This window comes from Mesorhizobium sp. M0802 (assembly GCF_040320115.1).
GTDB lineage: Bacteria > Pseudomonadota > Alphaproteobacteria > Rhizobiales > Rhizobiaceae > Mesorhizobium.
On sequence record NZ_JAMYOY010000008.1, the window covers coordinates 109526 to 166653 of the forward strand.

The 57128-nt window shown below is 62.7% G+C and carries 49 protein-coding genes and 2 pseudogenes (2 of these 51 running past the window's edge); 28 read left to right on the top strand and 23 right to left on the bottom strand.

Annotated features, from left to right (window positions below; all coding sequences use genetic code 11):
- The 5 genes and pseudogenes from NKI10_RS13920 to NKI10_RS13940 form a co-directional block, all read left to right on the top strand.
- Positions 1 to 165 (top strand): annotated as a pseudogene (locus tag NKI10_RS13920) (iron chelate uptake ABC transporter family permease subunit); its annotated part reaches 44 nt to the left of the window's first position; the annotation flags it as partial.
- Between the two features lie 132 nt (positions 166 to 297).
- Positions 298 to 768, top strand: a complete 471-nt coding sequence (locus NKI10_RS13925) for a MarR family winged helix-turn-helix transcriptional regulator (protein WP_031203001.1) — start codon at positions 298 to 300, stop codon at positions 766 to 768.
- On the top strand, positions 765 to 1958 hold the full coding sequence (locus NKI10_RS13930; protein WP_352860464.1) for an HlyD family secretion protein: 1194 nt from the start codon (positions 765 to 767) through the stop codon (positions 1956 to 1958). The genes NKI10_RS13925 and NKI10_RS13930 overlap by 4 nt, the downstream gene beginning before the upstream one ends.
- 349 nt (positions 1959 to 2307) lie before the next feature.
- On the top strand, positions 2308 to 3843 hold the full coding sequence (locus NKI10_RS13935) for a DHA2 family efflux MFS transporter permease subunit (RefSeq protein WP_023671527.1): 1536 nt from the start codon (positions 2308 to 2310) through the stop codon (positions 3841 to 3843).
- 334 nt (positions 3844 to 4177) lie between these two features.
- Complete coding sequence (locus NKI10_RS13940; protein WP_352860466.1) at positions 4178 to 6796, top strand: EAL domain-containing protein; 2619 nt, start codon at positions 4178 to 4180, stop codon at positions 6794 to 6796.
- A gap of 29 nt (positions 6797 to 6825) precedes the next feature.
- Here the strand turns inward: NKI10_RS13940 and NKI10_RS13945 are convergent, their stop codons facing one another.
- The 4 genes from NKI10_RS13945 to NKI10_RS13960 form a co-directional block, all read right to left on the bottom strand.
- Positions 6826 to 7260 carry a CAP domain-containing protein gene (locus NKI10_RS13945; protein WP_023700638.1) on the bottom strand — a complete coding sequence of 145 codons (435 nt, stop codon included), beginning with the start codon at positions 7258 to 7260 and terminating at the stop codon, positions 6826 to 6828.
- 242 nt (positions 7261 to 7502) lie between these two features.
- Positions 7503 to 8135 (bottom strand): LysE family translocator, encoded by a 633-nt coding sequence (locus tag NKI10_RS13950; protein WP_023700637.1) that lies wholly within the window; start codon positions 8133 to 8135, stop codon positions 7503 to 7505.
- A gap of 155 nt (positions 8136 to 8290) precedes the next feature.
- Positions 8291 to 10264, bottom strand: coding sequence for a pilus assembly protein (locus NKI10_RS13955; RefSeq protein WP_023753761.1), 1974 nt, complete (start codon positions 10262 to 10264; stop codon positions 8291 to 8293).
- Positions 10265 to 10460: 196 nt separating this feature from the next.
- Positions 10461 to 12356: a TadE/TadG family type IV pilus assembly protein gene (locus NKI10_RS13960; RefSeq protein ID WP_023739211.1), complete on the bottom strand. Its 1896-nt coding sequence runs from the start codon at positions 12354 to 12356 to the stop codon at positions 10461 to 10463.
- A gap of 336 nt (positions 12357 to 12692) precedes the next feature.
- Here NKI10_RS13960 and NKI10_RS13965 point away from each other — a divergent pair, with 336 nt between their 5' ends.
- Positions 12693 to 13553, top strand: a complete 861-nt coding sequence (locus NKI10_RS13965) for a TIGR01459 family HAD-type hydrolase (protein ID WP_352860469.1) — start codon at positions 12693 to 12695, stop codon at positions 13551 to 13553.
- A 9-nt stretch (positions 13554 to 13562) separates the two neighbouring features.
- Positions 13563 to 14546 carry a bifunctional riboflavin kinase/FAD synthetase gene (locus NKI10_RS13970; RefSeq protein ID WP_352860471.1) on the top strand — a complete coding sequence of 328 codons (984 nt, stop codon included), beginning with the start codon at positions 13563 to 13565 and terminating at the stop codon, positions 14544 to 14546.
- Positions 14547 to 14575: 29 nt separating this feature from the next.
- On the opposite strand, the pseudogene NKI10_RS13975 reads toward NKI10_RS13970, so the two are convergent.
- Positions 14576 to 15050: pseudogene (locus NKI10_RS13975) on the bottom strand (HdeD family acid-resistance protein).
- Here NKI10_RS13975 and NKI10_RS13980 point away from each other — a divergent pair.
- Positions 14934 to 15173 carry a hypothetical protein gene (locus tag NKI10_RS13980; protein WP_352860593.1) on the top strand — a complete coding sequence of 80 codons (240 nt, stop codon included), beginning with the start codon at positions 14934 to 14936 and terminating at the stop codon, positions 15171 to 15173. The pseudogene NKI10_RS13975 and the gene NKI10_RS13980 sit on opposite strands and share 117 nt — an antisense overlap.
- Before the next feature lie 72 nt (positions 15174 to 15245).
- Here NKI10_RS13980 and NKI10_RS13985 read toward each other — a convergent pair whose 3' ends face one another.
- The 3 genes from NKI10_RS13985 to NKI10_RS13995 are packed head-to-tail and all read right to left on the bottom strand — an operon-like array spanning position 15246 to position 16456.
- Positions 15246 to 15659 carry an MAPEG family protein gene (locus NKI10_RS13985; RefSeq protein ID WP_352860473.1) on the bottom strand — a complete coding sequence of 138 codons (414 nt, stop codon included), beginning with the start codon at positions 15657 to 15659 and terminating at the stop codon, positions 15246 to 15248.
- 12 nt (positions 15660 to 15671) lie between these two features.
- A complete protein-coding gene (locus NKI10_RS13990) occupies positions 15672 to 16154 on the bottom strand; it encodes an SRPBCC family protein (protein WP_023827614.1) in 483 nt (160 codons plus the stop codon).
- Entirely contained in the window at positions 16151 to 16456 is a 306-nt protein-coding gene (locus tag NKI10_RS13995) for an ArsR/SmtB family transcription factor (protein WP_352860476.1), read from the bottom strand. The genes NKI10_RS13990 and NKI10_RS13995 overlap by 4 nt, the downstream gene beginning before the upstream one ends.
- A gap of 199 nt (positions 16457 to 16655) precedes the next feature.
- On the opposite strand from NKI10_RS13995, the gene NKI10_RS14000 reads away from it, so the two are divergent.
- The 3 genes from NKI10_RS14000 to NKI10_RS14010 all read left to right on the top strand — a co-directional run bounded on the left by NKI10_RS14000 (position 16656) and on the right by NKI10_RS14010 (position 21549).
- Positions 16656 to 17459 carry a MipA/OmpV family protein gene (locus tag NKI10_RS14000; RefSeq protein WP_352860478.1) on the top strand — a complete coding sequence of 268 codons (804 nt, stop codon included), beginning with the start codon at positions 16656 to 16658 and terminating at the stop codon, positions 17457 to 17459.
- Between the two features lie 232 nt (positions 17460 to 17691).
- Complete coding sequence (gene ileS / locus NKI10_RS14005; protein WP_352860480.1) at positions 17692 to 20664, top strand: isoleucine--tRNA ligase; 2973 nt, start codon at positions 17692 to 17694, stop codon at positions 20662 to 20664.
- A 201-nt stretch (positions 20665 to 20865) separates the two neighbouring features.
- Entirely contained in the window at positions 20866 to 21549 is a 684-nt protein-coding gene (locus NKI10_RS14010) for a hypothetical protein (protein ID WP_023682973.1), read from the top strand.
- A 28-nt stretch (positions 21550 to 21577) separates the two neighbouring features.
- Here NKI10_RS14010 and NKI10_RS14015 read toward each other — a convergent pair whose 3' ends face one another.
- The gene (locus NKI10_RS14015; RefSeq protein ID WP_023730463.1) at positions 21578 to 22030 is read right to left on the bottom strand and encodes a nucleoside deaminase; all 453 of its coding nucleotides are present in this window, start codon (positions 22028 to 22030) and stop codon (positions 21578 to 21580) included.
- A 180-nt stretch (positions 22031 to 22210) separates the two neighbouring features.
- On the opposite strand from NKI10_RS14015, the gene NKI10_RS14020 reads away from it, so the two are divergent.
- From NKI10_RS14020 to NKI10_RS14040, 5 genes are all read left to right on the top strand, one after another.
- Positions 22211 to 24385 (top strand): pseudouridine synthase, encoded by a 2175-nt coding sequence (locus NKI10_RS14020; RefSeq protein ID WP_352860483.1) that lies wholly within the window; start codon positions 22211 to 22213, stop codon positions 24383 to 24385.
- Positions 24386 to 24432: 47 nt separating this feature from the next.
- The gene (gene rsmD, locus NKI10_RS14025; protein ID WP_352860485.1) at positions 24433 to 24987 is read left to right on the top strand and encodes a 16S rRNA (guanine(966)-N(2))-methyltransferase RsmD; all 555 of its coding nucleotides are present in this window, start codon (positions 24433 to 24435) and stop codon (positions 24985 to 24987) included.
- A 96-nt stretch (positions 24988 to 25083) separates the two neighbouring features.
- The gene (locus NKI10_RS14030; protein WP_023715212.1) at positions 25084 to 26439 is read left to right on the top strand and encodes a M16 family metallopeptidase; all 1356 of its coding nucleotides are present in this window, start codon (positions 25084 to 25086) and stop codon (positions 26437 to 26439) included.
- A gap of 188 nt (positions 26440 to 26627) precedes the next feature.
- Positions 26628 to 28004, top strand: coding sequence for a M16 family metallopeptidase (locus NKI10_RS14035; protein ID WP_352860488.1), 1377 nt, complete (start codon positions 26628 to 26630; stop codon positions 28002 to 28004).
- A complete protein-coding gene (locus NKI10_RS14040; protein ID WP_352460528.1) occupies positions 28001 to 28873 on the top strand; it encodes a patatin-like phospholipase family protein in 873 nt (290 codons plus the stop codon). The genes NKI10_RS14035 and NKI10_RS14040 overlap by 4 nt, the downstream gene beginning before the upstream one ends.
- A 168-nt stretch (positions 28874 to 29041) precedes the next feature.
- Here NKI10_RS14040 and NKI10_RS14045 read toward each other — a convergent pair whose 3' ends face one another.
- The 10 genes from NKI10_RS14045 to NKI10_RS14090 all read right to left on the bottom strand — a co-directional run bounded on the left by NKI10_RS14045 (position 29042) and on the right by NKI10_RS14090 (position 40022).
- Positions 29042 to 29578 (bottom strand): dihydrofolate reductase family protein, encoded by a 537-nt coding sequence (locus tag NKI10_RS14045; RefSeq protein ID WP_352860490.1) that lies wholly within the window; start codon positions 29576 to 29578, stop codon positions 29042 to 29044.
- A gap of 108 nt (positions 29579 to 29686) precedes the next feature.
- A complete protein-coding gene (locus NKI10_RS14050; protein ID WP_352860492.1) occupies positions 29687 to 30355 on the bottom strand; it encodes a 4'-phosphopantetheinyl transferase family protein in 669 nt (222 codons plus the stop codon).
- Positions 30352 to 30810, bottom strand: coding sequence for a GNAT family N-acetyltransferase (locus tag NKI10_RS14055; protein WP_352669868.1), 459 nt, complete (start codon positions 30808 to 30810; stop codon positions 30352 to 30354). The genes NKI10_RS14050 and NKI10_RS14055 overlap by 4 nt, the downstream gene beginning before the upstream one ends.
- Positions 30810 to 34898 carry a Pls/PosA family non-ribosomal peptide synthetase gene (locus tag NKI10_RS14060; RefSeq protein ID WP_352860495.1) on the bottom strand — a complete coding sequence of 1363 codons (4089 nt, stop codon included), beginning with the start codon at positions 34896 to 34898 and terminating at the stop codon, positions 30810 to 30812. Before NKI10_RS14060 ends, NKI10_RS14055 begins: the two co-directional genes overlap by 1 nt.
- A 305-nt stretch (positions 34899 to 35203) precedes the next feature.
- Entirely contained in the window at positions 35204 to 36394 is a 1191-nt protein-coding gene (locus NKI10_RS14065; protein WP_352860497.1) for an arabinose transporter, read from the bottom strand.
- Positions 36395 to 36414: 20 nt separating this feature from the next.
- Positions 36415 to 36849, bottom strand: coding sequence for a lipocalin-like domain-containing protein (locus tag NKI10_RS14070; protein ID WP_352860499.1), 435 nt, complete (start codon positions 36847 to 36849; stop codon positions 36415 to 36417).
- A gap of 58 nt (positions 36850 to 36907) precedes the next feature.
- Positions 36908 to 37924: a zinc-dependent alcohol dehydrogenase family protein gene (locus NKI10_RS14075; RefSeq protein WP_352860501.1), complete on the bottom strand. Its 1017-nt coding sequence runs from the start codon at positions 37922 to 37924 to the stop codon at positions 36908 to 36910.
- Positions 37925 to 37949: 25 nt separating this feature from the next.
- Positions 37950 to 38345: a (R)-mandelonitrile lyase gene (locus NKI10_RS14080; RefSeq protein ID WP_352860503.1), complete on the bottom strand. Its 396-nt coding sequence runs from the start codon at positions 38343 to 38345 to the stop codon at positions 37950 to 37952.
- A gap of 19 nt (positions 38346 to 38364) precedes the next feature.
- Positions 38365 to 38835, bottom strand: a complete 471-nt coding sequence (locus tag NKI10_RS14085) for a cyclophilin-like fold protein (protein ID WP_352860505.1) — start codon at positions 38833 to 38835, stop codon at positions 38365 to 38367.
- Positions 38832 to 40022 (bottom strand): MFS transporter, encoded by a 1191-nt coding sequence (locus tag NKI10_RS14090; RefSeq protein WP_352860507.1) that lies wholly within the window; start codon positions 40020 to 40022, stop codon positions 38832 to 38834. The genes NKI10_RS14085 and NKI10_RS14090 overlap by 4 nt, the downstream gene beginning before the upstream one ends.
- Before the next feature lie 148 nt (positions 40023 to 40170).
- On the opposite strand from NKI10_RS14090, the gene NKI10_RS14095 reads away from it, so the two are divergent.
- The 6 genes from NKI10_RS14095 (at position 40171) to NKI10_RS14120 (ending at position 46200) form a co-directional block, all read left to right on the top strand.
- Positions 40171 to 41064 (top strand): LysR family transcriptional regulator, encoded by an 894-nt coding sequence (locus NKI10_RS14095; RefSeq protein WP_352860509.1) that lies wholly within the window; start codon positions 40171 to 40173, stop codon positions 41062 to 41064.
- A gap of 34 nt (positions 41065 to 41098) precedes the next feature.
- Positions 41099 to 41350 carry a hypothetical protein gene (locus NKI10_RS14100; RefSeq protein WP_352860511.1) on the top strand — a complete coding sequence of 84 codons (252 nt, stop codon included), beginning with the start codon at positions 41099 to 41101 and terminating at the stop codon, positions 41348 to 41350.
- Between the two features lie 329 nt (positions 41351 to 41679).
- Positions 41680 to 42714: a DNA-methyltransferase gene (locus NKI10_RS14105; RefSeq protein WP_352860586.1), complete on the top strand. Its 1035-nt coding sequence runs from the start codon at positions 41680 to 41682 to the stop codon at positions 42712 to 42714.
- The gene (locus tag NKI10_RS14110; protein ID WP_352860513.1) at positions 42692 to 44266 is read left to right on the top strand and encodes an ATP-binding protein; all 1575 of its coding nucleotides are present in this window, start codon (positions 42692 to 42694) and stop codon (positions 44264 to 44266) included. Before NKI10_RS14105 ends, NKI10_RS14110 begins: the two co-directional genes overlap by 23 nt.
- Before the next feature lie 6 nt (positions 44267 to 44272).
- Entirely contained in the window at positions 44273 to 45427 is a 1155-nt protein-coding gene (locus NKI10_RS14115; RefSeq protein ID WP_352860515.1) for a DEAD/DEAH box helicase, read from the top strand.
- On the top strand, positions 45424 to 46200 hold the full coding sequence (locus NKI10_RS14120; protein ID WP_352860517.1) for a hypothetical protein: 777 nt from the start codon (positions 45424 to 45426) through the stop codon (positions 46198 to 46200). The genes NKI10_RS14115 and NKI10_RS14120 overlap by 4 nt, the downstream gene beginning before the upstream one ends.
- 18 nt (positions 46201 to 46218) lie before the next feature.
- On the opposite strand, the gene NKI10_RS14125 is transcribed toward NKI10_RS14120, so the two are convergent.
- On the bottom strand, positions 46219 to 46944 hold the full coding sequence (locus NKI10_RS14125) for a winged helix-turn-helix domain-containing protein (protein ID WP_352860519.1): 726 nt from the start codon (positions 46942 to 46944) through the stop codon (positions 46219 to 46221).
- A 311-nt stretch (positions 46945 to 47255) separates the two neighbouring features.
- Between NKI10_RS14125 and NKI10_RS14130 the strand changes: the two genes are divergently transcribed.
- From NKI10_RS14130 to NKI10_RS14150, 5 genes are all read left to right on the top strand, one after another.
- A complete protein-coding gene (locus NKI10_RS14130; protein ID WP_352860521.1) occupies positions 47256 to 48311 on the top strand; it encodes a LacI family DNA-binding transcriptional regulator in 1056 nt (351 codons plus the stop codon).
- 63 nt (positions 48312 to 48374) lie between these two features.
- Positions 48375 to 49613, top strand: a complete 1239-nt coding sequence (locus NKI10_RS14135; protein WP_023824528.1) for an ABC transporter substrate-binding protein — start codon at positions 48375 to 48377, stop codon at positions 49611 to 49613.
- Between the two features lie 330 nt (positions 49614 to 49943).
- A complete protein-coding gene (locus tag NKI10_RS14140) occupies positions 49944 to 50864 on the top strand; it encodes a carbohydrate ABC transporter permease (RefSeq protein ID WP_352860523.1) in 921 nt (306 codons plus the stop codon).
- Positions 50864 to 51721: a carbohydrate ABC transporter permease gene (locus NKI10_RS14145; protein WP_023705753.1), complete on the top strand. Its 858-nt coding sequence runs from the start codon at positions 50864 to 50866 to the stop codon at positions 51719 to 51721. The genes NKI10_RS14140 and NKI10_RS14145 overlap by 1 nt, the downstream gene beginning before the upstream one ends.
- 38 nt (positions 51722 to 51759) lie before the next feature.
- Positions 51760 to 53727, top strand: coding sequence for a glycoside hydrolase family 127 protein (locus NKI10_RS14150; protein ID WP_352860525.1), 1968 nt, complete (start codon positions 51760 to 51762; stop codon positions 53725 to 53727).
- A 1-nt stretch (position 53728) separates the two neighbouring features.
- Here NKI10_RS14150 and NKI10_RS14155 read toward each other — a convergent pair whose 3' ends face one another.
- The 3 genes from NKI10_RS14155 to efp form a co-directional block, all read right to left on the bottom strand.
- Complete coding sequence (locus tag NKI10_RS14155; RefSeq protein WP_023671569.1) at positions 53729 to 54529, bottom strand: endonuclease/exonuclease/phosphatase family protein; 801 nt, start codon at positions 54527 to 54529, stop codon at positions 53729 to 53731.
- A 26-nt stretch (positions 54530 to 54555) separates the two neighbouring features.
- The gene (locus NKI10_RS14160; RefSeq protein WP_023805031.1) at positions 54556 to 56016 is read right to left on the bottom strand and encodes a phospholipase D-like domain-containing protein; all 1461 of its coding nucleotides are present in this window, start codon (positions 56014 to 56016) and stop codon (positions 54556 to 54558) included.
- A 71-nt stretch (positions 56017 to 56087) separates the two neighbouring features.
- A complete protein-coding gene (gene efp / locus NKI10_RS14165) occupies positions 56088 to 56657 on the bottom strand; it encodes an elongation factor P (protein ID WP_023682947.1) in 570 nt (189 codons plus the stop codon).
- 129 nt (positions 56658 to 56786) lie between these two features.
- On the opposite strand from efp, the gene epmA reads away from it, so the two are divergent.
- Positions 56787 to 57128 carry the beginning of an EF-P lysine aminoacylase EpmA gene (gene epmA, locus NKI10_RS14170; protein ID WP_023700603.1) on the top strand. 705 nt of this gene lie beyond the right edge of the window, so 342 of the gene's 1047 nt are visible here — the first part of the coding sequence; it begins with the start codon at positions 56787 to 56789; its stop codon lies off the right edge, out of view.

Here is a 57128-nt window from a genome sequence, read left to right on the forward strand (position 1 = left end):
CTAGGTGCGGGCACCACCCTTGCCTATGCGCTGTGGAACCACCGCCGGCTCGATGCCTTCGCCGCCGGCGAAAATGCCGCCGAAAGCCTAGGTGTGCCGGTGGCGGGGACGCGCAAGACGACCTTTCTTCTCGCGGCGTTCTCGACGGCAATTCACGTCTCGGTCGGGAGGTCATCCGCATCCGGCATTGATTGCGCCGCCACCATGACCGCATCTGCATGGCTGCCATCCCTCTTTTTCGGCTCTGGTGCAATGCGGCGCCTTGAATGGTAAGCACGCTTATAATATATACCGCTCATGGTTTCCGACGGCATAGATAGATTAGGCTTTTTGATCCACGACGTGCAGCGCCTCATGCGCAAGCGCTTCGAGGCGCGCGCCCGCGGACTTGGCCTTTCCTCGGCACAATGGCGGCTTCTCGTTCGCGTTGCCAAGGAGGCGGGCGTCGCCCAGGCTCGCCTCGCCGAACTCCTCGAAATCGAGCCGATCAGCGTTTCACGCCTCGTCGACCGGATGGAGGAGGGCGGCTGGATCGAGCGGCGCTCCGACGCAACTGACCGGCGCGTGCGTATGATCTTCCCGACAGCCAAGGCGAACGCGGCCTATGCCGAGGTCAAAAGCCTTGCTGGCGAAGTTTATGAGGAATCGCTGGTCGGGGTTTCGCCGGACGACCGCCGCGTCCTGATCCGGGCGCTGGACACCATCGTGCAAAACCTGGCGGACGGCGAGACGTCGTCCTTGAAGAGTACGGAAGGGGCAGCAGCATGAACGCGGCAGCCAAGCTGGACGAGAATGTAACCAAGATCGAGGCGCCGGCACAGCCGGTTGCCGAAGCGCCTGCACAGCCGGCCGCAGCACCTGTCGCGGTGGCTCCCCCGGTGCAGCCCGCTCCGGCTCCGGTCAAGAAGCGCCGCATCGGCCGCTTGCTGTTGATGGTCGCCCTGCCGGCCGCGCTGGCCGTTGGCGGCGGTTATGTCTGGGTGACCGGCGGTCGCTATCAGGAAACCGAGAACGCCAATTTGCAGCAGGCGAAGGTGTCGATCGCCTCGGACACGGCCGGCCGCATCGTTCAGGTCGGCATCTCGGACAATCAGCAGGTCAAGCAGGGCGATGTGCTGTTTGCCATCGACCCCGAGCCCTACCGGATCGCATTGGCGCAGGCCGACGCGGCGGTCGCAGTCGCACGCGTCGGTATCGAACAGCTGCGCGCCGCCTACAGCCAGGCGCTGGCGCAGGAAAAGTCCGATGCCAGCCAGGTCGACTACGCGCAGTCGCAGTATGACCGCGCCGCCGACCTTGCCCAGAAGGGCATCAACGCCAAATCGTCGCTGGACGAGGCCAAGAACGATCTCGACAAGGCCAGGCAGCAACTGGCCGTTGCCGAGCAAGGCATCATCAGCGCCAAGGCCGCTCTCGCCGGCAATCCCGATATCGAGACCGACAAGCATCCGACCGTGATGGCCGCACTCGCCGCGCGCGACAAGGCCGCCTACGATCTGGCGCAGACCACGGTCAAGGCGCCGGCCGACGGCGTCATCAGCCAGGCCTCCTCGTTCAAGGTCGGCCAGTATGTCGGTTCCGGCACGCCGCTGTTTGCGCTGGTGGAGACCGGCGACACCTGGATCGATGCCAATTTCAAGGAAACCCAGCTTACCCACATGAAGCCTGGCCAGAAGGCCGAGATCGTCGTCGACACCTATCCGGGCAGAACTTTCGAGGCCACCGTCAAGGCGATCGGCGCCGGCACCGGCGCGGAGTTTTCGCTGCTGCCAGCTCAAAACGCCACCGGCAACTGGGTCAAGGTCACGCAGCGCATTCCGGTGCGCCTGGAGCTGACCGATGCCGACGCCAAAATGGCGCTGCGCACCGGCATGAGCGCCTCGGTTACGGTGGATACCGGCGTTGCTCGCGGGTTCCCCGCTATCTTCGGCCACGCCACCGCAGGCGAAGCACAATAGACTGTGAATGGACCGTGATCTCGAAAAGCAGGATCACGGCCCGGCAGAACGCCCGCCGCAGGCGAGGTGAAGTTGAGATGACAGGATCGGTCCGACGGCAGGTTGAACGAGGGGTGGATTGGACCGGGCCGCATCGCGGCCTGCCCAGAACCTGGACCATCTCGGCGCCCATCCTTCGGACCTTGGATTTCCGGGCGGCAAGCGCCTGATGTGTCGAGACCTTCGATCGATGTAACCCCCACATCGATAGATCGCGTCCCACCGCGATGAGGGTCTCTTCACCAGAGAAGGCCTCGCCGCCTGGAAACCTAATGTACACGTTTTTGTTACCTGTCGGAAGTTCCGCATCATGACCACACCAGAACCTTTCAAGGAAGTGCCGCATCGCGGCCTGATCACCGTGGCGCTGATGCTGGCGACGGTCATGCAGGCGCTCGACACCACGATCGCCAATGTCGCGCTGCCGACCATGACCGGCGACCTCGGCGCGTCGCCCGACAACATCAACTGGGTGTTGACCTCCTACATCGTTGCCGCCGCGATCATGACGCCGGTGACCGGCTGGCTGGCCGACCGCTTCGGCCGCAAGGAACTGTTCCTGGCGGCGGTTGTCGGCTTCACCGTGTTCTCGATGCTGTGCGGCATTGCCTGGAGCCTGGAGAGCATTGTGTTCTTCCGGCTGATGCAGGGCGTGTTCGGCGCAGCCATCGTGCCGCTGTCGCAGACCTTCCTGCTCGACATCAACCCCAGGGAACGCCACGGCCAGGCGATGGCCATCTGGGGCGCCGGCATCATGCTGGGGCCGATCCTGGGTCCGACGCTGGGCGGTTGGCTGACCGAGAATTTCAACTGGCGCTGGGTGTTCTTCATCAATTTGCCGGTCGGCATCATCGCCTTCCTCGGCATGGCAGCCTATTTGCCGGTCGTTGCCCGGCGGATCCGCAGCTTCGATTTCTTCGGTTTCGCCATGATTTCGCTCGGCGTCGGCGCACTGCAGCTGCTGCTCGACCGCGGCGGCGAGGTCGACTGGTTTTCCTCGGTCGAAATCTGGATCGAGCTTGCTCTTTCGATCACCGGCTTCTGGGTTTTCATCATCCATACACTGACGGCGGAACGTCCTTTCATCGACCCCAAGATCTTCCTCGACCGCAATTTCGTCACCGGCCTGGCCTTCATCTTCGTCATGGGCGTGCTGATCCTGGCCTCGATGTCGCTGCTGCCGCCGATGCTGTCGACCATCTTCGGCTATCCAACCGTCACCATCGGCGTCGTCCTGGGGCCGCGCGGTGTCGGCACGATGATTTCGATGCTTGTCGTTGGGCGGCTCATGAGCAGGATCGACGCCCGGATCCTCGTCGTCATCGGCTTTCTGCTCACCGCGCAGTCGCTCTACACCATGTCCTCCTTCACGCCGCAGATGGACAATTGGCTGATCCTCAGCTCCGGCGTCATCCAGGGCCTCGGCATGGGCATGGTGTTCGTGCCGCTGTCGACGGTGGCCTTCGCCACGCTCGACGTGCGCTTCCGCACCGACGCCACGGCCCTGTTCAGCCTGGTTCGAAATCTCGGTTCGTCGATCGGCGTGTCGGTGGTGACGGTTCTCATGGTGCGCAACACGCAGGTCAATCACACCGAACTGTCGGCTTTCATCAACCCGTTCAACCCCAATTTGTGGGCGGCCTCGCCGGCGGCAGCAGGCGGCGATCCGACGGCACTTTCGCAGGTGGACCGCATGGTCAACATCCAGGCGATGATGATCTCCTACGTCAACGACTTCAAACTGCTGATGGTGATGACGCTGGTTGCCATTCCGTTTGTCTTCCTGCTGCGCAAGCCGAAGACCGCTCCGGCCGGCGCGGCCGCTCCTGCCGCGCATATGGATTGAGGCGGGCGCCGGTAGCGCTGGCAGCAAGCTGGTTGCCCCTGATGATTTGTTGCTCGGATGATCGTCAAAACCCGCGTGTGCAAAAGAATATCGATAATGAGCCGTTGGAAGTTGATTTGAAATGACATTTGCACCTTTGGTATCTGGTTGCTGACGCCTCCAATTCCGTTACAGTTCATCTTGAATTAGCACATCTGTAACATTGTCAGTCGACTTTCATTTGGCACGACAGAGGCCCTTTCTTGTTTCAGGTGCCAAACCGGAGGAGGTCTGTTTGGTCACGAAGTCATCCAGAAGATCCGTCGGGGCGCGCGGGCCGGTGGGCGTAGCCGCATTGGCAAGACTGGCTGACGTTTCCTACGATACGCTCGAGGGAGAACTTCGCACGACCATTGCGGGTCTCGAAGGGCAGACCCTGCGCTTCGAGACTGCGATCGAGAATATTTCGCAAGGCATCTGCTTTTTCGATGCCGATGAACGGCTGATCCTGAGCAACCGGCGCTATGCGGAAATCTACCGCATTGCGCCCGAGGAATTGCGGCCTGGCGTGACACTGAGCGAAATAGTCGAACGCCGCGTCGCCGCCGGCACGGCGGCGACGGCCGCCGACACCTATCTCGCAACGGCTCGCTCGATCAATTCGGGCAAGGCTTCGCGGCTCTGGACCGCCAAACTTGTCGATGGTCGCACAATCCAGATCCGTAACCAGCCCATGCCCGATGGCAGTTGGATCGCCACGCATGAGGACATCACTGAACTCCTCGCCAATCGGCAGATCGTCGACGAGCGCATTTCGCTGCAGGCGCTGATCGACTGGGTGCCCGATTATCTCTGGGTCAAGGATACGCAAAGCCGTTTCGTCGTGGTCAACAGCGCCCTTGCGACCGATAGCGGCCGCAACAAGACCAGCGACATGATCGGTTTGACCGATTTTGATCTCCACCCCCCGGAAGTTGCGCGGAAATTTCGCCTGGTCGAGCAGCGCCTGCTCAAGAGCGGACAACCAGTGATCGATGCGGAAGAGTTTGTCGTGGATGCGTTGGGGAACGGCAAATGGCTTTCGTCGACGAAGGTGCCGTTGCGCAATCGCCAAAATGAAATCTTCGGCCTGGTTGGCATTGCCCACGACATCACCGCCCGCAAGCAGGCGGATGTCCTTCGCAGCGGGCAGGCGCAGATCCTCGAAATGATTGCCACGAGCGCGCCGCTGGAGGACGTGCTCGACCGCCTCATGCGCTTCGTCGAGGCTCAGTTGAAGGGGATATTCGGTTCCGTCCTGCTGCTCGACAAGGACGGCATTCATTTGCGTCACGGTGCGGCGCCGGGCCTGGCGAAAGCCTATACGAGCGCCATCGATGGGGCGGCCATCGGTCCCAAGGTGGGATCCTGCGGAACCGCCATCTACCGGCGGGAACCGGTCATTGTTACCGATGTTCTGCAGGATCCGCTTTGGGACGATTACCGCGAACTGGCGGCAGCCCATGGCTATCGTTCGTGCTGGTCAACCCCGATCCTGTCGCATCGGGGCGTCGTGTTGGGCGCCTTTGCCATGTATTCGATGACCGTGCGCGAACCCACCCATGCCGAGACCCGCCTGATCGAATTCACCACACACATTGCCGGCATCGCGATCGAGCGCAAATTGGCGGAAGACCAGATCCACTTCATGGCCAACCATGATGCGCTGACCGGCCTGCCCAATCGCGCTTTGCTGGAGGATCGGCTTTCCCAGGCGGTCCTCTACGCGCAGCGATACAATCGCTGGATGACGGTGGTGTTCATCGATCTCGACAATTTCAAACTGGTGAACGATACGTTTGGCCACAATGCCGGCGACGAACTCCTCAAGACCGTCGCCAGCCGTTTGGTTGGATGCGTGAAGGCCACCGACACCGTCGTGCGGCTTGGCGGCGACGAATTTGTCATCGTCCTATTCGACCAAACCACGAATGTCGATGTGGTCTCGGAAACCCTGCAGACGATCAGGGATGCGATCGCGGAACCGGTTCTTGTCGGAGAGCATCGGCTGAGAACGACGGCCAGCATCGGCATCGCAAATTACCCGAAGGACGGGACCAGCCCGGATACGCTGTTGGCCAATGCCGACGCCGCCATGTATCGCGCCAAGGAATTCGGCCGCGACAATTTCCAGTTCTATGCCCCGGAGTTCAACTCAACGGCACATGAAAAATTCCTGCTTCAGGAGGAATTGCGAAACGCGCTCGCCCGGTCGGAATTCGCTCTGCATTATCAGCCACAGGTGGATCTGCGATCGGGGCAGGTTTTCGCCGTCGAAGCGCTGGTGCGCTGGAACCACCCGACGCGAGGCCTGGTTTCGCCGGCGATGTTCATCCCGACCGCCGAGGAGACCGGGCTGATCGTGCCGCTCGGCGACTGGATCCTGCACGAAGCCTGCCGGCAGAACAAAGCCTGGCAGCGCGCCGGTCTGTCGCCCGTAACCGTCTGCGTCAACGTGTCGGCGCGGCAGTTCCGGGAGAAGAACCTGATCGACCGCGTCGTCAACGCATTGAAGGAAAGCGGCCTGGAGGCGAGGTATCTCGAGCTCGAAGTGACGGAAAGCCTGATCATGCAGGATTTCGAGCTGGCGGTCGCAACGATGAACGGACTGCAAAAGCTCGGCGTGCAGATATCGATCGACGATTTCGGAACAGGCTATTCCAGTCTCAGCGCCCTCAAGACGTTTCCGGTGGCGCGGCTGAAGATCGACAAGTCCTTCATCAACGATCTCGCGACCGACGAGAACGATCAGGCGGTCACTGGCGCCGTGATTTCCCTGGGGCAGAAGTTGAACCTTCGGGTGCTGGCCGAAGGTGTCGAAACGGAAGACCAGGTCGCCTTCCTGCGCAAGAACAATTGTGACGAGGTGCAGGGCAATTATTTCAGCGAACCCCTGTCGGCCGGGGATATCGGCGAGCTGATCGCGAAAGGCTGACGGCTGGCTCGCGCCGTAACCGCTGGCTGCTATTTTCCGAGCACCAGGCTCCAGTAGCGGATGGCGCTGTCGCGTCCGTCGCGTACATAGGCGAGGCCGAAGCGGCTGAAATCCGGATCGAGCATGTTGCGGCGGTGGCCAGCCGAATGCATCCATATGTCGAACAGTTTCTGCTGGTCGAAGCGGCCCTCGGCGATGTTCTCGGCGGCGGCGCCCCGCACGCCATTGTCCTTCATCCGCGACGCGAAATCCTTTCCCCAGCCCGTCGTGTGGCTCATGCGTTCGCGTGAGGCCATATAGCCGGCCTGCTGCCGAGCGGCCTGCTCGAGCTGGGCGTCCGGCACCAGCGCCGGCAGTCCGGCCGAAGCTCGGATGCCGGCCAGCGTCGCGGTGGCCGAGGACGACACACCGGCGCCTTCGCCGGTCGGCACCGAGACCGTGCTGCAAGCAGCGAGGCCGGCCATGGCTGCAAGGCCGATCAGCAGTAGGCGCCTGTTTGGTTTTGGACTTGCTGCGCCAGAGCGGGTTTGCGCGAGCGGGTGATTGGTGGTGCAGATCATTGTCATGCCTGCCTGACTTAGCGGCGATCATGGCTTTTGCCGGGCAGGGCTGCGAAAATCTCAATCGCTGGCCTCCGTGCAGGTTCGGCCGGCCGATTCGAATGGGAAGGTCGGCGGCCGATGTAGTCTCGGCGCGCTGCGTCCGATCAGCGTTGCGCGTCGGTCGCCATTTTAAGCGCCAGCGCGGCGAGCACCGTGCCCATCATCCAGCGCTGGATGATCATCCATAGCGGCCGTCCGGCAAGAAAGGTGGCGATCGAACCGGCCGTTACCGCGATGATGGCATTGACGGTCAGGCTGATCGAGATCTGCGTGGCGCCGAGCACCAGAAGCTGCGACAGCACATGGCCCTTGCCCAGCGAGATGAACTGCGGCAGCAGCGACAGATAAAGCACCGCCACCTTGGGGTTGAGCAGATTGGTCATTAGACCCATGGCGAACAGCTTGCGCGGCCTGTCCTTCGGCAGTTCGCGCACCTGGAATGGTGAGCGCCCGCCGGGCCGCACCGCTTGCCAGGCGAGCCATAGCAGATAGAGCGCGCCGGCAATGCGCAGTGCGTCGTAGGCAAACGGCACGGCAAGCAGCAGCGCGGTGATGCCCAGCGCAGCCGATACGACATAGAACAGAAAGCCGACGGCCACGCCGCCGAGCGAGAACAGCCCGGCCTTGGGGCCTTGCGACAGCGAGCGCGAGATCAGGTAGATCATGTTCGGCCCGGGCGTCAGCACCATGCCCAGGCAGACCAGCGCGAAGGCGAGATGGTTGGCGGTTTCGGGCACGGGCGATCTCCGGGAAGAGGTGACGATACCGAGCACGCGTTTTGACTCACCGCAAGAGCATGATGGCGGGAGCCTTTGCGCCAGCGTCGAAAATTGGCGAAAGCGGCGAAGCCGCCAATTTCCCCCGCAAGGGGGAAGATCAGCAGCTTCAACCCTCAGCTCACCACGCGCAGGTTCGAGAGCTCGTTGGCGATTTCCTTGAAATTGTCGGACAGCGTGGCGCCGGTCGCGTTCCAGAACAGTTTTGCAGGCTTGCTCGGGTCGGTCGGATCCTTGCGGAAGCGCGAGTCCGACGAGCACGTCTTCAGTGCCTCCATCGCGCTCTTGTCGCCGGCGTCGGTCGTCGACATATCGAGCGCCACCGTCATCACCATGATGTTGGCCGCCTTGGCGTTGTTGCACAGCGTCGCCATCTGCTCGTTGAGCGCGGCGGTGTAGTTGCTCGACGAATAGTTGAGCTGGCCGATGGCGCTCGACGTGCCGCCGAACAGGCGGGTGACCGCAGTGCCGTTGTAGCCGACGCCGGCATAGCCATAGCCGGCATAGGTCGACTTGTTGCCGGCGGGGTCGGAACTCACCGTCGAATAGGTGTTCTCGCCGTCGGTGAGCACGATGACCACCTTGTCGTTGCCGCGCTCCGTCTCAGGACGTCCTCCTGTGAAAGGCTCCGTGCTGGAGACGGTGCGCCAGCCCCAGGCCATGCCTTCCGGCACATTGGTGTTGCCGTTGGGCGCCATAAGGTCGATCGCAGCCTTGATCTTTGTCAGCCCGGCGGCGTTGGCGACGTCGGTCAGGGGTGTGATCGGCGTGGTGGTACAGCTGTAATTCGGACCGGCACCCGTCCCCAGCACCGGCGCGTTCATCGGCCGTGGCTGGAAATATTTGGCCATGTTGGATTGCCTGGTCTTGCCGGTGGTGCTCGCCGGATCGTCGTTCCACCAGCTGTTGGCCGCGCCATAGGTCTTGGGGGCCACCTCGTCGGGGTCCTGCGTTATGTACCAATGATTGCCCGGCTCATCCGGCGCAAACATCGGCACGAACATGGTCGCGGGATCGCCGACGCCGGTGCCGGTGTTGTTCGGTCCGCCGGAGGCCGGCGCGTCGTTGACATTATAGGGATAGGGCCGCACTTCGACGCAGCCCTGCCAGCTGGCGAACGGTCCGTATGTGTCGTTGTAGTCGTATTCGTTGTGGCTGTCCGAGCATGTATGATTGGCGCGATATTTGTCGCAGACCACGCGTTTGCTGCCGACGATGCGCTCGTGGCTGGTGACCACCTTCATGTCGCGGTAGAGCGAGAAGCGGGTCAGCATCTGCCCCTCCTGCTCACCCCAGCCAGTGCCTTTCTTGTACCAGATGCCGCCGATCTTCTGGGCATATTTGTCGGCTGCGTTAAGCGTCGACCAGGCGAAATTCTCATTGTGGATGGGCGACAGCCCGTAGGCGTCGATCCACGACGCGTTGTCGTTGCTGGCGCCGACATTGACCGAGGCGGCGAACGGCACAAGGCTGAACTGGACCGGCTTGTCGATCTGCTTGATCATCGCGGCCTGCAAGGCAAGCGTGTCGACGAGCTGCTTGGCGGCTTGCTTGAGAAGGTCGATGCGCTTTTGTCCGGCACCCGTGCCCGTGTTCGACATCGACCCCGAATTGTCGAGCACCATGGCCACTTCCAGCGTGTTCTTCAGCCGGACTTGCGAACACACGGAGTAGGTGACGTTTTCCGACGTCCTGCCGATCAGCATCGCCGCTGCCGGCAGGAAATAGGGCTTGTAGACCAGGCTGGCGCACAGCTTGACGATGCCGCCGCCGGTCGTGCTGCTGGGCAGCGTAACGCTGAGCGTCGTGTCGGCGGGATCGACGTCGTTGAGGTTTGCCTTGAAGAAGTCGAGCGCATAGGCCCGCAACTGGTCGTCGGTGGCGCCTTCCACCAGCCGGCGCGCGGTGGCGAAGTTGGCGGCGTCGAGCGCGTTGACCACCCTCTGCTTCTCGCTGACCACGCCGGTGTAGTCGACAGCCATTGCCACTCCGCCCATCAGTGGCACCATCGCCACAACGGTCATCAGAGCGTAATTGCCGCGGCGGTCACGCCAGAAGTCACGCCGGAATGTGCGCCAGAGTTCACGCATGTGATGTAAGCGGCCCCGCCTGCGGATTCTTCAATGCCGCCACAGTTTCACAAAACGTTGAAGGATGGGTTTGGGAAACTGCTCGATTGCGCGGATAGCGCTTCACCAGGCGCTAACCAAATGCACGGACACGTGAGCAACGCCGCAACAAAACGCCCCGCCGAGGCGGAGCGCCGTGTTCGAAAGATCGCACCGATCAGCTGACGATGCGCAGGTTCGACAGTTCGTCGGCGATTTCCTTGAAACTTTGCGACAAGGTGGCGCCGGTCGCGTTCCAATACAGCTTCGCCGGTTTGCTCGGGTCGGTCGGATCCTTGCGGAAGCGCGAATCCGAGGAGCATTTCTTGAGCGCGTCTATGGCGGTCTTTTCCGCCGGCTTGGTGGTAACCAGGTCAAGCGAGACCGTCATCAAGAGAATGTTCGAATTCTTCGCATTGGTGCAAAGCGTTTGCATCTGCTGGTCAAGCGCGGTTGTGTAGTTGGCCGCCGTATAAGTTGTCTTGGGGACGGTCGTGTTGACGAAAAGGCGGGTCGCGGTTTCCCCCGTTTTCGGGCCGGTATAACCATAGGCGGCGTAGGTCGATCCGTCCTTAGCATAGCTGCTGGTCATGTCGTTTGTGGGGCCGATGCTGTAGGTGTTGGCGCCGTCGGTCAGCACGATGACGACTTTGTCGTTGCCCCTTTCAGTGTTCGGCCGGCCTTCTGTGAATGGCTCGTTGCTCGACACCGTCCGCCAGCCCCAGGCCAGCCCTTCCGGCACGTTGGTGTTGCCCGTCGGGGCCATGGCATTGATGGCATCCGTCAGGATTTTCTTGCCGTCGGTGGTGGTTATGTCCTGCAACGGCGTGATCGCGGCGGTCGTGCATGCCGAATTGGGCCCATCATCGGCCGCAGTACTCGATGCGTCCCAGGGCTTTGTCAGAAAATACTTTCGCATATCCGCCTGGCGTTTGGTGACAGTCAGCGTGTCGGAATAATCGATCCACCAATTGTTGGCGTAACCCCAGGTCGATGTGCTGGTGCGAGTGGTGTCGGTCCAGAAATTGCCAGCTTCGTCCGGCGCGAACATCGGCACGAACATGGTGGCGGGCGTGCCAGTGGTCGGCGACGTGTCGTCGTCGTTATAGGGATACGGCCTCGCCTCCACGCAGCCCTTCCAGGCTTCGTATTGGGCGGTCACAGAGGTCTTGCAACTGCCGTTCGAGTTCTTTTTCGTACAGGTCGTGGCCTTCATGTCGTTTGCAAAGAGACTGAACCGCGTCGCCGTGGTATTTTGGCCGTATTGCCCGGTGCCCCAGCCACTGCCGCGCTTCCAGTAAGCACTGCCGACCTTTTCAATGTATTTATTCGAGTCATAACCAGACGACGCGTTCTTGTACATGAACTGCCAATCAAAGTTCTCGTGATGGATTGGCGAAATGCCGGTCGTATCCATCCAGGTTGCGTCCTTGTTGGCTGGGCCAACATTGACCGAGGCGGAAAACGGGACCAGCGAGAACTGCACCGGCCTGGTGACCTGCCTCATTTGTGCGGCCTGGAGCGCCATCGTATTGACAAGCTCGGTAGCGGCCTTTTTGAGCAAATCTATTCGCGGCTGGCCGGTGCCGGAGCCGTTGATGCTCATGGAGCCGGAATTGTCGAGCACGAGAGACACTTCCAGCGTGTTCTTGAGGCGGATCTCGGAGCACGCGGAGGTTTTGGCATCGGTGGACGTTCTTCCGATCAGCATGGCCGCCACCGGCAGGAAATAGGGGTGGAACGTCAAACTGGCGCACAGCTTCAGCGTGCCGCCACCTGCGTTGTTGTTGGGCAGCGTCACCGTCAGGGCCGTATTGGCCGAGCTGACCTTTCCGAGATTGGCTTCGAAGAAATCCTTCGCATAGGCCTTGACTGCCGTGTCGGTCGCCCCGGTGACGATCTGCTGTGCCGTGGCAATCCCGGCGGCATCCAGCGCGTTCAGCATGTTCTGCTTCTGGCGCAGGAGATCGGTGTAGTCGATTGCAAGCGCCAGCGCGCCCATCAAGGGCACCATGGTGATCACTGTCATCAAGGCATAGTTGCCGCGTCTGTCGTTCAGAAATCTGCGGATCATGCCTTCAGCACCCCTGCCAGGACCCAATATCGGTCCGAAGATGCCCACAAAATCGTTAAATTTCAGGTTGCTGAAATACATTCAACATCGGCCCATCTTTTCAAGGCTCGTTAACCACTCGGCCCTGGTGATCAGCGGTGCGACATTGTTTCGATCGACCGAAGCTCGGAGAAGGGTGGTTCCTGCCTGTTGCAACCTTCGATCAGCCCGTTGCGCAACAGCCTCGCAAGTGCCGAAAAGCTGGTGACAGGATGAAACGCTTCGGTTAATGCGGGGCCGGTTGCGGCGGACCGTCGGCTGCAGCTCTCGCAATGATCGTCACAGCAGGAAAACGGCATGGCGGATTCGCCTGACATCATCGGCTCGCTCGCGGATTTGTCGGGCGCCTACTCGGCCATCCTGTGCGATGTCTGGGGGGTGATCCACAATGGCGAATGGCATTTTCCGGCGGCTGCCGAAGCGCTTGCCGCCGCGCGTGCGGCGAAGGTCCCGGTCGTCCTGATCACCAACTCGCCGCGCCGCAATGCCGATGTGGTGGCGCAGATGAATGCGATCGGCGTTCCCGCCGCCGCCTACGACCGCGTCGTGACCTCAGGCGATGTGACCCGCGACCTTATCGCCGAAGGCCCACGAAAAATCTTCCATATCGGCGCCGACCGCGATTTCACCCTTTATGACGGTCTGGACGTCGAGCTCGTCGAGGAGTTCGAGGCCTCCGGCGCGGTCTGCACCGGGCTGTTCGACGACGAGGTGGAAACGCCTGAGGATTACGCCGATCTGCTGCGCCGGCTGCGCGCCAGGAACCTGCCTTTCATCTGCGCCAATCCCGACATCGTGGTCGAACGCGGCGAGCGCATGATCTGGTGCGCCGGCGCATTGGCGCGCGACTATGCCCAGCTTGGCGGCCGCACGCTGATCGCCGGAAAACCCTATGCGCCGGTCTATGGCGTGGCGCTGCGGGAGGTTGCCGTGCTTCTCGGCCGCGACGTCGAGCGCTCCGAGGTGCTGGCCATCGGCGACGGCATGATGACCGACGTCAAGGGCGCCGCCGACAACGGCATCGACGTGCTTTACGTGTCGGGCGGCATTCACGCGCGCGACTACGGCGATGCCATGCAGCCGGACCCTGCCAGGCTTGCAGCCTTTCTGCAAATGCACGGCTACCGGCCGGTCGCCGTCATTCCGAGACTGCGGTAGGGTTGCTGCATGAGCGCAGCTTTCGAACACATTTCAGCACCCGCGCCGCTGCCGCCGCATTTGCGCGGCGGCGTGGTGGCGATCGGCAATTTCGACGGCGTCCATCGCGGCCACCAGGCGGTGCTCGATCGCGCGCTTGCCGAAGCCAGGCGGCGCGGCGTGCCGGCGCTAGTGCTGACCTTCGAGCCGCATCCGCGCAAGGTGTTCAGGCCCGATATGCCGCTGTTCGTATTGACGCCGCCGCCGATGAAGGCGCGGCTGCTGTCGCATCTGGGCTTTGCCGCACTCGTCGAACAGCCGTTCACGCGCGCCTTTGCCGGCCTGTCGGCCGAGGCTTTCGTGACCGATGTGCTGGAGACGAACCTCGGCATCACCCATGCCGTCACCGGCTTCGATTTTCACTTCGGCAAGGACCGGCAGGGCGGTCCTGCGTTTCTGATGGCGGCAGGCGAACGCCATGGTTTCGGCGTCACCCTGGTCGACGCCTTTCGCGACGAGGGCGCCGAGGTGGTGTCGTCGAGCCGTATCCGCGAGCTGCTCTGTGAGGGAGAGGTCACCGAGGCCGCAGGCCTGCTCGGCTACCGCTTCACCGTCGAAAGCGAAGTGATCGGCGGCCAGCAGCTAGGCCGCACGCTCGGCTTCCCGACAGCCAACATGAGGCTTTCGCTGGAAACGACTCTGAAGGAAGGGATTTATGCCGTCCGCTTTCGCCGCGCCGACGGCACGCTGCATGATGGTGTCGCCAGCTTCGGGCGTCGCCCGACTGTCGACGACAATGGCGCGCCGCTGCTCGAAACCTTCGTCTTCGACTTTGCCGGCGATCTCTATGGTGAGATCTGCGACGTATCGTTCTTCGGCTTTTTGCGCCCCGAGGTGAAGTTCGATGGGCTCGATGCGCTGGTGGCACAAATGAAGCGCGACGAGGCGGAGGCGCGCGCGCTGCTGGCCGGCGTCAGGCCGCTTTCGGATCTGGACGGCGCCATCGCTTTTTGAGCCTTCCGGCCGCTTACCTCTTCAAGGCCCTACTTCTTCAACGCCAGTCCGAGAGCGATGAAGCTCCAGCCCTGGAAGATCAGGTCGATGGCCAGGAACAGGCCGAGCACCCACAGGCTGTTGACCGGCCAGCCCATGGCGATAGTCAGCCCCGCCAGCACGCTGATCAGGCCCGCCGCGACGACCCAGCCCCAGCCCTTTTCCGGTCGGTGGCTATAGCCGACCCAGGCCCTGAGCGCGCCTGAAGCGACCAGCGCCACCGCCAGCAGCAAGGTCAGCACCGTCGAGGCCAGCAGCGGATTGTCGAAGGCAAAGAAACCGGCAACGGCATAAAGCAGGCCGCTGAGCAGCCAATAGAAGAAGCGGCTCCAGGTCTTCACCGAAGGCATGCACGATCTCGATGATGCCGGCCATCAGCATCAGCCAGCCCACGACATAGACCGAGGCGACGGTGGCGACGAACAGATTGCCGAAGGCAATGCCGCCGAAGATGAGCAGCAGCACGCCGAGCGCGACGAACCACCCCCATTTGTCCCGTGTCCGGCCGATCGCATCTTTCAGGGTATCACCGTGCAACGTCATGGCTGCATCTCCTCGAAATCGCCTGGCACCTTGCCGGGAGGTTAGCCCCGGCTGTAGCGGACGTCCAGCCGATGGCGACGGCTACCAAACAAACAAAGCGTCGGTCGCGCGTACGTGTCAACTTCTGGCAGCCCACCCAGTCACAAGGACGAGGACAAGCGTGACGAGCGCTCCAGAGACGTAGACGATCGTTCTGACACTGCCACCCTTGGCGGCATTGCCGCCGCGTAGGTAAACCCCCAGGTGAAGCAGGCGTATCGCCACATGAACCCAGACAATGGTCGCCAACGTGGCCGACCCAACGCCAACCATCATGGCCAGCACCGCCGGGACGACAAAAGGCGCCAGCGCCTCGACCGAGTTCATATGCACGCGGTCGATCCTGTAGAGGAGATTGGCGTCGTCGGCCGGGATCACCGGACCGGAAAGCGCTCCGGCAAATCCCTTGGACGAACCCGAGTAAACCGCCAGCGCGACTGACAAAAGACAGAGGATCAGTACACCGAGGATGCTTAGCCAATAGGGTTCCATAATTGTGCTCCTTCAGGTCACCTTGCTGGCAAAAAGATCTTGGAATCGCCTGAGATACAGCGGCCAGCCTCGATCACCGTCAATCCCAAAGCGCACGCCTTCCCAGCCTTCGCCATGACGTTCGAGATTGCGATGCTCGATCTCGACGCGGGTCCGGCTATTCGTCTCCGCCGTAAACCGGACTTCCCACTCGCTGGTCCTGTCCGGATTGGTCTCGATCTGCCATTGAGGGCTGATATCCCAACTCAGAAGCAGTCGGTTCGGCGGCTCGTAGGCCAGCACCCGTGCCCAGCGGCACTCGCTGCCATCCACACCGCGGTCGTAGACGTGACCGCCAACGCGGGGTTCGAAGATCGTCTCCGCGATCGGCACCGCAAGCAGGTTATGCTCTTTGGGTTTGAAACTGCCGAAGTCCTCGGTGAAGAGCTTGAAGGCATGCGCGATCGGAGCCTCGACAAGGATGGAGTGCCTCACGGGCGGTTGATGCGTGCTCATTCCTGCTCCTTCAAGGGCTGTTCGACAACCACTTTGTAGGCCGCCAAGGTCTTGCTCCAGAACCGGTCGAGTTCGGCGCGCAGGCTGGCCAAGCCTTCCGGATTGATCCGGTAGATGCGTTGCTTGCCGAGCCGTGTGTTGGCCACGAGGCCGGCGTCCTTGAGCACCTTCAGGTGCTGCGAGACCGCCGGCCGGGTGACAGGAAGCGCACGAGCCAATTCCCCGACCGAACAGGGTTGTTCGACCAGCAGTTCGAAGATCGTCCGCCTGGTCGGGTCGCCAAGCGCTGTCCATCTGTTCATGTTAGTCTGCACTAACGCGAATTTAGGCAACCTCGCTATTTCTGTCAACTCGCCACAGGCCCGGCGGCGCCCCACAGCGCAAAAAACAGGGTCGCAGTTGCCGCCACTGCTGTAGATTTTAAGTCAAATTTTACCGAACCGGCGCCATGGCTTTGGCTGCCGGGTGTTCTCTCCGTTTTGTTTCGCGTATGGGGTGGTGATGCGTATTGTCTGGACGATTCCGCTGTTTCTCGCCTCGGCGCTGCTCACTGTGTCCACCGCCAATGCGGGCGAGGGTGCCTTCGGCTGGATGTCCGGCGACTGGTACCTGACGCTTGGCGCCACCGGCATGGTCGCGCCGAAATTCGAGGGCTCCAACAGCTATCTGCTCAGCGCATCGCCGATCATCTCGCTGGGCAAGGCCGGCCCGGCCGCGCGCTTTACCTCGCGCAACGACAACATCTCGCTGGCGCTGGTCGACGATGGCGGCGTCCGCGCCGGCCTGACCGGAAAGTTCCTGTTTTCACGCGACAGCAAGGATGAACTCAAGGGCCTCGGCCCGGTGCGCTGGGGCGGTGAGGTCGGCGGCTTCTTCGAATTCTACCCGACGGATTGGTTGCGCGCCCGCGCCGAATTGCGCCACGGCATTCGTGCCCATAATGGCTTTGTCGCCGACATCGCCGCCGATGCCTTCTACGATATCACGCCGACGGTCAGGATTTCGGGAGGCCCGCGCGTGTCCTTTGCCTCATCGAGCTATTTCGACTCCTATTATGGCGTCAACGCCAAGGAGGCTGTGGCCTCGGGCCTGAGCGAATACCATCCTGGCGGCGGCCTGAAATCGACCGGCCTTGGTGGCGCCATCACCTGGAAGGTGACCGATCCGATGACCGCCAGCCTGTTCGGCGAATATGCGCGCCTGATGGGCCGGGCCGCCGATTCCAGCCTGGTCCAGGAGCGCGGCGACCGTAACCAGTTCACGGTCGGCGTCTCGACCACCTATCGCTTCGACTTCGCGATGTAAGTGAATCGAACAAGAGACGCTTTATTCCTGCGGCTTTCTCGGCTAAAAGCCCGGCAATGACGAGCTTTTCACGCCTTCGCGCGCTGACGATACGAATTACAGGCCCGGTGTTCCGGGCGGCCTGAGCGCCGCCGGAGCCGCCGGGAGTTTTGCGCGCCCCCTCGCGCTTTTCCAATCATGATAGTTCACGCCCGAGCTTTTACGCCCGCCGGGCAATGCATATGGCAGACCAATGACCGACACTGTTGAAACGATCGACTATTCCAAGACGCTTTATCTGCCGCAGACGGATTTCCCGATGCGCGCCGGCTTGCCTGAAAAAGAGCCGCTGCTGGTCAAGCGCTGGCAGGATATGGACCTTTACGCCAAGCTGCGCGAGGAGGCGGCCGGCCGCGAAAAATACGTGCTGCATGACGGCCCGCCCTACGCCAACGGCAACATCCATATCGGCCATGCGCTGAACAAGATCCTCAAGGACGTCATCACCCGCTCGTTCCAGATGCGCGGCTATGACGCCAATTATGTGCCGGGCTGGGATTGCCACGGCCTGCCGATCGAATGGAAGATCGAGGAACAGTACCGCGCCAAGGGCAAGAACAAGGACGAGGTGCCGGTCAACGAGTTCCGCAAGGAATGCCGCGACTTCGCCGCGAACTGGATCACGGTGCAGGGCGGCGAGTTCCAGCGGCTCGGCGTCGTCGGCGACTTCAAGAACCCCTATACGACGATGGCTTTCCACTCGGAGTCGCGCATCGCCGGGGAGTTGTTGAAGTTCGCCATGTCGGGCCAGCTCTATCGCGGCTCCAAGCCGGTGATGTGGAGCGTCGTCGAGCGCACCGCACTGGCCGAGGCCGAGATCGAATATCACGACTACGAGTCCGATACGATCTGGGTGAAGTTTCCGATCGTCGGCGCTGGATCAGGAAGAACTGTCGCGACACCCGAGTTGGGTGGCGCTTGGGAAGCTATCAAGGAACTGAGGGATGCTCACGTCGTCATCTGGACGACGACGCCTTGGACGATCCCCGGCAACCGTGCCGTGAACTATTCGCTACGTGTCAGCTATGGTCTCTACGAGGTCGCGGCGGCAGAGAATACATTCGGCCCGCAGCCGGGTGAAAAGCTGATCTTTGCTGACGCGCTGGCCGAAGAATCTTTGGCCAAGGCCAAGGTCACCTTGAATCGGCTTCGCAGCGTTTCGGTCGAAGAGCTTGGAAGCCTTACACTTTCACATCCCTTCAAAGGTCTCGGCGGCGGCTACGAATTCGCCGTGCCGATGCTGGCCGGCGATCATGTCACCGACGACGCCGGCACCGGCTTCGTCCACACCGCGCCCGGCCATGGCCGCGAGGACTTTGATGCCTGGATGGATGCAGCATCGGATTTGCGCGCACGTGGCATCGACCCTGCCATCCCCTTCACTGTAGACGACGCCGGCTTCTTCACCAGAGACGCGCCAGGCTTCGGCCCGGACCGTGAAGGTGGCGCCGCGCGCGTCATCGACGACAACGGCAAGAAGGGCAATGCCAACCAGGCGGTTATCGACGAACTGATCAAGCGCAACGCGCTGTTTGCGCGCGGCCGGCTGAAGCACAGCTATCCGCACTCGTGGCGGTCGAAGAAGCCGATCATCTTCCGCAACACGCCGCAATGGTTCGTCTATATGGACAAGGACCTCGGCGACGGCACGACGTTGCGCAGCCGTGCGCTGAAGGCGATCGACGACACACGCTTCGTGCCGGCGGCCGGCCAGAACCGTATCCGCGCCATGATCGAGGAACGCCCGGATTGGGTCTTGTCGCGCCAGCGCGCCTGGGGCGTGCCGATCGCCGTCTTTGCCGATGAGGATGGCAACGTGCTGAAGGACGAAGCCGTCAACCAGCGCATCATGGATGCTTTCGAACAGGAAGGCGCCGACGCCTGGTTCGCTGCCGGCGCCAAGGAGCGTTTCCTCGGCAATCACGATGCCTCCAAATGGAAGCAGGTGATGGACATCCTTGACGTCTGGTTCGATTCGGGCTCGACGCATGTCTTCACGCTGGAAGACCGTCCGGACCTGAAATGGCCGGCCGACGTCTATCTCGAAGGCTCCGACCAGCATCGCGGCTGGTTCCACTCCTCGCTGCTCGAAAGCTGCGGCACCAGGGGCAGGGCACCTTACGACACCGTCGTCACCCATGGCTTCACCATGGATGAGGAGGGGCGAAAGATGTCGAAATCGCTCGGCAACACCGTCGTGCCGCAAGACGTCATCAAGCAGTCCGGCGCCGACATTCTGCGGCTATGGGTGGTGACGACCGACTATTGGGAAGACCAGCGTCTCGGCAAGAACGTGCTGCAGACCAACATCGACGCCTACCGCAAGCTCCGCAACACCATCCGCTGGATGCTGGGCACGCTCGCCCATGACGATGGCGAGGAGGTGCCGCTGGACAAGATGCCGGAACTGGAGCGGCTGATGCTGCATCGGTTGGCCGAGCTCGATGAGGTCGTGCGCTCGGGCTACGACGCGTTCGAGTTCAAACGCATCACCCGCACTTTGCTCGACTTCATGGTGGTCGAGCTGTCGGCCTTCTATTTCGACATCAGGAAGGACGCGCTCTATTGCGAGGGACCCGCCAGCGTGAAGCGCAAGGCCTCGGTACAAGTGGTGCGCCACCTTTTCGACTGCCTGGTGAAATGGCTGGCGCCGATGCTGCCCTTCACCACGGAAGAAGCCTGGCTCGACCGTCATCCGGATGCTGTCTCGCTGCATCTCGACCAGTTCCCCGAGATTCCGGCCGACTGGAAGAACGAGGCACTGGCGGAAAAATGGCGCAAGGTGCGGCAGGTCCGCCGTGTCGTCACCGGCGCGCTCGAGATCGCACGCGCTCAGAAGGTCATCGGTGCCTCGCTGGAAGCCGTGCCGGTCGTGAGCCTCGACGATGCCGCGCTTGAAGCCGCGATCGCCGATGTCGACATGGCCGAAATGGCGATCACCAGCGATCTCGTCATCGCCCACGGCAAGGCGCCGGAAGGCGCCTTTGCGCTCGACGATGTCAAAGGTGTCGCGGTGGTGGTCGAAAAGGCCGAGGACCGCGGCTTGGTCAAATGCGCGCGCTCATGGCGCTATACCGCCGATGTCGGGCAGGACGTGGAATTCCCCGACGTGTCTGCCCGCGATGCCGCCGTGCTGCATGAACTCAAGGCTCTGGGACGTTTGTGACTGCTCATAAGCCGGTGCACAAATGCCACGGCGGGCGGGTGAAAAGCGCCCGCGCGTTGCCCTTAACGAGTGGTTGAGGTAAACACGCGAAACTCCGGAAGACAAATTGTCGCCGGAATTCCGTCGCAAGAGCGTGGACGATGGGGACCGGGCCTTTGGCCGGTGACGATCGAGAGGCTGTCTAGAGTGGGACTTTTTGGCATGATCGACAGAACTTCCGTGCGCGTTGCGCTGCTGGCGCCGCTTGTCGCGTCCGGCCTCGCTCTGTCCGGCTGCATGGGTTCGCCGACCTACGGCACCGACAAGACGGCTGGCGAGCAGCTTGCGGGCGACCTTTCCGGCGCCTTCGCGATCACGCCCAAGCACAAGGAACAGATCGACTACAGGCCGCGTCCGGAGCTGGTAAAGCCGGCGCCGGGGCAGAAGGAAGTGCTGCCGCCGCCTCAGGAAAGCATCGAGACGGCGAGCACCGATTGGCCCGAATCGCCCGAGCAGCGCCGCGCCCGCCTGCGTGCCGACGCCACTGCCCACCAGGACGACCCGTCCTATCAGTCGGGGATCGTCGACGACGTGCAGACCGATCCGGCTTCCGTGAAGAAGGCGCTGGCGGATTCGGGCTCAAGCCACCCCCCGGCCTGGTCGCCGAAGGATTCAGACAAGGGCCGCGCCGCAGAGATCCAGCGCCGCACCGCAGAGCAAAAGCAGGGCGATCCCAACACTCGCAGATATCTGAGCGAGCCGCCCCTGGCCTATCGGGCTGCATCCGACACGGCGCCGCAGGGCGAACTCGGCGAGGATGAATACAAGAAGGAACGCCGCCTCAAGAAGGAAGCGGCCGCCAAGGGCAAGAGCGGCGGGCTCTTCGACTGGCTGCCCTCCTGGTAGGAATCGTCGCCTTCGGTAGCTGAAGGCTCTACGTTTCGCGTCTTTCCCGAAAGAATTCCCTGAGCAGCAGCGCCGCATCGGCCTCGGCCATGCCCGGATAGATGTCGGGCGTATGGTGGCAGGTCGGCGAAGCGAAGAAGCGCACGCCGTTGACCACCGCGCCGCCCTTCTCGTCGGCCGCGCCGAAATAGAGCCGGCGCAGCCTGGCGAAGGAAATGGCGCCGGCGCACATGGCGCAGGGTTCCAGGGTCACATAGAGGTCGTGGCCGGTCAGCCGTTCGCTGGAGAGCGTTTGGCAGGCCGCGCGGATGGCCAGCATTTCGGCATGCGCCGTCGGATCGGCAAGTTCGCGGGTGCGGTTACCGGCGGATGCCACCACCGTGTCGCCGCTGGCGATGACGGCGCCAACCGGAACTTCTCCGCGCAAGGCGGCGGCTTGCGCCTCTTTCAGCGCCAGCGCCATGAAACCCGGCCGCTTCAAGCGGTTTCCATTCCGATTATCTCCTCGCCACTTGGCGGTGATCCTGTTATGGAGCGCGTCAACCCGAATATCGGAACAGATTTTCGGAAATGATCATGCGCCAAATCAAAGTGCTATAGCGTCCTTTGCGCGTCCGAAAGGATGCGCCACGCTGTAGCAGCGCAACAAGGCAAAGGCCACATGGACGACAACGACAAGAAATCTCCGCGCCACAAAGGCCCGGGCAAAAGCGGCCCTGGAGCCGCAGGGCCGCGCCGCGATGGCGCCGCCGGCAAAAGCGGCAAACCCTCCTTCGGGGCCAAGAAACCCTATTCACCGCGAGGCGCCCGGCCCGCAGCGGCTGAGGGCGAGCGGCCCAAGCGCGATTTCAAAAGTGGCGACCGGCCATTCAGCAAAGGTCCGCGTTCCGAAGGCAAACCCTACGAAAAGCGCGACGGACCGCGCAAGCCATATGCACCACGTGGCGATCGGCCGATGGCAGCCGAAGGCGAGCGCAAGCCGTATGAAAAGCGCGAAGGGCCGCGCAAGCCCTATGCGCCGCGTGGGGATCGCCCTATGGCGGCCGAGGGTGAACGCAAACCGTATGAAAAGCGCGAGGGGCCGCGCAAGCCTTATGCACCGCGCGGCGATCGGCCGGTTGCGGCCGATGGCGAGCGGCCAAAGCGCGATTTCAAGGGCGGCGATCGGCCATTCAGCATGGGGCCGCGTCCCGAAGGCAAGCCTTTCGAAAAGCGTGAAGGGCCGCGCAAGCCCTACGCACCGCGTGGCGATCGGCCTGCTTCCGCCGAGGGCGAAAAGCGTTTTGACCGGCCAAAGCGCGATTTTGGCGATCGCCCGCAGCGCGACGCCGGAGATCGTCCCAAGCGTGACTTCAGCGATCGCCCCAAGCGCGATTTCGGTGGTGACCGGCCGCAAGCATCTGGCGGCGCCTTCAAGCCGCGCCCGCGTCCGGCAGATGCGGAAGAAGCCGGCGAGCGTATCGCCAAGCGGTTGGCCCGCGCCGGCCTGGCGTCGCGCCGCGACGCCGAAGACCTGATCGCGGCGGGCCGTGTCAAGGTCAACAACCGGGCTTTGACCTCGCCGGCCTTCAACGTCATGCCGGGCGACATCATCCATCTCGACGGCATGGAGATCCCGCCGATCGAGCGCACCCGCCTGTTCCTGTTTCACAAGCCGGCCGGCGTCGTTACCACCAACCGCGACCCCGAGGGCCGCAAGACCGTGTTCGACGTGCTGCCGGCCGAATTGCCGCGGCTGATGACCATCGGCCGCCTCGACATCAACACCGAAGGCCTGCTGCTGCTCACCAATGATGGCGGTCTGTCGCGCGTGCTCGAACTGCCTGCCACTGGCTGGCTGCGCCGTTACCGCGTGCGCGTTCATGGCAAGGTCGAGGAAAGCATGCTCGCAGGCCTGCGTGAAGGCATTGCCGTCGACGGCGTCTTCTACGGCGCCATCGAAGCGACGCTCGATCGTGAACAAGGCACCAACGCGTGGCTGACGATCGGCCTGCGCGAAGGCAAGAACCGCGAAGTGAAGAACATCCTTGGATCGCTCGGCCTCGACGTGACGCGGCTGATCCGTATCTCCTACGGACCGTTCCAGCTCGACGATCTCGCCGAAGGCCATGTGCTGGAGATCAAGGGCCGCGTCTTGCGCGACCAGCTCGGCGAGCGACTGGTCGAGGAATCCGGCGCCAATTTCGACGCCGAGATCATCAAGCCGTTTTCCAACCAGCCGGTGCGGCGAGAGCGTGACGCGGAGCCGGAACGGCCGAAAGTCACCCGCGAGGGTGACCATCGGCCGATCGGTGAGGGCGGTCTGATCAAGAACCGCAAGCGCCGCGAAGGCAGCCGCGACGAAGCGCTCGGCAAGCTGTCGACCAGTCCCGAAAGGGGCGCGAGGCCGGAAAAGAGCTTTGGCGAACGCGGCCCGAGACCCGAGCGCAGCGAGTTTTCGGACAAGCCGCGCAGCGATTTTGGCGACAAGCCCCGTGGAGGCTTCGGCGACAAGCCGCGCGGCGCCTTTGGTGACAAACCGCGCGGCGGCAAGAAGCCCGAGCGCGAGCAGCGGCCGATCGATCCGCCGGGCCAGCGCAAGGCTAATGTCTGGATGGCGCCGGGCGCGCGTCCGATCGGCAAGGGCAGGGCGGAAGCCGATGCCGCCAAGGCGGCCGAGGCCAAGGCGCGCAAGGCGTCGTTCAAGCCGTCCTATGGCAAGCCGTCCTATGGCAAGCCGGCCTATGGCAAGCCGGGCGGAGCCAAGCCGTTCGGCAAGCCGGGTGGCGAGCGTCCGGATGGCGGTCGGGGCGGCGAGCGGCCACGCAACGGTCCCAAGGGCCCGAGGACCAGATGATGCCGGGACTTAAATGAGATCCGGCCTTAAATGAGACCCGGGCATAAATGAGAATCGTCGGCGGGCAATTTCGCGGGCGTCCGCTGGCGACGCCGCGCGACCATGCCATCCGCCCGACGACCGACCGCGCCCGCGAGGCCGTCTTCAACGTGTTGGCGCACCGCTTTGCCGACAAGCTCGACGGCGCGCGTGTGCTCGACCTTTTCGCCGGCACCGGCGCTCTCGGCCTCGAAGCGCTGTCGCGCGGCGCTTCCTATGGCGTCTTTATCGAAGAATCGGCCGAAGGGCGCGGCCTGATCCGCACCAATGTCGAAGCTTTTGGCCTTACCGGCCGCACCAAGATCTTCCGCCGCGACGCGACCGCCCTGGGTGAGGCCGGTACGCTTGCGGCATTCGGCCTGGTCTTCGCCGATCCGCCCTATGGCAAGGGCCTTGGCGAGCGCGCCCTGCGCTCGGCCAGGGATGGCGGCTGGTTGCTGCCCGGCGCGCTCTGCGTGGTCGAGGAAGCCGCCTCGGCGCCCTTCGAGATTGGGCCGGAATTCTCGGTGCTTGATGAACGAAACTACGGCGAGACGGTGGTCCGGTTCATCGAGCTTGCGTAAGGGTGGAGCGACCGGCGCCTTCAAAATGACGCACAATTCACTTTGCCTCCGCGGCTAACCTTCCCTATCGTCGCGCGATAACAACCGGAGCCATCAATGACATTTCATACTGAATGGCTGCGGAGAGCCTTGCTCGCCACCGCGCTGACCATGGCCGGCCCGGCCCTGGCCGCGGATGATGGCAAGGTGGCCAACTTCCTGCTCGACAATGGCATGGAGGTGGTGGTCATTCCCGATCATCGCGCCCCCATCGTCACCCATATGGTGTGGTACAAGATCGGCAGCGCCGACGAGCCGCCAGGCAAGTCCGGCATAGCGCACTTCTTCGAACACCTGATGTTCAAGGCCACGACCAACCACGCCGCGGGCGAGTTCGACCGCGCCATATCGGCCATCGGCGGCTCCAACAACGCCTTCACCTCATATGACTACACTGCCTTCCACGAGACGGTGGCGCCCTCGGCACTTGGTGAGATGATGAGCTTCGAGGCCGATCGCATGCGCAACCTCATCTTGACCGACGAGGTCATCAAGACCGAGCGCGACGTGATCCTGGAAGAGCGCCGCTCGCGCATCGACAGCAATCCGCAGGCGGTGCTCGACGAAGAGGTCGACGCGACGCTCTGGCAGAACCAGCCCTACCGCATTCCGGTGATCGGCTGGATGCAGGAGATGGAGCAGCTGAACCGCACCGATGCGGTTGCCTTCTATGACAAATACTACCGCCCCAACAATGCGGTGCTGATCGTGGCCGGCGATGTCGAGCCGGAGGTCGTGAAGGCGCTGGCCGAAAAAACCTATGGCAAGGTCGCGCGCGGTCCCGACCTGCCCCCGCGCATCCGCCCGGTCGAGCCGGAGCAGAACACCAAGCGCACGGTGACGCTCACCGATGGGCGCGTTTCGGTGCCGAGCTTTTCGACGCAATGGGTGGTTCCGTCCTACCACACGGCAAAACCCGGCGAGGCCGAGGCGCTCGACCTGCTGGGAGAGATCCTTGGCGGCGGCAGCCGCAGCAGGCTCTACCAGCAACTCGTGGTCAAGCAAGGCATCGCATCGGCGACCGGCGCCTTCTTCCAGGGTACGATGCTCGACGCCACCAATTTCACCGTCTATGGCGCGCCGCGCGGCGACGCCAAGCTGAGCGACGTCGAGGCGGCCGTCGACGCCGAGATCGCCCGCATCGTCAAGGACGGCGTCACCGCCGATGAGCTGGAGAAGGCCAAGGCCCGCTATATCAGGGCCATGATCTTCGCCCGCGACAAGCAGGACGAGATGGCCAATCTCTACGGCGCCGAGCTCGCCACCGGCGGCAACGTCAGGGATATCGAGGAATGGCCGGACCGCATTCGCAAGGTCACCGCCGACGAGATCAAGGCGGTCGCCGCACGCTATCTGCTGCTCGATCGTACGACGACCGGCTATCTCTTGCCGCAGCAACAGGCGGGGAATTGATGATGACGAGATTGAGCGTTAGCGCTGCCCCTCACCTGCCTACCGGCATCCTCTCCCCCTATAGTGACGGGGAGAGGGGCGCTGTCATCCTCGATTTCGCCAACCATCAGCGTCGTAAGAAGAGCGCCAGCGTCGCGGCGAGACCCCTTCTCCCCGTCACTATACGGGGAGAAGTGCCCGGCAGCGCGATGAGGGGCGGAGCTGACCTTGGCGATCAATGGCCTGATGCGATTGCTCATAGGCGCATCGCGGTTCTCCACGCCCTCGCCACACTGTTCCTCGGCATCTTCTTCCTCATCCTGCCGGCGCTTGCCGCGCACGCGATGGACATCCAACCGGTGACCTCGTCAAAGGGCGTCAATGCCTGGCTGGTCGAGGACCACTCCATTCCGATCGTCGCCATCCGCTTCGTCTTCGATGGCGGCTCGACGCAAGATCCGGCGGGGCGGGAAGGGTTGGTCAATCTGATGACCGGCCTGTTCGACGAGGGCGCCGGCGACCTCGACAGCGAGGCCTTCCAGATCAAGCTTGACGATGCCGGCGCCGAAATGGGCTTCGAAGCGGCGCGCGACGGCACCTATGGCGCGATGCGGATGCTGGCCGAGCAGAAGGACGCGGCCTTCGACCTGCTCAGGCTGGCGGTCACCAGCCCGCGCTTCGACCAGGCGCCGATCGACCGCATCCGCGCCCAGATCCTGTCCGGCATCATCGCCAATGAGCGTGACCCCAACACCGTCGCGCAAACCAAATGGCTGCGCGCGATCTATGGCGAACATCCGTATTCCAGGCCCGACCAGGGCACCAAGGACAGCATCGCCACCATCACGGCGGCGGATCTGGCTGCCTTCCACAAGGCCAATTTCGCCCGCAGCGGCCTGCATGTCGCGGTGGTCGGCGACATAGATGCCGCGACGCTGAAACGGAAGCTCGATGAGGTCTTCGGCGACCTGCCGGAAAAGCAGGTGCTGCAACCGGTTGCCGATACCGAACTGAAGCTGGGCCAGCAGCTCGAGGTCGACTACGACCTGCCGCAGACCTCGCTGCAGTTTGCCTACCCCGGTGTGAAGCGCGATGCGCCGGATTTCTTCCCCGCGGTGCTGATGAACCAGATTCTCGGCGGCGGCACCTTCACCTCGCGCCTCTATGACGAGGTGCGGGAAAAGCGCGGCCTGGCCTATTCCGTCGATTCCAACCTGGTCGATCACCAGCATTCCAACGCGCTGATCATCACCACCGCAACGCGTTCCGATCGCGCCGCCGAGACGCTCGGCATCGTCAAGGAGGTGGTCAAGAAGATGGCCGAGGAGGGGCCGACCGAGGCCGAACTGGACGCCACCAAGAAATACATGGTCGGCTCCTATGCTATCAGCAATCTGGATTCTTCCAGCGCCATTGCCGCGACCCTGGTGGAATTGCAACTCGACAATCTCGGCATCGATTACGTGCAGCGCCGCCCGGCGCTCATCAACGGTGTGACGCTCGATCAGGTCAAGGCAGCGGCGAAGAAGCTGCTGACGCCGGCGCCCGCGATCATGAGCATCGGACCGAAGCTGGAGGGCAAATGACGAGCTCCACCTCGGGCCCCACCTTCGGTATCGCCTTTGGCGGCGGCGGCGCGCGCGGCCTCGCCCATATCCACATCGTCGAGGCGCTGAACGAGCTCGGCATCAAGCCCGTGGCCATCGCCGGCTCCTCGATCGGCGCCATCATGGGCGCCGGCATGGCCTCGGGCATGAGCGGCAAGGACATCGAGGACTACGCCCGCTCGATCCTCGGCCGCCGCGCCGAGGTGGCGGCGCGCATGTGGCGCTCGCGTCCCGGCACCATCGCCGAGGCGATGCAGGGCGGCATCCGCGTCAGCCAGTTCAACATAGAGCGCATCTTGAAGGCGTTCCTGCCGGAAGCCATCCCGGAAACCTTCGCCGAGCTGAAAATCCCGCTGAAGGTGACGGCGACGGACTATTTCGGTCACAAGCTGGCCGTCTTCGACGAGGGCGACCTGCATTCGGCGCTCGCCGCCTCGGCTGCCATTCCCGCCGTGTTCCGCCCGGTGACGCGCGACGACCGCGTGCTGATCGACGGCGGCATCTACAATCCGGTGCCGTTCGACCTGATCGAAGACGCCGCCGACATCATCATCGCGATCGACGTCGTCGGTGCGCCGAGCGAGGCCGAGCGCAAGCACCCGACCACGGTCGACCTGATGTACGGCGCCACGCAATTGATGATGCAGTCGATCATCGCCCACAAGCTGAACCAGCGCCCCCCCGACATACTGATCCGCCCGCCGGTGTCGAAATACCGCGTGCTCGATTTCATGAAGATCGACACGCTGCTTGCCGAGACGCAGGAGGTCAAGGACGAACTGAAGCGCGAGGTGGAAAGAGTGGTCGAGGCGCGTGCCAAGGGCAAGCGGGGGAAGAAAGTAGGGTGAGCTGCCGATCTCCCCCCTCGAGGGGGAGATGGCCGGCAGGCCAGAGGGGGTCGTCTCGCGTGAAGCTAGACCTCCTACTGTCGATAGGAGGTTGCGTCAGGACGGACCGACCGCCTCTGTCGCCTTCGGCGACATCTCCCCTCACGGGGAGATTACCCCACCAGCGTCTCACACCCTCCCAGCCGCATATTCCAGCGCCACCACGCCATTGCTGAACTGTACGGTCGAGATCGGCTCCAACGCCACCGGCATATCGGGCGGGAACAGCTTCTTGCCCTCCCCGACGGAGCCAGGGTAGCTCAGCAGCCTGACGCGATCGACCAGACCATGGCGCAGCAATTCCCGCGCGACGCTCAGGCTGCCATGCACATAGATGTTGCCGCCGCTGCCCTGCTTCAGCGCCCGGACCGCTTCCGGCAACGCACCCGTCAGCAGCTCGGCCGGTTTCCAGTCAAGTGCCTTCAGGGTTGTCGACGCGACATATTTCGGCAGCGCATTGAACCGGTCGGCGAAGCCTCCGGTTTCCTTGGGCCAAGAGCCGGCAAAAATCTCGTAGGTCGTGCGCCCCAGAAGCATGGCCCCGCTGTCGGCAAGCTCGTCCTCCTTGAACCTTTGCATCTCATCGTTCCAGGTCACGCTGGGCAGCTTCTCGACTTCGGCGATGCCATCGATGCTGATGAACTCGGTGACAATAAGGTTTCTCATGGCGCTCTCCTTCTTCTGTCAAAGGACGAACCGCGTGAGCCTTTTGCGACCGCTCTGCGAAAAAAATGCGCTTTGTTGAGCAGTTGTCGGGCGCTGGTCCATTCGCGCTTAAAGGGGTGCGCTTCGGGCACCATCGACGAACGCCAGAACGACCACGCACGGAGCAACGCAGTAAACCAGTCTCGCTCTGCGGCCCGTCTTCGTCACAGCGTCGCTTGCGTCGAGATCGACGGTGATGTCCTCATAGCCCAGCACTTCGCCATCAAGCGGGTAGGCGGCCTTGTAGACAGCTTCCTTGGCGGCAAAAAGGATGCGACCGGCAAGATACGGGTCGGTTGCGTCGATCCGGTCAGCGGGGACTGCAACCAGCGCGAAGATGTCGTCGGGCAGGGGCAAAGCGGGCTCGATATCGATGCCGAGCGAGGCGACGTGGGAGAGCGGCGCGACGGCCGCCACGGCTATCTCGTCGTCGTGAGCCAGCGACCCCGTTACTCCATGAGGCCATACCGGTGCGCCGGAGGAGCCGCGGAGGATAGCGACGTCGTTCAAGCCCATATCCGCCAGCAGCTCGTGCGCGATCCACCGCGCCGCGCCACTCGCCCGCCGGATCAGCGGCAGGCGTGACGGGATGGAGCGTGCTTCCTGCGGCAGCAAATGGTTCTCATCGCCTTCGCGGATCGTGCGGCATCCGATCCGAACGCCGGCCGGCGTCATGGCGGCCATCGCCGCCAGCAGATGCGCCGACAGGCTGGCGCCGGCATCGAGCGACCGTGTCATGGCTGGCCGCCCGGCAGAGCGAGTTCGGCGATCATTTCCCCGTCCTCGTCCAGTCCCTCTTCGACGAAACCGGCAGCGCGATAGAGGCGGCGTGCCGCTTCATTCCCAGGTTCGTAGCAGATCGAAACGTGGCTGATGTGGCCGAGCCCCATGATTTCATCCAGCACTTCGCGCAAAGCGGCCTTGCCGAAGCCTTGGCCCTGATGAACGCGATCGATCATGAAGCGGTAGATCCGCGCCTCGTCGTCGTCCTGCGGCGCCTCATACATCAGGAAACCGACGACGCGATCCCCTGCCATGACGACGCGCGGCCGTGCGTCCCCGTCGGTTTCGGCTTCGTCCAGCGACTCCGCATTGCTGGCGACAAAATCCATCTGATCCGCGGCCAGTTCCAGAGCCGCGACCAGGGCCCGGTTGGCCGCAGTCACCGAAACGAGGCGGATGTCTGCGCTCATCAAGCCGTTGCCTTGACGCTATCCTCCGGCACCGGCGTGACGAAGCGATGCAGCTTGGCCGGGTTGCCCCGCCAGATCGAGTTGGGCTCCAGCTCTTCGCCCTTCATCACGAAGGAGTCCGCGTCGACCATCGAGCCTTTGCCCATCACCACGCCGTAGTGGACAAAGGCGGAAGGTCCGAGCGTGCAACCATCGCCGATGCGGATGAAATCGGACTTGAACGCGCCTTCTTCCAGCGAATGGGCCTGGATCACGCAGCCCTCGTTGAGCGTGACGTCGTCGCCGATCTCGACCAGCGAACGCTCGGTCAAATTGCTGCCGCCGTCATAGACCCGCCTGCCGACCTTGACGCCCAGCAGGCGCAGGATCATCGGCCGGAACGGCGTGCCGGCGAACAGGCGCACGATGGGCGAATCCGCCAGCTTCCAGTGGCGTTCGTGGCGCCAGAAGGCGACGTCGTAGATCGTCGTCATCTGCGGCTTCAGCCGGCCAAAGCCAAGGCTTGCCCGCTCGACCAGAATGTAGAACGGAATGGTGATCGCCGAGGTCAAAAGCACAGCGGCGAACAGGGCGACCTCCGCCCATTCCGTATAGTAGTTCAGCGCCCGGTCCCAGATCGCCAGCGTGACGAACAGCATGACCCATTGCGTTGCCAGGAACAGAAGAATGGTCACCAGGTTGTGGCGGTTCTTGTGCGGGATGCGCCGGCGCCGGTCGGCCTCGTCGACGCCGGCGATAAGCTCCTTGTCGCGGTTCACCATGCGCGGGATTTCAAACGCGGGCGAACCGAGAAGGCCGACATTGTGGCGCACCGGCCCGTCGATGGGGATCATCACCTTGGTGCCGAGCAGCACGTTGTCGCCGGTGCGGCCGTCCGGGGGATAATAGATGTTGTTGCCGAGATAGTTGCGTTCGCCGATGCGCGTCGGCTCGAGCCTGAAGGCCGAGGCGGATTTGTGCATGTTGATCATGAACAGCCCGTCCGAGACCATGGTCTCGGTGCCGATCTCGCACAGAAGCGGATTTTCGTGCTGCTGGTTGGAGCCGAAATTGGAGCCGGTCTGCACCACTCTGTTGAGGTTCCAGCCGATGGCGCGCATGTAGTGCACGATGGCCGAGCTGTCGCCGGCCAGGAGCCCGAGCACGCGGGAATTGCTGGCGAATTCGGCGACGGTCTGCAGCCAGTAGCGGAAACCGTAAAGCGTGTAGGTGCGGCCCGGCTTCAAGATGAGGCTGGTCAGGCGCGGCACCAGCGTCGCTGCCAGGAAAGCCGCCGCGATATAGCCGAAAAGCGTGACCGTGGTGCCGATTGCGACAAGGCCGATCGTCTCCTGATAGTCGTCGCCGACATATTCCCAGTAGCTGTGGAACAGGAGCGGCAGCGGGGTGACGAGGCCAAACAGGCCGATCAGCTGCAGCGCTTCATAGAGGAAGCGCCGGACCTGGTAAGGATTGACATTGCGCACCTTGCAATAGTCCGCCGTGGTCGGCACCGCCGGCGATCCATGCCAGTGCTCGCCGTCGGGAATGCTTTGCCCGCGATGCAGCGAGGACGAATGGCCGAGCTGGGCGCCGTTGCCGATCCTGGTGTCGATGTCGAGCGTGGAGCCGACGCCGACGAAGGCATCGCGGCCGATGGTCAGCGGCCCGGTGTGGATATAACCGGACTGGGCCCTGAAGCCGAGGATCATCGATTCCTTGCGCAGGATGGTGTTGGCGCCGATGGAAATAAGATCCGTGCAGACGGGCACGGATTTCGATTCGATGACGGCGTTTTTCCCGAGCTTGGTGCCGAGCAGCTGCAGATAGAGGCTGTAGAGCGGGCTGCCGCGGAACAGCACGACGGGCGCGGTGCGGATCAATGTCTTGACCACCCAGAAGCGGAAGTAGCGCACGCCCCAGATCGGAAACGCCTCGGCCTTCCACCGGCCGATGAGCACCCATTTCGCAAGGACGGCAAAGCCCGACATGCCGAAGAACACGGCCGCCGAAAGCGCCACGCACCGGATATAGAGCTGCAGCGGATCGTCGAGCGCGTCATACATCCAGTTGAGGCCGTCATTGATCGCCCAGAGCGCCACGTAGCTGTAGAGGCCGTAGAACGAAAGCTGCGCCGCGCCGCAGGTCCAGTAGGCGAAATTCGAGGCCCGGCGGGTGAGGACCGGCTCGTTGGTTGCCGTCGTCATCTCCTCCGCTACCCCCAGATGCAGCGCCAGGCGCGCCACTGTGGGATAGAGATAGATGTCGCGCATCGACGACGTCGCCCATTCCTTCCTGGTGCGCACGCGCGCGCAGAAATGCGCCATCAGCAAGGAGTTGGCGCCGAGATCGTCGAAGAAGTGATCCTCGACCGACACCGCGTCGAATTTCAGCACCGTGGCCAGCGCTTCCGCCAGGAATCGCTCGTCCTCATTGCCGGGCGGCACCATTGTGCGATCGGCCGAAAGCCGGACGCTCGTCGGCTTCGGCAGTTGGCGCAGGTCTACCTTGTTGGAGACGGTCATCGGGATGGCGGGCAGCTCCTCCAGATAGGCGGGCACCATATAGTCCGGCAGCCGCCGCTTCATCGTCTGGGCGAGATCCCCTCGGGAAATCGCCGCTACGCCGGTTTTAAGCGCGTAATAGGCAACCAGTTCGACGCGGCCGGGCTCGATCTCCCAGGTGGTGACGGCGGCCTGCGCGATCTCGGGCTGGTCGAGCAGCACCGCCTCGATCTCGCCGAGCTCGATGCGATATCCGCGAATCTTCACCTGCGTGTCGATGCGCCCGGCATACTCGATCTCGCCGCTATCGTTGATCCGGCCGAGGTCGCCGGTGCGGTAGATGCGCTGCGACGGGTTGTTCGGCAGGCCGACGAAATCGGCGATGAATTTCTGGTCGGTCAGGTCCGGCCGGTTCAGATAACCGACGGCGAGCCCGATGCCGGCAATGCCGATCTCGCCCAGTTCACCGGGCTCGGCAAGTTGCGGCAGCGAAGCGTCGAGAATGACGATGGAGTAAGTCGGCAACGGCGCGCCGATCGTGACGGGACTGTCCGGCGTCAGCGCCCCCATCGACGCGGTGACGGTCGCCTCGGTCGGCCCGTAGGTATTGAGGATCTGCCGGCCCGGCTTCGACCAGCGCACCACCAGATTGTGCGGGCAGGCCTCGCCGCCCACCAGAAGCGTGCGCAGGCTGGGAACGTCCGATGTCATCGATGACAACAATGTCGGGCTGCAGGCCATGCAGGTGATGTCATGGAGGCGCAGGAAATCCGCCAGTTCCTCGCCCACCAGCGGCATCTGGCCAGGTGCCGGCACCACCGTCGCGCCGGCGACGAACGGCACCCAGATCTCTTCGGAGGAAAAGTCGAAGGCAATGGTCATGCCCTGATACACCCGGTCGCCCGGCCGGTAGCCGTAGGAGGCGGCCGCGACGTGTATGAAATTGACGAAGCTCTGGTGCGTGATGACCACGCCCTTGGGCTTGCCAGTGGTGCCCGAGGTATAGAGGATGTAGCAAATGTCGTCGGCCGCCTGCGGCTTCAGCGGCGCGGGCGACTGCGCGGAAATCTCGGCGGCGGCGCTGTCGATCAGCACATGCGGAACGGGCAGTTGACCGGCGCGCGACGCATAGGCGGCGATGGTGATGATCATGCTGACGCTGGCGTCTTCGATGATGAGCGCCATCCGCTCCTGCGGAAAAGCGGTGGCCAGCGGCACGAAGGCAGCGCCCGCCTTCATCACCGCCAGCAAGGCGACATAGGTCTCCGCCGACCGGTCGAGAATGAGCCCGACCCGGTGGCCCGGCCGCACGCCGTGCTTGATCAGCATGCGGGCGAACTGGTTGGCGCGGCTGTTCAGCTCCTGATAGGTCCACACGCGCCCTTCGGAGATCACCGCCGGCAGTGCGGCAAACGTTACGGCGAGCTGCTCGAACACCGTATCGAGCCGCTCACCCGGCTGCCGGGCAAAGTCGGCGCCCGTCAGGACCTGGCCGTTCCTTGCCGGGCCGCGAGCGATCCGTGCCAGCGCATCGATGCCTGGCAGGCCGCCGATCGGTGTTGCCGCGTCGCTGTCCAGTTCGGCGATATCGTAGTCCATGTCCATACTTTCTCGTCCTCGCCGGGCATTGCCCGGCTGTTCATGCCGCCGCTGGAGCAGGCACTGCGCCGCCGCTGCGATTTTGTTGGTGGAGGGCTTCCAAAAAGGAAGTGCCCGGAATCCCGACGGGGAAGCTTATGCCACCCGATCTTTTCGCCGGTTTTTCCGAACTGTTGAATTTTGTTTCTGGAGTGTGTCTGGGCGGGGATTTGCCGGGCCTCGTTGACCCTTGCGGGGCAGGGGTTCAGCCTCAGTGGCGACCCGGAAAGAGACTATGAGCGAACCTCATGCGGACGGCGTCGGCGAGCTGTCTATAATGGAGCGCTACGGCGACCCAGCAGCAGAGCGATGCCCAACGCCGGAAGCGTCGCCGCCGCGACGGCGAAGAAGACGAATTGCAGCCCCGTCGACGCGGCGACCAGGCCGAGCGCCGGACTGCCGAAGCCGAGCGCCACGTCGAGGAAGACGGTGTAGAGTCCCATGGCCAGGCCGCGGCTGCGCGACGGAAGATGGCTTACGGCCTCGGCGCCGAGGCCGGGATAGACCAGCGAGTAGCCGAGGCCAGTCAGACCCGCTCCGATTGCGGCGACAACAGGCCCGGTCGCAAGCCAGATCAGCATCAGCCCTGCCGCCTCGACCGCGACGAAGATCACGGCGACGCGTGCGCCTCCAAGCCTGTCGGGCAGGTGGCCGAAGCACAGCCTTGCCACAATCAGAGACGCAGCATAGGCCGTGAAAGGAAGCCATACCGGCTGCCAGCCCCGCTCGGCGAAGAGCAGGGCGCCGAAGCCCAGAATAGCACCATAGCCGAGGCTGCTGAAAGCAGCTCCGACGCCAGGAAGCCAGACCGCTTTCGCCACGCTCCTCCATGACTGCGGCACGCTGCCCGCGGCGGCGCCGGTGCCGCGCATCGGCAGGATGGCAAGCAGCGTCGCCAGCGGCAGGAGGATCGTCGCGAGCGCGATCGCGGTGAAACCGCTCGCTGCATAAAGCGCAGATCCGACTGGCGCCCCCAGCGCGAGCGCCGCAAACATCGCCGTGCCCACCCAGGCTATGACTTTTCCGGAGTTCTGTCCGCCCGCAACGGAGAGGCCCCACGCGACGCCGCCGGTGATGATGAAGCTCTCGGACGCGCCCAGTACCGCCCGTCCGGCGAACAGCGCCGATGCGGACGCTACCGGCCGGTCGAGCAATGCCAGTGAGCCGAGGTAAAATGACCCGGCCAGGGCAGCGGCAATGAGGCCGAGGACGACGGCCCGCTTGCCCCCGCGCCCATCTGCATAGTTGCCAGCCCCGATGCGCGACAGCATCGAGGCGACGAACTGGCTGCCCGTCACCAGTCCCACTGCGAAGGGGCCGAAGCCAAGCTGCTGGTGAAGATGCAGCGGCAGGACGGGTAGCGCCAGGCCGATCAGCAGGAAGCCGGCGAAGACGGCCGCCATGATCGGTACCAGCTCCGCCATGACGCCATTTCGGTCTGACATCCGCGCCATTTTGGCCATCGGTAACCCAACTGTTCGGATCAGTAGCGTTCGTAGGTTACGCGCCAGCCTTCGGCCGGGTTGTCCGGCGTGAGGACCAGTTTGTTGTCCGAGACCTCGAATTTGCGTTTCATGCTCTTGCCGACAAGGTTACGGACCAGGGAGGACTCGATGGTGATGACGAAGGTCTTGTCCTGGTCGTTGATGGCGACCGGCCCGTAATAGGCTTCGTAGCCATTCGCCGTGTAAGGCGTGTCCGGCGCCTTGGGGTCGGGGTTCTGCGCCTGCACAGCGAGGGTGCCGGCCCCGGTGAAGATGACCTGGCCGGAATAGGACACGGGCTTGAGGTTTCCCTCGGCGCCGGCCTCGAGCGAAATCATGCGCCATGCGCCGATGATCGCGGACTCTTGCGAGAAAGCCGGCGTGGCGACCGAAAGCGCAAGCGCAAGGGCGGCAATCTTCAATCTCATAGTCATATGTCGTTGTTCCTTTTCTGAGTTGTGGGAGCGCACAGGCCGTCCGCCCGATCTTTGCTCACACCGAAAGCATGACCTTGATGGCGCGACGCTCGTCCATGGCGCGATAGCCTTCAGCGACCTCGGCCAACGGCAGCTTGAGGTCGAAGACCTTGCCGGGCTTGATCCGACCTTGCAGCACACGGTCCATCAGGTCGGGCAGGAAGCGGCGCACCGGCGCCGGGCCGCCCAGCATGCGTTTCTGGCCGAAGAATAGTTTTTGGCCGTCGAAGTTCACGCCATGCGGCACGCCGACATAGCCGATGGTGCCGCCTGGGCGGGAGCAGGCCAGCGCCTGGTCGAAGGATTCTCCCGTGCCGACGCATTCCAGCACGGAGTCCGCGCCGACGCCCTTGGTGAGTTCCTTGATGCGGGCCACGCCTTCCTCGCCGCGCTCGGCGACGATTTCGGTGGCGCCGAACTCGCGGGCGAGCTTTTGGCGGCTGGCGTGCCGGCTCATGGCGATGATGCGCTCGGCGCCCATCTCCTTGGCCGCAAGCACGCCCATCAGGCCGACCGCACCATCGCCGACCACGACCACCGTCGATCCTTCGCGGACCTCGGCTGCGTCGGCCGCATACCAGCCGGTGCCGAGCACATCGGACACAGCCAGCAGGTCAGGGATGAGGTCGGCCGGCGGCACCTCGGCGGTGGCGACCAGTGTGCCATCGGCCAAGGGTACGCGAGCGTAAGGCGCCTGCGCGCCCGACATGAACTCGCGCTGCACGCAAGACGACTGGAAGCCGAAGCGGCAATGCGGGCAGGTGTTGTCCGAGAGGCAGAATGACCCGACGACGAACTGGCCGGGGCGGACCGTGCGCACCTCTGCGCCGACCTCGACGACGATGCCGCAATATTCGTGGCCCATATGCATCGGCCCGGCGACCGGCTGCAGCCCGCGATAGGGCCACAGGTCCGAGCCGCAGATGCAGCTTGCCGACAGCTTGATGATGGCGTCCGTCGGCCGCATGATTTTCGGATCGGCGATTTCCTCGCAGCGTATGTCGCCCGGTTTGTGAAGAACGGTTGCAAGCATGTTGGTTCCTTTCCAGGGGAGAAGATCAGGCGCCGTAGTCGGCGTCGCTGACATGTTCCAGCCAGTCCACGACCTTGCCGTCCTTGACCTCCTGGAGGGCGATGTGGGTCATGGCGGTCTGAGGCGACGCGCCGTGCCAGTGCTTTTCGCCGGGCGCGAACCAGACGACGTCGCCCGGACGGATTTCCTCGACCGGGCCACCCTGGCGCTGCACGCGGCCCAGGCCGGAGACGACGATCAGCGTCTGGCCGAGCGGATGCGTGTGCCAGGCCGTGCGGGCGCCGGGCTCGAAGGTCACCTGTGCGCCTTGAACCCGCTCGGCGTCGAAGGGATTGAACAGCGGATCGATCCGCACCGTTCCGGTGAACCAGTCAGGTGGTCCCTTGCCGGAAGGCCTGGTGCCGGCGCGAAGAATGTCCATGGTGATCTCCTTTGCGTCCTCAAATGCGTTCGATGCGAAGCGGGAATTTGCCGCGAATGTGCAGGGCCTGCTCGCCCTCGTCGAAGCGGCCAAGCCTGATCAGCCCGGGATGGCGGTAGTCGGCGTAGAACATGGCCAGGTTGCCCCAGGGCATGAAATAGCACAGGTAATAGGGCTGCTCGTCGGCGAACGGACCGCTTCCCTCCTCGGTCAGCTTGCGCGGCAGATAGGCGATCTTCTCGTTATGGGCGTAGTCCTCGATCTCGAGGTCGAGCGGCAGCATGGAGAAGAAGTCGCGCGCCGACGGATTGTCGTAGAGCGTGGCGGTCATGGTGCGGCCGTTGAAAACCATCCTGATCTTCATGTCGGTGGGCTCCTGGCTGACGGGAGATTGGCTTTCCTGGCCGGCGGCTGTGCGAGGCAGGGCCGCCACCGCGAGCGCGACGCCGAGCAATGTCCGGCGGCTGAGCGGCGCACGTTCGATTGTCATGGCAGAGACCTCCGGGCCATATGCGCTGCGGCAAGGGCGGCGAGCGCCGATCCGCAGAGCAGCAGCGCGCCCAGAGTGAACGGTCCCCACCAGCCGACCGTATCGAAGAGCGTGCCGCCGATCGCGGCGCCGCCGGTGATGGCGAGCTGGATGACGGCTACCTGCAACCCGCCGCCGGCCTCCGCGTCGTTCGGCAATGTTCGGCTGAGCCACGTGCCCCAACCGACCGGCGCGGCCATGCCGAAGAAGCCCCAGGCAACAAGCAGCAGCGCTGTGGGACCCGGGAGTGCACCGAAGGCGATGAGCGCGGCGGCCAGCGCAGCCATGACCAGCGGGATGACGGTGAGGATGCTGAACAGACGCGTGCGCAAAAGCCGGCCGACGCACCATGTTCCGAGCACCCCGGCCAGCCCCATCGCCAGCAGGACCGCCGAGAGGGCGGCGATGTCGAGCCGCGTGACGTTCTCGAGGAAGGGCCGCAGATAGGTGAAGAGCGCGAACTGGCCCATGAACAGCATCATGATCGACGCCATGCCGGTGGCGACGGGAAGACGGCCGAACAGCGTCAGCGGATTGCCGGCACGCTTCCGCCGGCGCGGCGGCAGCGCCGGCAGGCTTGTCCACTGCCAGGCCAGCGCCAGGAGCCCAAACGGCACGACGAGGAAGAAAGCGCCGCGCCAGCCGACATAGGCGCCAAGAAAACTGCCCAGCGGCGCGGCGATGGTGGCCGCAATGGCATTGCCGGCGTTCAGCATGGCGAGACCCTTCGGAACCATGTCTTGCGGCACGAGGCGCATGACGATCGCGGTCGACATCGACCAGAACCCGCCGATCGCGATGCCGAGCAGCGCCCGGCCGACCATGAACAACGCGTAGTTAGGCGCGAAGGTAACAGCCAGACCGGACACGATGAGGAGGAGGGTGAAGCCGGTCACGACCAGTCGGCGGTCGATGTGGCGCGTGAGGCCGGCGACCAGCAGGCTGGTCACGACGGCGAAAGCGCCCGAAATCGAGATCGCCTGTCCCGCGCGGCCCTCGGTGATGCCGAGATCGGCCGCTAGCGGCGACAGCAGGCTGACCGGCATGAATTCCGACGCGATGAGCACGAAAACACACAGCGCCATCGACAACACCGCGCCCCATGCGGCGCGGTTTTCAACAAGCCTTGTGTCGTACGTGGTTTCCATGGTTCGCATCCTGGCAAAGCGACCGGACGGATCAGCCGCAAATCTCAGTCGCTGCCAGAAGATATTGCAGGGGAACCCATTTAAGTAGACTAAGTAATCCGCATGGACTGATCTGCTCATGATATGAATGTCCGACGGGAGGTGCCCTATGCAGCGCGATGGCATGAAGGATCTGCTCTGGTTCGTGGCGGTCGCCCGGGAGCGCAGTTTCACCAGGGCGGCGGCAAAGCTCGGAACCTCGCAGTCGACCCTGAGTTCGACAATCAAGGAGCTTGAAGCTCGTCTTGGCGTCCGCCTGCTGACGCGTACGACGCGGAGCGTCTCTCCGACCGAGGCCGGCGAGCGACTTTTCCAATCTCTTGTTCCCCGCTTCGAGGAAATCGAATCCGACCTCGCAAGCCTGGTGGCCTTCCGCGACAAGCCCTCCGGAACGGTCCGCATCACCCTGTCCGACCATGCGCTCCAGACGACCGTCTGGCCGAAGCTCCAGCCCTTGCTCAACGACAATCCCGACGTGCGCGTGGAGCTCTACAGCGACAACGGCATGAAGAACATTGTGGAGGAGCGCTTCGACGCAGGCGTGCGGCTTGGCGAGAGCATCGACAGGGATATGATCGCAGTGCGCATCGGGCCGGATTGGAGGCTCGTGGCCGTGGCGTCGCCGGACTATTTTTCCCGCCATCCGGTTCCGACCGCGCCTCAGGACCTGGTCGACCAAGACTGCATCAATATGCGGCAGGCGACGTTCGGCGGATTGTATGCCTGGGAATTCGCCAGGGATGGCCGCGACCTTCGTGTGCGGGTGGAAGGCCAACTCACCTTCAATTCGTCCCTTCCCATGATCGAGGCTGCGACAAGCGGCTTCGGGATCGCCTATGTCCCGGAAAACCTCGTCAGCCACCACATCGCCGAGGGACGCCTCAGGCTCGTGCTTGACGACTGGAGCCCGCCATTTGCCGGCTATCACCTCTACTATCCAAGCAGGCGGCAGCTCTCCCCTGCAATGGCGGTGATCATCGACGCGCTCCGCCATCGCATCTGACCGAAGGACTGTTTGGATCATGTAGCCGAGCTTGGTGAATGGCAGATTCTACCTTGGCATCGCCCGGCTGTTCATGCCGCCGCTGGAGCAGGCGCTGCGCCGCCGCCGCGATTTTGTTGGTGGACGGCTTCCAAAAAAGGAAGAACCCGGAATCCCGACTGGGAAGCTTATGCCACCCGATCTTTTCGCCGGTTTTTCCGAACTGTTGAATTTTGTTTCTGGAGTGTGTCTGGGCGGGGCGTCTTGCCGACCATTTGATGGCCAGTACTGCCGCCATTGCGCTTGACGTAACTTTTGCACGCCTTAAGGATGGCCCAAGGGAGGGACGGGAGGTGGACGGTCAAATGCGACATTCAACGACCGCTTATGCCGCATCGGCATTTCGCCCCGATTTTAGTCGGCAGGCATGACCGTTACCCGATCTTCTTAGACAGGGAGCGTGCGATTACTGACCGTATCGCTCGGGCCGCACACTTCTCAATTCCTGAATATTAGCTAGAACTATAGGCGTAATATGAATCGTACATTGCAATCAAGGGAAGTAGCCGAGAGAGAACGGGATCTCGCCACTATAGGCGGGGAAAGAGCCGCACCTGATGGATATGCGGCTTGACCATGGCAACAAGCATGCGACGCCGGAAGTCGGAAGTTACCGGCACGGTGACGCCGGTCTATGAGACTGATCGCGGCAAGCTGGTTAACAGCCGAATCGAGGATTTCCTGAAGAGTCCGGAAGGAAAGGCCTTGAAGGGCAAAGTCAATTTGATAGTTACGTCCCCTCCATTTCCTTTATTGACGCAAAAAAAATATGGCAACGAGACGGGCAAGGAATATTTGAACTGGCTAAAATCGTTAGCCCCAAACCTCGCAGCGCTCCTTTCCAAGGACGGCTCAATCGTCATTGAGATTGGAAATGCCTGGGAGCTTGGCGAGCCTGTCATGTCTACCCTGCCGCTGGAGGCACTGCTCGCCTTCAAGAAAACAGCCGGGCTCCATCTCTGCCAGCAGATTATCTGCCACAATCCGGCACGTCTCCCCAGTCCCGCAGCCTGGGTGACGGTGAATCGCTGGCGTCTGAAAGACTCGTACACCCATGTTTGGTGGATGTCGAAATCCCCTCGGCCGAAGGCGGACAATCGACGAGTATTGACGCCCTACAGTAAAGATATGAAGCGCCTGCTCGCCCGAAAAAGCTACAATTCGGGCAAGCGTCCTTCGGGCCATGATATCTCCCCAACAGGTTTTCTTACAGACCACGGCGGTGCAATACCCGCGAACGTAGTTGATCTTGTCGATACTCGGTTAATCCCAGAGTCGCTTCTGCGATTCAGCAACACGGGCTGGGATGCCGCCTATCGCAAGTACTGCGAAGAGCATAAGCTGGAAGCACACCCCGCGCGGATGCAACCCGGTCTGGCTGGATTCTTTATCCAGCTACTTACAGATGAAGGCGATCTGGTGATGGATCCTTTCGCTGGGTCGAACACGACGGGGGCTGTTGCAGAGGAACTCAAGCGATCTTGGCTGGGCGTTGAAGCGCACCTTCCTTACGCTGAGGGAGCAAAAGGGCGTTTTTTGATCGAGACGCGAGAAGGGCAACTGCCCGATCGTGATGGGGAAAAGGCGAATGACGACATCTCTGGAAGCTGAGCTATCCATTGGCCCGCAAGCACTCAGCGCTTATAGCCGCCTCAGTTATACGATGTGGCATGCGCTGGCCGAATTTATCGATAACTCGACGCAATCGCGCCAGAACTATGAAGGGATAATTGACGACGTTTTGCGCGAGGAGGGAACACCCCTCGTTGTAGATATTGTGTACAACAAACTCGAACGGCGCATCACGATTACCGACAACTCTATCGGCATGACACGCGATGACCTGATAGAGGGGCTTCGAGTCGCTCATCCGACATCTGACAGCAAAGGCCGCTCCAAATATGGGATGGGGATGAAAACCGCTGCGTGCTGGATTGGCAAGCATTGGCGCGTCATCACGAGTGAGTGGGGCAGCGGTGAGGAATGGACAGCTGACGTAGATGTCGAGGCGATTGCGCATCGCGGGGCGAAGGTGCCTCTTTCGATGGAGGAGACTTCGACGGACCGCCACTTCACCACTATCGAGATATCAGAACTCAACCGAAATATTCAGAAGCGGACGGAGGAGAACATCAGAGCTTATCTAGGCTCGATGTATCGCAATGATATCCTGTCCGGGCAGCTAAAGTTGCTTTACGGTGGCGAAGAAATTTCACCGCCGGACGTAGCATCGTTCGACACGGATGCCAACGGCGTCCCGATGAAGCTCGAAATGCAAGGCCTTGAAGTGGGCGGCAAACCAGTCACCGGCTGGGTGGGCGTGCTACGCAAAGGCGGGCGCAAATTCGGCGGCTTTTCCTTGTTCCAAAATGGTCGCCAAATTCAAGGCTTTCCAAATGCGTGGAAACCTCGTGCCATCTTCGGTGGTGTGGATGATGAAGGTGCAAACAACCTTGTTGCGCAGCGGCTTACCGGGGTGCTGAATCTTGATGGTTTCGAGGTCTCTCACACCAAAGATGCCATTCTTTTTCAAGGTGATGAAGAGGAGGAACTGGAAACCAAGCTAGCCGGTATCACACGCGACTACCGCGCCTATGCGACTCGCCGCCGTGGCGAGCGAGCGCAGCTGTGGTCGCGCGAGAAAATCCGCGATCTAGTGCGTAACATGGGCCAGGAGTTCGCGAGCGCTGAAATGAGCGATGCGGTGAACAACACTGTCCTGCCACCCTTGGAGGCCATCCTAGCAAACAATCAACGCCAAGTATTGGCCCTGACCCAAGAGGACTACCTCGCTAGGTTCAAGGTTGGAAACCAGATAAACATCAGCGTCGCTCTTCAAGAGCGAAGTGAGCACGATCCATATGTCGCGATCGTAGCGGCCGCTGAACCTGACTCCATCAACATCGTGATCAACAGGCTGCATCCTTATTATGAATCTCTGGAAACCTCTGAAGCCATCGACGAGTGCATTCGGCAATATGTCTATGATGCGATCGCTGAATACAGAGTTCACAGGCAGCAATCATCAGTAAATCCTGACAGCGTGCGGCGGGTGAAGGACTCACTTCTGCGGGTTCAGGAACTGCGGATTAGCAATGCCGCGAGTACGCTGGAACGCGAGGATATCAAGGCTACTGTCGCGGGCGCGGCGAATGCGGGATAAGCCATTATGGCTATCTCAGGCCTGAGGCGCTGGCAACGTGAAGCGATTGGGGCCTGGCAAGCTAATCATTGCCGCGGCATCGTCGGTGCCGTTACGGGTGGCGGCAAGACGATATTTGCGCTGGCCTGCATAAAAGAGGCTGCACCAGAAACCACGCTAATTGTCGTGCCGACCGTGGCTTTGCTCGACCAGTGGTGGGAGGAGGTCACCAGTTTTTTCGGTCTTCGGCTTGACGACGTGAACATTATCTCCGGTCGCGCAAAGGTTGTGCGGGGCACAATCAATATCGGCGTGTTGAATACGGTCTCAAAACTCCAGCCCAAATGGCCTGGTGCCCAAGCAATGATCATCGTCGACGAGTGCCACAAGGCAGCGAGCTCAAAATTCAGTGCGGTGCTCGATCTTCCAGCAGACCTTAAGCTTGGCCTTTCCGCAACACCCGAGAGGCCATACGATGATGGTTTGAAGGAGCGTCTCATCCCATCCTTGGGAGAGGTGATCTATCAATATACCTACGCCGACGCTTTGCGTGATGAAGTGATTGTCCCTTTTTCGCTACGAAATGTAGTGTTTGATCTCGAGGAAGATCGCGCCATTTCCTACGGCAAGCTGACACGCATGATCGCGCGAACGATCGAGCAGAACGGAGCGGACTCCCAAGAGGCAGTCAGCCTCTACTTGCGACGATCGCGAGTTCTCAATCTAAGTCCTATGCGGGTGGAGATAGCGTTGCGGCTGGTTAGTACCCACCGCGGCGAGAGGATTCTTGTATTTCATGAGGATGTCGAAGCCTGTTCCGTTATCCACGAGGTCCTAGTAGCTGCTGGAATAAATGCCGGTCTCTATCATTCCGGCCTCCCTGTGCGGCTTCGCGCTGAAACCTTGGCCGATTTTCGAAAAGGGAAGTTGTCGGTTCTAGTGACCTGTCGTGCGCTAGACGAGGGCTTCAATGTACCAGAGACACAGGTCGGCATCATCGCGGCGAGCACGGCTACGCGGCGACAGCGCATCCAGCGGTTGGGCCGGGTGCTGCGTCCGGCGCAAGGCAAGGATGGAGCAATAGTTTACACGCTGGTAGCTACCACCCCCGAAATTGAAAGACTGAAGGCGGAAGAGGCCGAACTTGAAGGCGTCGCCAATGTCTTGTGGAGTCACGCATGAGAAAGGTTATGGTTTCGCCATGTCAGCCGGATCACATATTCACAATGTGTGATCCCGATCTTCCGGGGGAGGCTGAATTCGAAGCCATCACGCTGCGAGCCTTTGGTTGCATGTATCCGCAGTATCAGTGCGTCGTTTTCGGCGGTCGGTTCCTCTACGAGGGAGAACAACGCAAGCCTGACCTCGCTATGATTGCGCGAGATCGATCGCATTGGTTTGTGGTAGAGGTTGAACTAGTGTCGCACTCATTGGAGGGCCACGTTCTACCCCAGGTGAGAGCGTTTCGGTATGGCGAGCCGCAAAGCGAATGTGCCATGATTCTATCGCGCGAGCTTGGTATCGATCTTGGCGACGCAGCAACACTCATCAGCCGCGTACCGCGTGCGGTGGTGGTCGTCGCCAATCGATCGCGTGTTGACTGGGAACACGCAATCCGGGCACTTCAGGGCCAGTTGGTCGTCGTAACCCGTTTTGCGGGTCCGACTGGGCGCGAGGCCTTTGAGGTCGCTGGGTCGCTCGCTGCTATTAAGGAAAGCCTCGGTTTCGGAACATATTCTTCACAGGATGCTATGATCCGGTTTGCCACCAATATAGGTTTGCCTGATGGTCAAATCCAAATGGAAGGTGTCAGTGGAGTCACCAGTCTGTGGAAAGTGATCAGAGATGAGCGCTGGGCATGGGTGGTGAAAGATACGGGACGGCTCGATGTTCCTGACGGCGCCCATGTCCAATTGATCAGAGCAATCGATGGTAGAATAACGCTGCGGGTCTGAACGCCTCGCAGACGCGACTTAACTCAATCGTAGCACCGATTGATCCCACGCGGCGCGGATTTGGTCCTCGCGGCACATCACTCGTTCTCCTTGGCTGCGGTGCGCCCCGAGAGAATTTAGAATTACCTGCTCCATGACGTAAGCTGATCGGGTGTCAGACCATGGATGTGATCTAAAAGCCCCCCACTTTTCCGGATAAATCTCAACTGGCAGATGCCGATTGATCTCGTCGATGCGGGCACGGATGTCATCGGCTTGTCCAATTTTCCACAAGTTGGTCTCGCCGAAGCGCGAAACGTATGTCCAGGCGACCCCGTCTATCCTGCGGCTTACTGTTGCTGTCCAGGCAGTCGGTATGGGACCGGTCGTAGGACGCGGATTGATAACTGATCCGGAATTTGGCTGGGCAAGCGAAATTTCGGACGAGTTGTTTCGCATCCCGGCAATGGCGCGAGCACCTGCCGGTGTCAGGAACGTGCTAGCTCCAACATCTGATAGGCCCCAATCGCCATATCCTTCCATCGTCACTAAACCGGCATCGTAAAGTTCTTTCCGCGCAAATCGCACCTCCTTCCGGAAGCGAGTTCCACCGTCTGATTGAATAATCTTGAGGTCGTCTTCGCGTGCATGGCCGTTTTCCTGTAGCCACGCATAAACGTCGTTCGACAGTGCGCGTCCGCCGAGAGCCCTGAGCGCGTCTAGCACCACAATCATGTAATGGTCGCGGGAGGAAATAGTCTTCATCAAACTTTACCCGTGATTGCCAATTCTCCGCCTTCTCGCCGGGCGAAGTCTATCAAGAGTTGGAAGAGGTAGGGGACCACGTCAAGAGTATTGGCGCTCCGGGCGTCGCCACGGCGTATTTATCAACAGGGCAGGGCCGCCCCGGCCAGCCACATCCTTCTATCCCCTTGCCATCCCCAAATTCTCAACCTAGTCTCCCCCTGAGAAAACGTTTTCCCAAATCCCGCAGCATCCGCCACCCATCTATATCGCCACGCAACGGACCAGTAAGAGAAAACCTTTTCCCAAAACCGAGGACTGACACCCGAACCATGGCCACCGACACGCCACCACCCGCCAAGACCCCCGTCACCCTGCGTGAAGTCGCGACGATGGCTGGCGTCAGTGTCGCCACGGCCTCGAAGGCGCTGAACGGGCAGGGACGGATGACGGCCGAGACGCGCCAGCGCATTCGCGAGACGGCGCAGCGGCTCGGCTTTCGCCCCAACAGCCTGGCGCAGAGCCTGCTGCGGCGGCGCTCCTTCACCGTCGGCCTGTTGACCAACGACACCTATGGCCGCTTTTCGCTGCCCGTCATGTCGGGCATTTCCGACGCGCTGGTCGATGCCGGCGTGTCGGTGTTCATGTGCAATGTCGAGGACGATCCGCGGCTGGCGCAGCTGCATGTCGAGGCGATGCTGGACAAGCGCATCGACGGCATCATCGCCAGCGGCAAGCGCATCGACCGCCATTTGCCGGTCGACCTCGCCAATCTCGGCGTGCCCGTGATCTACGCCTTCAGCCAGCCCGATCCCGATGCCGTCGCCTTCGTCTCCGACGATGCCGGCGGAGCGCGGCTGGCGGTCGAGCATTTTTGCCGCCTCGGGCGGCGCCGCATCGCCCATGTCAGCGGTCCCGCCAGTTTTGCCGTGGTGAATGAGCGGGCACAGGCTTTTCGCGATGTGCTGGCCGAGCACGGCCTGCCGGTGACAGAGCCCTTGCTCGGCTCGTGGTCGGAAGCCTGGGGGCACGACGCCGTCGGAAAGCTGTTCGACGGCCCAACGCTCTTCAACAAGAAGGGAGAGAAACCCGATGCGGTGTTCTGCGGCAACGACCAGATCGCGCGCGGCGTCATCGATGCGCTGCGCGAGCGCGGCTTAGGCGTGCCTGATGATGTCGGCGTCATCGGCTTCGACAATTGGGAGATCGTGGCCGAGGCGACCCGCCCGCCGCTGTCCTCGGTCGACATGAACCTGGCAGCGCTCGGCCGCGAGGCCGGCCTCACACTGCTTTCGCTCGTCGGCGGCCAACCCGCCGCGCCGGGCATTCGAAAACTGCCGTGCCGGCTGGTGGTGCGTCAGTCATGCGGCCGTCCATTGGGCGGCTAGGAGAACGCGCGGCGCGATCTGCGCCGCAACAGGGAGGAGAAGAAAACCATGAGGAGGAAAACCATGAAGACCGTGATTACCGGGTTCGCGCTCGCCGCGAGCATCATTGCCTTGCCTGCAATGGCCGCCGACACCGCCAACATCTGGGTTCGCGCCGACGGCTCGAACTTCATGCCGCGCATCGTCGACGCCTTCAACAAGGGCCATGAGAACCAGGTCAAGCTGGACATCATTCCCAATGCCGAGATCATCCCGAAATATGGCGCCGCCGCCGCCGGCGGCACGGCGCCCGACGCGCTGTCGCTCGACTTGATCTACACGCCGTCCTTTGCCGCCGCCGGCCAGCTCGAGGACATCACCGATTGGGCGAAATCGCTGCCTTATTTCGCCAGCCTGTCGCCGGCGCATGTCAAGACCGGCACCTACAAGGACCACATTTACGGGCTGCCGTTCTCGGCCGATGCCTCGGTGCTGATCTGGAACAAGAAATTGTTCAAGCAGGCGGGTCTCGATCCCGACAAGGGGCCGGCCAACTGGGCCGAGATCGAGGCCGATGCCGAGAAGGTCAATGCGCTTGGCGGCGACATCAAGGGCTTTTATTTCTCCGGCAATTGCGGCGGCTGCAATATCTTCACCTTCACGCCGCTGGTGTGGGCCTCGGGCGGCGACATCCTCTCCGAGGACGGCTCGAAGGCGACGCTGGACAGCCCGCAGCTGCGCGGCGCCATCGACCTCTACCGCTCGATGGTCAAGAAGGATCTGGTGCCGGCCGGCGCGCAGACCGACACCGGCGCCAACTTCTTTGCCGCCTTCGCCACCGGCAATATCGGCATTTCACCGTCCGGCGCCTTCGCCATCGGCGCGCTCAACACGCAGTATCCGGATATCGATTATGGCGTCACCTTCCTGCCGGGCAAGGACAGCGGCTGGTCTTCGTTTGCCGGCGGCGACAATTTCGTCGTCACCAAGGGCACCAAGAAGCTCGCCGTGGTGAAGGAGTTTCTCGACTTCGCCTATTCGCTCGAAGGCCAGACCATCCTGGCCAAATACGGCAGCCTGCCGGTGCGCGGCGACATCGCCAAGGAGGCGCTGAAAGATCTCGATCCGCGCTACCAGATCGCCGCCGAAGCCATGGCCAAGGGCCGCACACCCTATTCCGTGGTGTTCAACGACCTGATCAACTCGGCCAACGGCCCGTGGACGCAGATGATCAACGAGGTCGTCTTCGGCGACGACGTCGATGGCGCCATCGCCAATGCACAAGAGACCATGCAGTCGATCATCGACCAGGCGCAGAAATAAGGACTGGCCGGCGGCGAGGGCGGTGCAACGCCCTTGCCGTCGCGGGTCCTGATCCGGCCGCCCGGTCCGTCTCCCTGGACGGGCGGCCGGCGCTCCTTACCCTCCCCCTTGTGGGGAGGGTCGCTGCGAAGCAGCGGGGTGGGGGAGGTGTGTCCCACCGCCCTACGAGATCCAACGGAAGAGCAGCATGACCTCTGGCATTCTCAATCATCGCACCGACGCCCTACCTCTCCCTTGCGGGGAGGTCGGACCGCAGGTCCGGGTGGGAGGCCGGCCCCGCACCCCCACCCCGCTGCTGCGCAGCGACCCTCCCCACAAGGGGGAGGGTAAATGACCGCCATCACCACCACCCCGCCACGCGCCAGAAAACTGGTCGGCGCCGGCCGCCGGCAGTGGATCGGCCTGCTCTATGTCGCGCCGGCCGTGGCGCTGGTGGTCGTGTTCTTCATGATTCCGCTCGGCATGACGGCCTGGATGTCGCTGCACAACTGGCCGCTGATGGGCGAGCATTTTTACATCGGCTTCGACAATTACCGGGCGATCCTGCGCGACAACCGTTTTTGGAACGCGCTGAGCTTCACCGCCTACTACACCGTGATCGTCACCATCGTGATCTTCGCCGTCGCCTTTCCGCTGGCGCTGTTCATCGAAAAGCCCAGGCGGCTGACCGGTTTTTACCGGACATCCTTCTTCATGCCGGCGGTCGTCGGTTTCGCCTCGGCCAGCCTGCTGTGGTCGTGGCTGCTCAACGTCGATTCCGGCCTGTTCAGCCCGGCCGCCTACGATTTCGGCCTGACGGCGAAAAAGTTCAACCTCCTGGCGACGTTCCAGCCGGCCTTCTGGTCGATCATCGCCATGGTCGTCTGGAAGGTGGCGGGCTTCACCATGATCATCCTGATGACCGGCCTGCAGTCGATCCCGACCGATCTGCAGGAAGCCGCGATGATCGACGGGGCAGGGCCGTTCGCGCGCTTTCGCGCCATCACCCTGCCGCTGATGCGCCGCACGCTGGCGCTGGCGCTGATCCTGTCGATCGCCGGCTCGATCCTCGCCTTCGACCAGTTCTACATCATCCTGCGCGGCGGCCCGCGCAACCAGACGCTGACCGCCGTCTACTGGATCTTCAACCAGTCCTTCGTTTCGTTCAAGCTCGGCTATGGCGCAGCTTTGTCGATGATCCTGCTGGCCATCCTGGTGGCGCTCAGCCTGGTTCAGCTGTGGCTGCTGCGCAAGCCGGAGGGCATCGACTGATGGCGCAGGCAAGAAGCCGCAGCAGCCGCCTCTGGCTCAGGATCGCCGAGCATTCGACCGGCATGATCGCCTCAGTGCTGTTCATCGCGCCGATCGTCTGGGCCGTGCTGTCGACCTTCAAGCCGGCGCAGGAGGCGCGCCAGCCGCCGCTGCCGCCGTGGCCGACGACCGGCTTCTCGGTCGAGAACTATCGCACGCTCGACACCTTTGGCGACGGCCTCTGGCTGCCGGCGCAAAACAGCCTCTATGTCGCCTCGATGACGGTGATCCTGTCGGTCATCGTCAGCGTGCTGGCCGGCTACGGGTTTTCGCGCTTCCGCTTTCCCATGAAGGATGTGCTCTTCATCGTGATCCTTTCGACGATCATGATCCCGTTCCAGTCGATCCTGACGCCGATCTTCCTGGTGCTGACCAAGGTCGGCCTGCACAACACGCTGACCGGGCTTGTCCTGGTCTACGTCACGCTGCAATTGCCGTTCTCGATCTTCATGATGCGCAACGCCTTCGACGCGGTGCCGCGCGAGATCGAGGAGGCCGCGCGCATGGACGGCGCCAACAACGTCACCATGCTGCTCAAGGTGATGCTGCCGCTGGTCTGGCCGGGCATCGTCACCATCGCGCTGTTCGCCTTCCTCGGCGCCTGGAACGAATTCCTGGCCGCACTCGTGCTGATGACCGACCAGTCCAAATTCACGCTGCCGATCATGATGACGGCGCTTCAGTCGGGCCGCTTCGGCGCCATCGACTGGGGCGCGGTGCAGGCGGGCGTCACCGTGATGATGGTGCCGTGCCTGGTGCTCTTCCTGTTGCTGCAGCGCTTCTACATCCGCGGCCTGATGGCCGGCGCGGTGAAATGAGCCGCCGTGAAATGACCTCTATCCAACGGAGTGACACGATGACCGTTCAACCATCCGCCAAGCCCGGCAAACTCGCCTTCCGCCCACTGCCGGTGCCGCAGGTCGATGTCCGCGGCTTCTGGGGCGACCGTGTCGATGCCGTGGCGTCGCGCACCGCCGACATCCTCTACGAGCGCTGCGTCGAGGCGCGCATGCTGGAGCAGATCGACCCGGACCGGCCCTCGCCGGGCGTCGTCATTCCGTTTCATTCGCCGTCGCCCGACGAGGCTGCCAGCCCCGGCTTCACCGGCTCGACGGTGACGACGCAGATGTTCTGGGACTCCGATTGGGGCAAGACCATCGAGACAGCGGCCTATTCGCTCTACCGGCGCAAGAACGCGGCGCTCGAGACGAAGATCGATGCCGTCATCGACCTCTACGGCAGACTGCAGCAGGAAGACGGTTATCTCTCCAGCTGGTACCAGCGCATCCAGCCCGGCAAGCGCTGGACCAATCTGCGCGATTGCCACGAGCTCTATTGCGCCGGCCATCTGATCGAAGGCGCGGTCGCCTACTACCAGGCCACCGGCAAGCGCAAGCTGCTGGATATCATGTGCCGCTATGTCGACCATATCGCCGACACCTTCGGCCCGGAGCCGGGCAAGAAGAAGGGCTATTGCGGCCATGAGGAGATCGAGCTGGCGCTGGTCAAGCTGGCGCGGGCGACCGGCGAGCAGAAATACATGGACCTGGCCAGGTATTTCATCGACCAGCGCGGGCAACAGCCGCATTATTTCGACGAGGAGGCGCGTGCGCGCGGCGCCGACCCAAAGGCCTATCATTTCAAGACTTATGAGTACAACCAGTCGCACAAGCCGGTGCGCGAGCAGGACAAGGTCGTCGGCCATGCGGTCAGGGCGATGTACCTCTATTCCGGCATGGCCGACATCGCCACCGAATATGGCGACGACACGCTCAGGGTAGCGCTCGACCGTCTGTGGAACGATCTCACCACCAAGAACCTCTATGTCACCGGCGGCCTCGGGCCATCGGCGCACAATGAGGGTTTTACCAGCGACTACGACCTGCCCAACGAAACCGCCTATGCCGAGACCTGTGCCTCGGTCGGCCTCGTGTTCTGGGCCAGCCGCATGCTCGGCATGGGTCCCAACGCCCGCTACGCCGACATGATGGAGCGGGCACTCTACAACGGCTCGATCTCCGGCCTGTCGCTCGACGGCTCGCTGTTCTTCTACGAGAACCCGTTGGAGAGCCGGGGCAGGCACAATCGCTGGAAATGGCATCGCTGCCCCTGTTGCCCGCCCAATATCGGCCGCATGGTCGCCTCCATCGGCAGCTATTTCTACAGCCTGTCGGACGACGCGCTGGCCGTTCATCTCTACGGCGACAGCACCGCGCGCTTCGACATATCGAACCGGGCGGTCAGTCTGATTCAGACCAGCAATTATCCCTGGGATGGCGCGGTCTCGATCCGGATCGAAGCCGAAGCGCCGGTCGAGTTCACCTTGCACCTGCGCGTCCCCTCCTGGTGCGGCAAGGCGGCGCTCAAGGTCAACGGCGCCGCGGTCGATCTGGATGACATCACCAGCGACGGCTATGCCGCGATCCGGCGCGAGTGGCGCCAGGGCGACCGGGTCGAACTCGATCTCGAAATGTCGATCGCCCGTCTGTTCGCCAATCCGGAGGTGCGTCAGGACATCGGCCGCGTCGCACTTGCGCGCGGTCCGCTGATCTATTGCGTCGAGGAGACCGACAATGCCGGCCAGTTGCATCGGATCGCTCTGCCGCGAACGGCAAAAATCGAGGCGCATGCCGAGCCGAACCTGCTCGGCGGCATCGTCACGCTTTCGGCACTTGCCAGCAAGGAAGCGCAGGAAAACTGGGAACCCGGGCTCTATCGCACCGATCCGCCGGCGGTGAGCGAAACGAAAATCACCGCTGTCCCGTACTTTGCCTGGGACAACCGCGAACCTGGTGAGATGCTGGTCTGGCTGCGGGACGGATGAGTTACAGGCTGACGAACGCCGTCAGCGGCAAATGATCCGACGCAACCCGCGACAGCGGCGTGTCATGGGCTTCCACCGACGAGACCATGCCGTGCCGGTTGGCCATGATCCGGTCGAGCGCCAGCACCGGCAGGCCTGAGGGAAAAGTCGGCACCGCCGCCGGCGTGAAACCAAAGGTGGCGTGCAGCGTCTTGAGCGCCGAGCGGTTGCCCAGCCGCCATTCGTTGAGGTCGCCGAGCAGCAGGGTCGGCCTTTCATCCTGGTTGCTCATGATGTCGAGCACGACGCGGGCCTGCTCCGAACGCGAGCGGCGCAACAGGCCGAGATGCGCGGCGATGACGCGCAGAGTGCGCGTTTCGTCGAGGTCGATCTCGGCAACCAGCGCGCCGCGGGGCTCCAGTCCCGGAAGCTTGATCTGATGGACGTCGCGCACGGTGCCGCGCTTGAACAAAAGCACGTTGCCGCGCCAGCCATGGCCCTTGCCGCTTCCGGAAACCGGCACCGGCACAAGCCCTGTTTCGTGTTCGATCCGGGCAAGGTCGAGCAGCCCGGCGCGATCGCCGAAGCGGTTGTCGGCCTCCTGCAGCGCGATGACGTCGGGGCCGATCTCGCGGATGACGCGAGCGGTCCGTTCGGGGTCGAACCTGCGGTCGGTGCCGATGCATTTGTGGACGTTGTAGGAGGCGACCACCATCTGGGCCCCTTCAATGTGCTTGCGCGGCGTCGCGTTCGCCTTGCGCGCTTTCCTGCCGCGGATCGACAGGAGCACGGTTTCAGGAAGGCTGCGTCCGTTTATATCCATAGGCCTGCGTTCAATCTGTCCTGATTCTAAAGATAGGGCGATCCCAGCCATAACAACCGGTCAAAAACCCGGATGACAAATGGCCGCGCTCTTAGGGTTGCGAGTGTGACGGGTTTGGCGGAAGCGATTGCCGCTCCGATGCGCCCCTCGATCTCGGCGGCAAAGCCGGTATCCAGCACCTCCAGGTCGATTTCGAAATTCAGCCGCAGCGAGCGGGCGTCGAGGTTGGAGGAGCCGACATAGGCCCAGACGCCATCGACCGACAACAGCTTCGAATGGTCGAACGACCCCTCATGCCGCCAGACGCGGCAATAGTGCTTCAGCACCTGGTCGTATTGCGCCGTCATGGCGCGGCCGACCAGAAAGAGATTGTTGACCGCGGGCACGACGATGTCGATCTCGACGCCGCGCCGGGCCGCCGTGACCAGCGCGCTGACAAATTCCCGGTCCGGCAGGAAATAGGGCGACATGATGCGGATCGATTTGCGGGCGACGGAAAATGCCCCCGTCAGCAATTTGTGGTTGGTTTCGATGCTGGCGTCCGGCCCCGACGCCACCGCGCGCACCAGGATCGGCTGACCGGGAGGCGGCGAGGGCTTTTCTACGTGCCAAACCTCGTCCTTGAGGGCCTCGTTGCCGGCAAAACGCCAGTCCTCGGCGGCAACCGCGAACAGGTCGGCCACGACCGGCCCCGTGACCTGGAAATGCGTATCCGCCGAGCTGGCAGTGCCAGCGAACTCAGCCGAGAACCCCTTGCGGATGTTCATGCCTCCGGTGAATGCCACCGCGCCGTCGACGATCAGGATTTTCCTGTGCGTCCTCAAATTCGCATAGGGAAGTCTCAGGCCCATGACGATGTTGCCGTTGAACAGATCGACGGTGACGCCGGCTTCCCGGAGTGTCCCAAGAATGCTGGGCACGGAATAGCGCACGCCCACCGCATCGATCAGCACGCGAACCGTCACACCGCGCCGGACCGCTCCGGCCAGCGATCCGACAAAACGTCGTCCGATCTCGTCATTGTCGAAGATGTAGGTCTCGAGCAGAATGCTGCGCTGTGCACTGTCTATCGCCCGGCACATTGCTGCGTAAGCTTCGTCGCCGGTCCTGAGGATCGTGATCGCGTTTGCCGACGTCAGTGCGCGCCGCGCCACCCTGTCGCCTAGCGTCTTCAGGCCGGCAAAGCGCTGGCCGAATTCGGCTGAAATGAGTGCTTCGAGCGCAATGTCGTGGTCGTGTTTGGCTGTCTCGGCTTCACCGGCGACGGGCCGCATGGCGCTGATGGTGGCGCGGCGGATGCGGTTGATGCCGGCAATGGCATAGATGATCGCGCCAAGGAACGGCGACAAGATCATCACGCCGACCCAGCCGGTGGCGGCGCGCACGTCTTCCTTGGTCATGATTGCGTGGACGATGCCGATGGCGGCCATCAGCATCGGAATGATCACAAGGATCAGAGGCCAGTAGGTCACAAAGGTCTGCCACATCGGCAGGACTATCGAGCCAGCGGCCGCAGAAGGCAATGCAACGGATCAACCAGGACGGAGGCGCTCGCGCGTCAGTCCTTCGCCCGCTCCACATAAGCGCCATCGGCCGTCATCACCACCACGCGGGTGCCCGGCGCGATGTGCGGCGGCACCAGCGTGCGCACGCCGTTGGAAAGCACGGCCGGCTTGTATGACGAGGACGCCGTCTGGCCTTTGGTCGTCGGCTCCGTCTCGACCACTTCGAAAGTAGCGCGCTGCGGCAGCACCAGGGCTATGGCGATGCCGTTGAACTGCGAAATCTGCACCGCCATGCCTTCGAGCAGGTAGGGCGCCATGTCGCCGACCACGCTTTCCGGCACCGCGACCTGATCGTAGCTTTCCGGGTTCATGAAGTGATACCCCTCGGCGTCGGCGTAGAGGAAGGTGTGCTCGCGCTCCTCGACATAGGCGCGCTCGACCTGCTCGGTGGTGCGGTAGCGCTCCGAAACCTTCACCCCGTCGGAGATGCGGCGCATGTCGAGCTGGGTGACCGGCGTACCCTTGCCAGGGTGGATGTTTTCGGCAAAGAGGATCACGTAAAGCTTGCCGTCCTTGTCGACGACATTGCCTTTACGGAGCGAACTGGCGATGACCTTCACCACGGTTTTCAATCCTAGACTTCGTTGGCCTGAAACGATCGTTCGGCGCAAATCGGCTGCGAGAGCCGTCGCCGTAGCGCATCTTGGCCCGAACCGCCAGCCCTGTCAGCAATTCCGTTGCCCGGCAAACCCATGACTGGCGCTTCGCCCTGGTGGACGCCGGATGTTCACGCCGACCGCCGGCCGCGGCTGATGGCCCGCAACGCCATAGCTGCCGCCATGCGCGGCTGGTTTGGCGAGCGCGACTTCATCGAGGTCGAGACGGCGGCATTGCAGATTTCGCCCGGCAACGAGGCGCATCTCTCAGCCTTCGCCACCGAGGCGATCGGCGCCGACGGCGCGCGCCGGCCGCTTTATCTCCACACCTCGCCGGAGTTCGCCTGCAAGAAGCTGCTGGCCGCCGGTGAGCGGCGCATCTTCAGCCTGGGCGCCGTCTGGCGCAACCGCGAGCGCGGCCCCTTGCACCATCCCGAA

What these genes read in the sequence shown, in the direction of transcription:
- NKI10_RS13925 (WP_031203001.1), top strand. Translation starts at nt 298, where the DNA reads ATGGTTTCCGACGGCATAGATAGATTAGGCTTTTTGATCCACGACGTG.
- NKI10_RS13930 (WP_352860464.1), top strand. Translation starts at nt 765, where the DNA reads ATGAACGCGGCAGCCAAGCTGGACGAGAATGTAACCAAGATCGAGGCG.
- NKI10_RS13935 (WP_023671527.1), top strand. Translation starts at nt 2,308, where the DNA reads ATGACCACACCAGAACCTTTCAAGGAAGTGCCGCATCGCGGCCTGATC.
- NKI10_RS13945 (WP_023700638.1), bottom strand. Translation starts at nt 7,260, where the DNA reads ATGGCCGGCCTCGCTGCTTGCAGCACGGTCTCGGTGCCGACCGGCGAA.
- NKI10_RS13955 (WP_023753761.1), bottom strand. Translation starts at nt 10,264, where the DNA reads ATGCGTGAACTCTGGCGCACATTCCGGCGTGACTTCTGGCGTGACCGC.
- NKI10_RS13960 (WP_023739211.1), bottom strand. Translation starts at nt 12,356, where the DNA reads ATGATCCGCAGATTTCTGAACGACAGACGCGGCAACTATGCCTTGATG.
- NKI10_RS13965 (WP_352860469.1), top strand. Translation starts at nt 12,693, where the DNA reads ATGGCGGATTCGCCTGACATCATCGGCTCGCTCGCGGATTTGTCGGGC.
- NKI10_RS13970 (WP_352860471.1), top strand. Translation starts at nt 13,563, where the DNA reads ATGAGCGCAGCTTTCGAACACATTTCAGCACCCGCGCCGCTGCCGCCG.
- NKI10_RS13980 (WP_352860593.1), top strand. Translation starts at nt 14,934, where the DNA reads ATGCACGATCTCGATGATGCCGGCCATCAGCATCAGCCAGCCCACGAC.
- NKI10_RS13985 (WP_352860473.1), bottom strand. Translation starts at nt 15,659, where the DNA reads ATGGAACCCTATTGGCTAAGCATCCTCGGTGTACTGATCCTCTGTCTT.
- NKI10_RS13990 (WP_023827614.1), bottom strand. Translation starts at nt 16,154, where the DNA reads ATGAGCACGCATCAACCGCCCGTGAGGCACTCCATCCTTGTCGAGGCT.
- NKI10_RS13995 (WP_352860476.1), bottom strand. Translation starts at nt 16,456, where the DNA reads ATGAACAGATGGACAGCGCTTGGCGACCCGACCAGGCGGACGATCTTC.
- NKI10_RS14000 (WP_352860478.1), top strand. Translation starts at nt 16,656, where the DNA reads ATGCGTATTGTCTGGACGATTCCGCTGTTTCTCGCCTCGGCGCTGCTC.
- ileS (WP_352860480.1), top strand. Translation starts at nt 17,692, where the DNA reads ATGACCGACACTGTTGAAACGATCGACTATTCCAAGACGCTTTATCTG.
- NKI10_RS14010 (WP_023682973.1), top strand. Translation starts at nt 20,866, where the DNA reads ATGATCGACAGAACTTCCGTGCGCGTTGCGCTGCTGGCGCCGCTTGTC.
- NKI10_RS14020 (WP_352860483.1), top strand. Translation starts at nt 22,211, where the DNA reads ATGGACGACAACGACAAGAAATCTCCGCGCCACAAAGGCCCGGGCAAA.
- rsmD (WP_352860485.1), top strand. Translation starts at nt 24,433, where the DNA reads ATGAGAATCGTCGGCGGGCAATTTCGCGGGCGTCCGCTGGCGACGCCG.
- NKI10_RS14030 (WP_023715212.1), top strand. Translation starts at nt 25,084, where the DNA reads ATGACATTTCATACTGAATGGCTGCGGAGAGCCTTGCTCGCCACCGCG.
- NKI10_RS14035 (WP_352860488.1), top strand. Translation starts at nt 26,628, where the DNA reads ATGAGGGGCGGAGCTGACCTTGGCGATCAATGGCCTGATGCGATTGCT.
- NKI10_RS14040 (WP_352460528.1), top strand. Translation starts at nt 28,001, where the DNA reads ATGACGAGCTCCACCTCGGGCCCCACCTTCGGTATCGCCTTTGGCGGC.
- NKI10_RS14045 (WP_352860490.1), bottom strand. Translation starts at nt 29,578, where the DNA reads ATGAGAAACCTTATTGTCACCGAGTTCATCAGCATCGATGGCATCGCC.
- NKI10_RS14050 (WP_352860492.1), bottom strand. Translation starts at nt 30,355, where the DNA reads ATGACACGGTCGCTCGATGCCGGCGCCAGCCTGTCGGCGCATCTGCTG.
- NKI10_RS14055 (WP_352669868.1), bottom strand. Translation starts at nt 30,810, where the DNA reads ATGAGCGCAGACATCCGCCTCGTTTCGGTGACTGCGGCCAACCGGGCC.
- NKI10_RS14060 (WP_352860495.1), bottom strand. Translation starts at nt 34,898, where the DNA reads ATGGACATGGACTACGATATCGCCGAACTGGACAGCGACGCGGCAACA.
- NKI10_RS14065 (WP_352860497.1), bottom strand. Translation starts at nt 36,394, where the DNA reads ATGGCCAAAATGGCGCGGATGTCAGACCGAAATGGCGTCATGGCGGAG.
- NKI10_RS14070 (WP_352860499.1), bottom strand. Translation starts at nt 36,849, where the DNA reads ATGACTATGAGATTGAAGATTGCCGCCCTTGCGCTTGCGCTTTCGGTC.
- NKI10_RS14075 (WP_352860501.1), bottom strand. Translation starts at nt 37,924, where the DNA reads ATGCTTGCAACCGTTCTTCACAAACCGGGCGACATACGCTGCGAGGAA.
- NKI10_RS14080 (WP_352860503.1), bottom strand. Translation starts at nt 38,345, where the DNA reads ATGGACATTCTTCGCGCCGGCACCAGGCCTTCCGGCAAGGGACCACCT.
- NKI10_RS14085 (WP_352860505.1), bottom strand. Translation starts at nt 38,835, where the DNA reads ATGACAATCGAACGTGCGCCGCTCAGCCGCCGGACATTGCTCGGCGTC.
- NKI10_RS14090 (WP_352860507.1), bottom strand. Translation starts at nt 40,022, where the DNA reads ATGGAAACCACGTACGACACAAGGCTTGTTGAAAACCGCGCCGCATGG.
- NKI10_RS14095 (WP_352860509.1), top strand. Translation starts at nt 40,171, where the DNA reads ATGCAGCGCGATGGCATGAAGGATCTGCTCTGGTTCGTGGCGGTCGCC.
- NKI10_RS14105 (WP_352860586.1), top strand. Translation starts at nt 41,680, where the DNA reads ATGGCAACAAGCATGCGACGCCGGAAGTCGGAAGTTACCGGCACGGTG.
- NKI10_RS14110 (WP_352860513.1), top strand. Translation starts at nt 42,692, where the DNA reads ATGACGACATCTCTGGAAGCTGAGCTATCCATTGGCCCGCAAGCACTC.
- NKI10_RS14115 (WP_352860515.1), top strand. Translation starts at nt 44,273, where the DNA reads ATGGCTATCTCAGGCCTGAGGCGCTGGCAACGTGAAGCGATTGGGGCC.
- NKI10_RS14120 (WP_352860517.1), top strand. Translation starts at nt 45,424, where the DNA reads ATGAGAAAGGTTATGGTTTCGCCATGTCAGCCGGATCACATATTCACA.
- NKI10_RS14125 (WP_352860519.1), bottom strand. Translation starts at nt 46,944, where the DNA reads ATGAAGACTATTTCCTCCCGCGACCATTACATGATTGTGGTGCTAGAC.
- NKI10_RS14130 (WP_352860521.1), top strand. Translation starts at nt 47,256, where the DNA reads ATGGCCACCGACACGCCACCACCCGCCAAGACCCCCGTCACCCTGCGT.
- NKI10_RS14135 (WP_023824528.1), top strand. Translation starts at nt 48,375, where the DNA reads ATGAAGACCGTGATTACCGGGTTCGCGCTCGCCGCGAGCATCATTGCC.
- NKI10_RS14140 (WP_352860523.1), top strand. Translation starts at nt 49,944, where the DNA reads ATGACCGCCATCACCACCACCCCGCCACGCGCCAGAAAACTGGTCGGC.
- NKI10_RS14145 (WP_023705753.1), top strand. Translation starts at nt 50,864, where the DNA reads ATGGCGCAGGCAAGAAGCCGCAGCAGCCGCCTCTGGCTCAGGATCGCC.
- NKI10_RS14150 (WP_352860525.1), top strand. Translation starts at nt 51,760, where the DNA reads ATGACCGTTCAACCATCCGCCAAGCCCGGCAAACTCGCCTTCCGCCCA.
- NKI10_RS14155 (WP_023671569.1), bottom strand. Translation starts at nt 54,529, where the DNA reads ATGGATATAAACGGACGCAGCCTTCCTGAAACCGTGCTCCTGTCGATC.
- NKI10_RS14160 (WP_023805031.1), bottom strand. Translation starts at nt 56,016, where the DNA reads ATGTGGCAGACCTTTGTGACCTACTGGCCTCTGATCCTTGTGATCATT.